At 68.3% G+C, this 56,403-nt stretch carries 58 protein-coding genes and 1 tRNA gene (2 of these 59 running past the window's edge); 28 read left to right on the plus strand and 31 right to left on the minus strand.

The features are described from left to right. Nucleotides 1-1,030: the 5' portion of a resuscitation-promoting factor gene (locus OG947_RS04600; protein ID WP_222629006.1), read on the minus strand. It extends 98 nt beyond the left edge of the window; the window shows 1,030 of its 1,128 coding nt (coding positions 1-1,030); the start codon lies at nt 1,028-1,030; the stop codon falls past the left edge of the window. Nucleotides 1,031-1,409: 379 nt separating this feature from the next. Between OG947_RS04600 and OG947_RS04605 the strand changes: the two genes are divergently transcribed. The 4 genes from OG947_RS04605 to OG947_RS04620 all read left to right on the plus strand — a co-directional run bounded on the left by OG947_RS04605 (nt 1,410) and on the right by OG947_RS04620 (nt 4,627). Beyond that, complete coding sequence (locus OG947_RS04605) at nt 1,410-2,798, plus strand: amino acid ABC transporter substrate-binding protein/permease (protein WP_373425295.1); 1,389 nt, start codon at nt 1,410-1,412, stop codon at nt 2,796-2,798. Continuing rightward, nucleotides 2,795-3,562: an amino acid ABC transporter ATP-binding protein gene (locus OG947_RS04610; RefSeq protein ID WP_082544604.1), complete on the plus strand. Its 768-nt coding sequence runs from the start codon at nt 2,795-2,797 to the stop codon at nt 3,560-3,562. The genes OG947_RS04605 and OG947_RS04610 overlap by 4 nt, the downstream gene beginning before the upstream one ends. 49 nt (nt 3,563-3,611) lie before the next feature. Beyond that, nucleotides 3,612-3,872 (plus strand): hypothetical protein, encoded by a 261-nt coding sequence (locus OG947_RS04615; RefSeq protein ID WP_027504090.1) that lies wholly within the window; start codon nt 3,612-3,614, stop codon nt 3,870-3,872. A 113-nt stretch (nt 3,873-3,985) separates the two neighbouring features. Further along, complete coding sequence (locus OG947_RS04620; protein ID WP_328813222.1) at nt 3,986-4,627, plus strand: LppP/LprE family lipoprotein; 642 nt, start codon at nt 3,986-3,988, stop codon at nt 4,625-4,627. Here OG947_RS04620 and OG947_RS04625 read toward each other — a convergent pair. Continuing rightward, nucleotides 4,624-5,451: a TatD family hydrolase gene (locus tag OG947_RS04625; RefSeq protein ID WP_328813223.1), complete on the minus strand. Its 828-nt coding sequence runs from the start codon at nt 5,449-5,451 to the stop codon at nt 4,624-4,626. The two genes, OG947_RS04620 and OG947_RS04625, sit on opposite strands and share 4 nt — an antisense overlap. Before the next feature lie 21 nt (nt 5,452-5,472). On the opposite strand from OG947_RS04625, the gene metG reads away from it, so the two are divergent. Further along, nucleotides 5,473-7,026, plus strand: a complete 1,554-nt coding sequence (gene metG / locus OG947_RS04630) for a methionine--tRNA ligase (RefSeq protein WP_328810193.1) — start codon at nt 5,473-5,475, stop codon at nt 7,024-7,026. On the opposite strand, the gene OG947_RS04635 is transcribed toward metG, so the two are convergent. Continuing rightward, nucleotides 6,986-8,173 carry a low temperature requirement protein A gene (locus OG947_RS04635; protein WP_328813224.1) on the minus strand — a complete coding sequence of 396 codons (1,188 nt, stop codon included), beginning with the start codon at nt 8,171-8,173 and terminating at the stop codon, nt 6,986-6,988. The two genes, metG and OG947_RS04635, sit on opposite strands and share 41 nt — an antisense overlap. Beyond that, nucleotides 8,170-9,561 carry a WS/DGAT/MGAT family O-acyltransferase gene (locus OG947_RS04640; protein WP_056447074.1) on the minus strand — a complete coding sequence of 464 codons (1,392 nt, stop codon included), beginning with the start codon at nt 9,559-9,561 and terminating at the stop codon, nt 8,170-8,172. Before OG947_RS04640 ends, OG947_RS04635 begins: the two co-directional genes overlap by 4 nt. Nucleotides 9,562-9,897: 336 nt before the next feature. On the opposite strand from OG947_RS04640, the gene OG947_RS04645 reads away from it, so the two are divergent. Continuing rightward, the gene (locus OG947_RS04645; RefSeq protein ID WP_155956926.1) at nt 9,898-10,893 is read left to right on the plus strand and encodes an alpha/beta hydrolase; all 996 of its coding nucleotides are present in this window, start codon (nt 9,898-9,900) and stop codon (nt 10,891-10,893) included. Between the two features lie 56 nt (nt 10,894-10,949). After that, on the plus strand, nt 10,950-11,378 hold the full coding sequence (locus tag OG947_RS04650; RefSeq protein WP_027504095.1) for an SRPBCC family protein: 429 nt from the start codon (nt 10,950-10,952) through the stop codon (nt 11,376-11,378). 16 nt (nt 11,379-11,394) lie between these two features. Here the strand turns inward: OG947_RS04650 and rsmI are convergent, their stop codons facing one another. Then, complete coding sequence (gene rsmI, locus OG947_RS04655) at nt 11,395-12,222, minus strand: 16S rRNA (cytidine(1402)-2'-O)-methyltransferase (protein ID WP_027504096.1); 828 nt, start codon at nt 12,220-12,222, stop codon at nt 11,395-11,397. A 176-nt stretch (nt 12,223-12,398) separates the two neighbouring features. Here rsmI and OG947_RS04660 point away from each other — a divergent pair, with 176 nt between their 5' ends. Further along, the gene (locus OG947_RS04660; protein ID WP_222629038.1) at nt 12,399-13,865 is read left to right on the plus strand and encodes a dolichyl-phosphate-mannose--protein mannosyltransferase; all 1,467 of its coding nucleotides are present in this window, start codon (nt 12,399-12,401) and stop codon (nt 13,863-13,865) included. Between the two features lie 4 nt (nt 13,866-13,869). Here the strand turns inward: OG947_RS04660 and OG947_RS04665 are convergent, their stop codons facing one another. The 3 genes from OG947_RS04665 to OG947_RS04675 form a co-directional block, all read right to left on the minus strand. After that, nucleotides 13,870-15,558: a BCCT family transporter gene (locus tag OG947_RS04665; protein WP_442973088.1), complete on the minus strand. Its 1,689-nt coding sequence runs from the start codon at nt 15,556-15,558 to the stop codon at nt 13,870-13,872. A 59-nt stretch (nt 15,559-15,617) separates the two neighbouring features. Then, nucleotides 15,618-16,052, minus strand: coding sequence for a DoxX family protein (locus OG947_RS04670; RefSeq protein WP_027504098.1), 435 nt, complete (start codon nt 16,050-16,052; stop codon nt 15,618-15,620). 77 nt (nt 16,053-16,129) lie between these two features. After that, complete coding sequence (locus OG947_RS04675) at nt 16,130-16,489, minus strand: GntR family transcriptional regulator (RefSeq protein ID WP_222627638.1); 360 nt, start codon at nt 16,487-16,489, stop codon at nt 16,130-16,132. Between the two features lie 27 nt (nt 16,490-16,516). Here OG947_RS04675 and arsC point away from each other — a divergent pair, with 27 nt between their 5' ends. Continuing rightward, nucleotides 16,517-16,858, plus strand: coding sequence for an arsenate reductase (glutaredoxin) (arsC, locus tag OG947_RS04680; protein ID WP_027504100.1), 342 nt, complete (start codon nt 16,517-16,519; stop codon nt 16,856-16,858). Nucleotides 16,859-16,918: 60 nt separating this feature from the next. Here the strand turns inward: arsC and arcA are convergent, their stop codons facing one another. Next, nucleotides 16,919-18,133: an arginine deiminase gene (arcA, locus tag OG947_RS04685; protein ID WP_027504489.1), complete on the minus strand. Its 1,215-nt coding sequence runs from the start codon at nt 18,131-18,133 to the stop codon at nt 16,919-16,921. A 62-nt stretch (nt 18,134-18,195) separates the two neighbouring features. Further along, complete coding sequence (locus OG947_RS04690) at nt 18,196-19,074, minus strand: SDR family oxidoreductase (RefSeq protein WP_328813225.1); 879 nt, start codon at nt 19,072-19,074, stop codon at nt 18,196-18,198. A gap of 108 nt (nt 19,075-19,182) precedes the next feature. On the opposite strand from OG947_RS04690, the gene OG947_RS04695 reads away from it, so the two are divergent. Together OG947_RS04695 and OG947_RS04700 are read left to right on the plus strand one after the other, a co-directional pair. Next, a complete protein-coding gene (locus OG947_RS04695; RefSeq protein ID WP_056447072.1) occupies nt 19,183-19,782 on the plus strand; it encodes a sulfite oxidase-like oxidoreductase in 600 nt (199 codons plus the stop codon). 1 nt (nt 19,783) lies between these two features. Then, nucleotides 19,784-20,554, plus strand: a complete 771-nt coding sequence (locus OG947_RS04700; protein ID WP_056447069.1) for a ferredoxin reductase — start codon at nt 19,784-19,786, stop codon at nt 20,552-20,554. A 23-nt stretch (nt 20,555-20,577) separates the two neighbouring features. Here OG947_RS04700 and OG947_RS04705 read toward each other — a convergent pair whose 3' ends face one another. From OG947_RS04705 to OG947_RS04725, 5 genes are all read right to left on the minus strand, one after another. Then, entirely contained in the window at nt 20,578-20,760 is a 183-nt protein-coding gene (locus tag OG947_RS04705; RefSeq protein WP_056447066.1) for a hypothetical protein, read from the minus strand. Nucleotides 20,761-20,844: 84 nt separating this feature from the next. Beyond that, on the minus strand, nt 20,845-21,540 hold the full coding sequence (locus OG947_RS04710; RefSeq protein WP_051612955.1) for a TetR/AcrR family transcriptional regulator: 696 nt from the start codon (nt 21,538-21,540) through the stop codon (nt 20,845-20,847). Nucleotides 21,541-21,807: 267 nt separating this feature from the next. Next, complete coding sequence (locus tag OG947_RS04715; protein ID WP_027504103.1) at nt 21,808-22,245, minus strand: effector binding domain-containing protein; 438 nt, start codon at nt 22,243-22,245, stop codon at nt 21,808-21,810. After that, entirely contained in the window at nt 22,242-22,709 is a 468-nt protein-coding gene (locus OG947_RS04720) for an effector binding domain-containing protein (protein ID WP_027504104.1), read from the minus strand. The genes OG947_RS04715 and OG947_RS04720 overlap by 4 nt, the downstream gene beginning before the upstream one ends. A 135-nt stretch (nt 22,710-22,844) precedes the next feature. Further along, nucleotides 22,845-23,867, minus strand: coding sequence for an EamA family transporter (locus OG947_RS04725; protein ID WP_081821042.1), 1,023 nt, complete (start codon nt 23,865-23,867; stop codon nt 22,845-22,847). 59 nt (nt 23,868-23,926) lie between these two features. Here OG947_RS04725 and OG947_RS04730 point away from each other — a divergent pair, with 59 nt between their 5' ends. From OG947_RS04730 to OG947_RS04750, 5 genes are all read left to right on the plus strand, one after another. Then, nucleotides 23,927-24,469 (plus strand): CGNR zinc finger domain-containing protein, encoded by a 543-nt coding sequence (locus OG947_RS04730; RefSeq protein WP_328813226.1) that lies wholly within the window; start codon nt 23,927-23,929, stop codon nt 24,467-24,469. Between the two features lie 247 nt (nt 24,470-24,716). Beyond that, the gene (locus OG947_RS04735; RefSeq protein ID WP_328813227.1) at nt 24,717-25,961 is read left to right on the plus strand and encodes an aspartate aminotransferase family protein; all 1,245 of its coding nucleotides are present in this window, start codon (nt 24,717-24,719) and stop codon (nt 25,959-25,961) included. After that, nucleotides 25,958-26,992, plus strand: a complete 1,035-nt coding sequence (locus OG947_RS04740; RefSeq protein WP_328813228.1) for an SDR family oxidoreductase — start codon at nt 25,958-25,960, stop codon at nt 26,990-26,992. Before OG947_RS04735 ends, OG947_RS04740 begins: the two co-directional genes overlap by 4 nt. Nucleotides 26,993-27,018: 26 nt before the next feature. Next, nucleotides 27,019-27,513, plus strand: a complete 495-nt coding sequence (locus OG947_RS04745) for an SRPBCC family protein (RefSeq protein ID WP_328813229.1) — start codon at nt 27,019-27,021, stop codon at nt 27,511-27,513. Nucleotides 27,514-27,541: 28 nt separating this feature from the next. Further along, nucleotides 27,542-28,516 carry a TAXI family TRAP transporter solute-binding subunit gene (locus tag OG947_RS04750; protein WP_328813230.1) on the plus strand — a complete coding sequence of 325 codons (975 nt, stop codon included), beginning with the start codon at nt 27,542-27,544 and terminating at the stop codon, nt 28,514-28,516. Here the strand turns inward: OG947_RS04750 and OG947_RS04755 are convergent. From OG947_RS04755 to OG947_RS04765, 3 genes are read right to left on the minus strand one after another with little or no spacing between them, the layout of a single operon-like run. Beyond that, nucleotides 28,443-29,828, minus strand: coding sequence for a sensor histidine kinase (locus OG947_RS04755; protein ID WP_328813231.1), 1,386 nt, complete (start codon nt 29,826-29,828; stop codon nt 28,443-28,445). The genes OG947_RS04750 and OG947_RS04755 overlap by 74 nt on opposite strands. Beyond that, nucleotides 29,825-30,499, minus strand: a complete 675-nt coding sequence (locus OG947_RS04760; RefSeq protein WP_222638306.1) for a response regulator transcription factor — start codon at nt 30,497-30,499, stop codon at nt 29,825-29,827. The genes OG947_RS04755 and OG947_RS04760 overlap by 4 nt, the downstream gene beginning before the upstream one ends. Before the next feature lie 44 nt (nt 30,500-30,543). After that, entirely contained in the window at nt 30,544-31,875 is a 1,332-nt protein-coding gene (locus OG947_RS04765) for an MFS transporter (protein WP_027504109.1), read from the minus strand. 149 nt (nt 31,876-32,024) lie between these two features. Between OG947_RS04765 and OG947_RS04770 the strand changes: the two genes are divergently transcribed. Beyond that, nucleotides 32,025-32,774: an 8-oxoguanine DNA glycosylase OGG fold protein gene (locus OG947_RS04770; protein ID WP_328813232.1), complete on the plus strand. Its 750-nt coding sequence runs from the start codon at nt 32,025-32,027 to the stop codon at nt 32,772-32,774. A gap of 13 nt (nt 32,775-32,787) precedes the next feature. Here the strand turns inward: OG947_RS04770 and OG947_RS04775 are convergent. From OG947_RS04775 to OG947_RS04795, 5 genes are all read right to left on the minus strand, one after another. Beyond that, nucleotides 32,788-32,863, minus strand: a tRNA-Ala gene (locus OG947_RS04775). A gap of 62 nt (nt 32,864-32,925) precedes the next feature. Further along, on the minus strand, nt 32,926-33,690 hold the full coding sequence (gene sepX / locus OG947_RS04780) for a divisome protein SepX/GlpR (protein ID WP_204866441.1): 765 nt from the start codon (nt 33,688-33,690) through the stop codon (nt 32,926-32,928). Between the two features lie 207 nt (nt 33,691-33,897). Further along, a complete protein-coding gene (locus OG947_RS04785) occupies nt 33,898-34,548 on the minus strand; it encodes a GNAT family N-acetyltransferase (RefSeq protein WP_027504111.1) in 651 nt (216 codons plus the stop codon). A 31-nt stretch (nt 34,549-34,579) separates the two neighbouring features. Beyond that, nucleotides 34,580-35,836 (minus strand): molybdotransferase-like divisome protein Glp, encoded by a 1,257-nt coding sequence (gene glp / locus OG947_RS04790; RefSeq protein ID WP_056447044.1) that lies wholly within the window; start codon nt 35,834-35,836, stop codon nt 34,580-34,582. A gap of 32 nt (nt 35,837-35,868) precedes the next feature. After that, nucleotides 35,869-36,825 (minus strand): UTP--glucose-1-phosphate uridylyltransferase, encoded by a 957-nt coding sequence (locus OG947_RS04795; protein ID WP_051612960.1) that lies wholly within the window; start codon nt 36,823-36,825, stop codon nt 35,869-35,871. Nucleotides 36,826-36,888: 63 nt separating this feature from the next. Here OG947_RS04795 and OG947_RS04800 point away from each other — a divergent pair, with 63 nt between their 5' ends. From OG947_RS04800 to mscL, 4 genes are all read left to right on the plus strand, one after another. Beyond that, complete coding sequence (locus OG947_RS04800) at nt 36,889-37,488, plus strand: 5-formyltetrahydrofolate cyclo-ligase (protein WP_442973117.1); 600 nt, start codon at nt 36,889-36,891, stop codon at nt 37,486-37,488. A 93-nt stretch (nt 37,489-37,581) separates the two neighbouring features. Next, on the plus strand, nt 37,582-37,917 hold the full coding sequence (locus OG947_RS04805; protein ID WP_081821044.1) for an FmdB family zinc ribbon protein: 336 nt from the start codon (nt 37,582-37,584) through the stop codon (nt 37,915-37,917). An 89-nt stretch (nt 37,918-38,006) separates the two neighbouring features. Next, nucleotides 38,007-38,663: an SAF domain-containing protein gene (locus OG947_RS04810; RefSeq protein WP_328813234.1), complete on the plus strand. Its 657-nt coding sequence runs from the start codon at nt 38,007-38,009 to the stop codon at nt 38,661-38,663. 100 nt (nt 38,664-38,763) lie between these two features. After that, the gene (gene mscL, locus OG947_RS04815) at nt 38,764-39,210 is read left to right on the plus strand and encodes a large-conductance mechanosensitive channel protein MscL (protein WP_328813235.1); all 447 of its coding nucleotides are present in this window, start codon (nt 38,764-38,766) and stop codon (nt 39,208-39,210) included. An 80-nt stretch (nt 39,211-39,290) separates the two neighbouring features. Here the strand turns inward: mscL and OG947_RS04820 are convergent, their stop codons facing one another. The 7 genes from OG947_RS04820 to OG947_RS04855 form a co-directional block, all read right to left on the minus strand. After that, nucleotides 39,291-39,713 (minus strand): hypothetical protein, encoded by a 423-nt coding sequence (locus OG947_RS04820; protein ID WP_056447534.1) that lies wholly within the window; start codon nt 39,711-39,713, stop codon nt 39,291-39,293. 247 nt (nt 39,714-39,960) lie between these two features. After that, nucleotides 39,961-40,635: an MspA family porin gene (locus OG947_RS04825; protein ID WP_328813236.1), complete on the minus strand. Its 675-nt coding sequence runs from the start codon at nt 40,633-40,635 to the stop codon at nt 39,961-39,963. An 848-nt stretch (nt 40,636-41,483) separates the two neighbouring features. Beyond that, nucleotides 41,484-41,978, minus strand: a complete 495-nt coding sequence (locus OG947_RS04835; protein WP_197027709.1) for a MogA/MoaB family molybdenum cofactor biosynthesis protein — start codon at nt 41,976-41,978, stop codon at nt 41,484-41,486. Between the two features lie 95 nt (nt 41,979-42,073). Beyond that, entirely contained in the window at nt 42,074-43,459 is a 1,386-nt protein-coding gene (locus OG947_RS04840; RefSeq protein WP_307109163.1) for a S1C family serine protease, read from the minus strand. A gap of 41 nt (nt 43,460-43,500) precedes the next feature. Then, entirely contained in the window at nt 43,501-44,973 is a 1,473-nt protein-coding gene (locus tag OG947_RS04845; RefSeq protein WP_442973118.1) for a HAMP domain-containing sensor histidine kinase, read from the minus strand. 71 nt (nt 44,974-45,044) lie between these two features. Further along, nucleotides 45,045-45,731, minus strand: coding sequence for a response regulator transcription factor (locus OG947_RS04850; protein ID WP_027504120.1), 687 nt, complete (start codon nt 45,729-45,731; stop codon nt 45,045-45,047). A gap of 59 nt (nt 45,732-45,790) precedes the next feature. Further along, nucleotides 45,791-46,936, minus strand: a complete 1,146-nt coding sequence (locus OG947_RS04855) for a lipase family protein (RefSeq protein WP_442973089.1) — start codon at nt 46,934-46,936, stop codon at nt 45,791-45,793. A 73-nt stretch (nt 46,937-47,009) separates the two neighbouring features. Between OG947_RS04855 and OG947_RS04860 the strand changes: the two genes are divergently transcribed. Next, entirely contained in the window at nt 47,010-47,249 is a 240-nt protein-coding gene (locus OG947_RS04860) for a hypothetical protein (protein ID WP_027504121.1), read from the plus strand. A gap of 407 nt (nt 47,250-47,656) precedes the next feature. After that, a complete protein-coding gene (locus OG947_RS04865) occupies nt 47,657-49,207 on the plus strand; it encodes an HNH endonuclease signature motif containing protein (protein ID WP_328813238.1) in 1,551 nt (516 codons plus the stop codon). Between the two features lie 62 nt (nt 49,208-49,269). Here OG947_RS04865 and OG947_RS04870 read toward each other — a convergent pair whose 3' ends face one another. Continuing rightward, complete coding sequence (locus OG947_RS04870) at nt 49,270-50,337, minus strand: cellulase family glycosylhydrolase (protein WP_328813239.1); 1,068 nt, start codon at nt 50,335-50,337, stop codon at nt 49,270-49,272. A 202-nt stretch (nt 50,338-50,539) separates the two neighbouring features. Between OG947_RS04870 and OG947_RS04875 the strand changes: the two genes are divergently transcribed. The 5 genes from OG947_RS04875 to OG947_RS04895 all read left to right on the plus strand — a co-directional run. Beyond that, nucleotides 50,540-51,259, plus strand: a complete 720-nt coding sequence (locus tag OG947_RS04875; protein ID WP_027504123.1) for a GAF domain-containing protein — start codon at nt 50,540-50,542, stop codon at nt 51,257-51,259. Between the two features lie 271 nt (nt 51,260-51,530). After that, nucleotides 51,531-52,901, plus strand: a complete 1,371-nt coding sequence (locus tag OG947_RS04880) for a sugar transferase (protein ID WP_081821047.1) — start codon at nt 51,531-51,533, stop codon at nt 52,899-52,901. Nucleotides 52,902-52,920: 19 nt separating this feature from the next. Beyond that, nucleotides 52,921-54,294, plus strand: coding sequence for an O-antigen ligase family protein (locus tag OG947_RS04885; RefSeq protein ID WP_222650130.1), 1,374 nt, complete (start codon nt 52,921-52,923; stop codon nt 54,292-54,294). Next, nucleotides 54,204-55,256 carry a glycosyltransferase family 4 protein gene (locus tag OG947_RS04890; protein WP_056447022.1) on the plus strand — a complete coding sequence of 351 codons (1,053 nt, stop codon included), beginning with the start codon at nt 54,204-54,206 and terminating at the stop codon, nt 55,254-55,256. The genes OG947_RS04885 and OG947_RS04890 overlap by 91 nt, the downstream gene beginning before the upstream one ends. Next, nucleotides 55,256-56,403: the 5' portion of a flippase gene (locus OG947_RS04895; RefSeq protein WP_328813240.1), read on the plus strand. The gene runs 388 nt beyond the window's last position; the window shows 1,148 of its 1,536 coding nt (coding positions 1-1,148); the start codon lies at nt 55,256-55,258; the stop codon falls past the right edge of the window. Before OG947_RS04890 ends, OG947_RS04895 begins: the two co-directional genes overlap by 1 nt.

The following is a 56,403-nucleotide window of genomic DNA, read 5'->3' on the forward strand; positions in this document are numbered from 1 at the left end:
CCAGGTCGGCGCGCGCCGCGTACTTGAGCCCGCCCTGCCGCTCCCAGGTGTTCTGGTCGAACTGCACGCCGCCGAAGAAGCCGTTGCCCGTGTTGATGGCCCAGTTCCCGGTGGCCTCGCACTGCGCGAGGGCGTCCCAGACGGCACCGTTCTCGACCGGCGGCACCTCGGTGCCGGGCTTGGCACCGACGCGCACGGTCTTGGCGACCGGCGGTGTCGTGACGTCGGCCTTCACGAGCGTGCGGGAGACCTCGACACCGTTGACCTTGTTCACCGAGTAGGTCGCGTTCTGCTCGCCCGGAGCACCGGCGGACTCCTCGATCGTCTTGCTCATGTTCATCGTCGGGTCCTCGATGCGCTGATCCGGCGCGACGACGGGTTCGGTGACGCTGACGGTCTCCGTCCGATCGCGGGTCACCGTGACCACGGCGCCCTCGACGAGCGGCTCGTCCGCCGCGGGGGCGACCGTGTCGTTCTGTTCGAGAGGCGCACCGGCCGCGGCGAGGAACTCGCCGACGGTGGGTGCGGCGAGCCGCATCGGTGCGGGCGACGCGGCCCCGTCGGCGAGGGTCACGGACTTCGGCAGCACGACGTTGACGGAGGCACCGTCGAGCGGCAGCGGGTCGGACTCCGACTCGTCGATGTGGACGTCGGGAGCGATGCCCAACTGATCCTTGGCCTCGGCGACGGTGGAGGCGGTGGTCCACACCGTCGTCGGCGCACCGTCCACGGTGAGAGTCACCTCGCGGGCCCGCTTGAGCGTGACGGTCTCTCCGTCGGCGAGGGTCGCGTCCGCGGCGGGCGCGACCTCGTCCCGCTCGGTGGGCTGATATCCGGCGGCCTCGAGGGCGCTGCGGACGTCGGTGGTCATCGTGGAGAGCTGGACCTGCTGCCCGTCGACGTCGATCGTGACGGTCTTGTGGCGGGCCACGGCGACGCTCGCTCCCACGACGAGTGTGGCGAGAAGCGCGGCCACCACGACGTACAGCAGGCGGGACCGGGCGGAGTTGAGTCTGGCGACGTGCGACATCGTCACCGCGCTCCCGCCCCGGTGGACACGACTGGTCGAACGGACATCACGGACGAATAACGCAACTTCGATTTCCTTGCCGGGTCGAGACGATCACGAGGCCGAGAGGCTCGCATCGGGGTCATACGATCACGATACGGTAACGAGCGGGCACAGGTTCGGCAACTTCGCGGCCTCGAGCAGCCCGTCGACCGTTCCTACCTTCCGGTAAGGGTCGTCGCGAGCCCCCCGGCCGATAGGGTCCGAGCCGACTGTTCACCTGCACCAGAACGGAAGGCTCTTCGTGAATCCGACCTCCCCACCGCGATCCGAACGCGGACGGTGGCACCGACTGCGCCACCTCCCGGCGATCACCGCCGTCGTGGCACTCGTCGCGTTGGTGCTCGCACCCGCAGCGCAGGCCCAGCCGGCGCCCCCGAGCCCGGTGGAGGGTCGCACATTCGCCATCGCCACCGACGTGACCTTCGCACCGTTCGAGTTCCAGAACTCCGACGGCCAGTTCGTCGGCATCGACATGGACCTGATCCGAGCGATCGCGGAGGACCAGGGTTTCCAGGTCGACATCCGGCCCCTCGGGTTCGACGCGGCGTTGCAGGCAGTGCAGGCGAACCAGGCCGACGGCGTCATCGCCGGCATGACGATCACGCCGGCACGCGAGGCCGTGTTCGACTTCTCCGAGCCCTACTTCGAGTCCGGCGTGCAGATGGCCGTGCTCGAGAACTCGTCGATCACCTCGTACGACGATCTCTCCGGGCAGCAGGTCGCGGTCAAGAACGGCACCGAGGGCGCCGACTTCGCGGAGAGCATCAAGGCGCAGTACGGCTTCACGACGCGGTACTTCGCCGACTCCGCGAGCATGTACGACGAGGTGCGCACCGGGAACTCGGTCGCCGTGTTCGACGACTACCCGGTGCTGCAGTACGGCATCACCCAGGGGAACGGTCTGAAGACGGTCACGGAGAAGGAGTCGCCGAGCAACTACGGCTTCGCCGTGAACAAGGGCGCGAACCCCGAGCTGCTCGCCGCATTCGACACCGGACTGGCCAACCTGCGGTCGTCCGGCCAGTACGACGAGATCCTCGGCACCTACATCGGCGCCGCGGCGGACGAGACGGACAACTCGATCCCCGGACTGATCAAGAGCGAGTACAAGGAACTGCTGAAGGGCCTCTGGCTCACCATCGTCCTGACAGTCATCTCCATCGTGCTGGCCCTGATCCTCGGCGCCGTCTTCGGACTCTTCCGGGTGTCGACGAAGGCGTGGCTGCGCGGGATCGGCGCCACCTACGTGGCCATCTTCCGCGGCACGCCACTGCTGGTGCAGGCCTTCTTCATCTACTTCGGCATTCCCGCCGCGCTCAGCTTCCAGATGTCGGCGTTCACCGCCGGCATCATCACGCTGTCGCTCAACGCCGGTGCGTACATGGCGGAGATCGTCCGCGGCGGCATCCTGTCGGTGGACAAGGGCCAGATGGAGGCCTCGCGCAGTCTCGGTATCAGCTACCTGACGTCCATGCGCAAGGTCGTGATGCCACAGGCGATCCGGACGATGATCCCGTCGTACATCAATCAGTTCGTCATCACGCTGAAGGACACCTCGATCCTGTCGGTGATCGGCCTCGCCGAACTCACCCAGTCGGGGCGGATCATCATCGCCCGCAACTTCCAGTCGTTCAACATGTGGCTGATCATCGGCGTCATGTACTTCGTCATCATCATGGCGTTGACGATGCTGTCGAACCGTCTCGAGAAGAGGATCAACAAGTGAGCACCGAGACCACCGCGCCCGACGCCGCTGCGGCCGAGGTCAAGATCCGCGCCATCGGACTGAAGAAGTCGTTCGGCGATCTCGAGGTGCTCAAGGGCCTCGACGTCGACGTCCACTCGGGCGAGGTGGTGTGTGTCATCGGCCCGTCCGGTTCCGGCAAGAGCACCTTCCTCCGGTGCCTCAACAAGCTCGAGGACATCACGGGCGGCACGGTCGTGGTCGACGGTTTCGACCTGACCGATCCGAAGGTGGACCTCGACTCCGTGCGCCAGCACATCGGCATGGTGTTCCAGCACTTCAACCTCTTCCCCCACATGAGCGTCATCGAGAACGTGATGCTCGCGCCCGTGGAGACGAAGAAGTCGGACAAGTCGAAGGCGCGCGAGAACGCCGTTCGTCTGCTGGCCCAGGTGGGCCTCGCCGACAAGGAGAACGCGAAGCCGGCGCAGTTGTCCGGTGGGCAGAAGCAGCGCGTCGCCATCGCACGTGCACTGGCGATGGACCCGGACATCATGCTGTTCGACGAGGCCACGAGTGCGCTGGACCCCGAGATGGTCGGCGAGGTCCTGCAGGTCCTCCGCGATCTGGCGAAGGGCGGCATGACGATGGTCGTCGTCACGCACGAGATGGGCTTCGCCCGCGAGGTGTCCGACCGTGTGATCTTCATGGCGGAGGGGTACATCGTCGAGGAGGGTTCGCCGGACGACCTGTTCGGCAACCCGCAGCACGAGCGAACGAAGGACTTCCTCGACAAGGTCCTGTGAGACGCGGGCCCCGCACCGAGAAGCCGCTACACCGACGAGAGGCACGACAGTGAGCGACGACCAAGAGATCATGCAGAAGATCACGGCGAAGATCGACGCTCGGTTGGGTGCGCAGACGAACGGTCTGCAGAACGAGGTGCCGCCCGGAGCGAGCACGCAGGACGACGACGAGGACGGTGAGCGCGGTCCCCTGGGCCGCGACTACCACCTCGCGGGCAAGTACGCGCAGGCTCTGGCCATCAACGAGCCCAGCGTGATCGACCGTGCCGAGTTCGATCGACTGGTGGAGACGTACGGAGACGACGACTGATCCGTCGCCGCGACCCGATCGTGACCTGAGCATCGGTAACGATCGGGTGGTGGTCGCCGACACACCCTTCGACCGCCGAGCATAACGCTCGGTACGGACACCCTGGAGGCTCGGTGACCACTCTCCCGCGTTCGATGGCCGTTCTCGCCGTGGCGGTCTGCGCCGCCGCCGCCGCCGTGTCGTGCGGTTCCGCCGGTACGACCGGTACTGCGCTCCCCGCCGACGACCCGGCACCCTCGTCGTCCGCTCCGGCGCCCGCACCGGCACCCGCGCCGGAGACGAGGGTGGAGACGCAGACCGAGACGGTCACCGTGCCCGCACCCGCACCGGCGCAGCCGACGCAGGTGGTGCCGTGCGTCGACCCGAGTTCGCTGAACGTGCGCACCGCCGTGGCGAACCTGGGCACCGACTCGCAGGGCGGGGCCTTCGTGATCGACGATCACACGCCCGGCACCAGCGCGGAGGGGTGTCCGACGCTCGAATGGGCGCGGGCGACGGGGACCGGCATCCGGAACGGCACCGTGCAGTCGCACGTCCTGTTCTTCACCAACTCGGGTGACTACCTCGGGACCGCGACGTCGGACGCGTACAGCTACACCTCGGTGGTCGGTGCGACCGACAGCACGGTCACGGTGCGCTACCGGTGGCTGAACCCCGACGACGCGTTCTGCTGCCCGTCGAACACCTCGTACGTCGACTTCAAGCTGGACGGCGGGACCATCGTCCCGAACGGGCAGTTCCCGCCCCCGAACTAGAGGCGGTAGACCCGCTCGGCCGTCGCGGTCGCCGACGCCGCGACGTCCTCGGCGGTGCGGCCGGTCGCGTCCGCCAGAGCGCGCGCCGTGTAGGGAAGGCAGTAGGGCTCGTTCGGAGCACCGCGGAACGGGTGCGGTGTCAGGAACGGCGCATCGGTCTCGAGCAGGTACTGCCCGTCCGGCACCACCTGGGCCGCTTCCCGCAACTCGTGGGAATTCTTGAAGCTCACCGTCCCGGAGAAGCTGAGCACGTAGCCGGCGTCGACGCACACCTGCGCCATCTCGGGACCGGACGAGAAGCAGTGGAAGATCACCGTCTCCGGCGCGCCCTCGTCGAGGAGCACCGCGAGAACGTCGTGGTCCGCGTCGCGGTTGTGGATCATCAACGGCTTCCCGACGCGCTTGGCCAGGTCGATGTGCCACCGGAACCCGTCGACCTGCTCCTCGACCGAGGCGCAGCCGTCGAGCTTCCCCGGCCAGTAGTAGTCGAGCCCCGTCTCCCCCACGGCGACGGTGCGGGGATCTCGCGCGAGGCGTTCGATCTCCGCGCGGACCTCGTCGGTGAGCACGTTCGCGCGCGTCGGATGGATCGCGGTGGCGGCGTACACGCGGGAATCCCAGTGCGCGGCGGCGACGGCGAAGCGAGCAGCGTCCAGGTCGTCCGCGACGGTGACGACGCGTCCGACACCCACCGACTCGGAACGATCGAGGATCGCCGCGACCGACGCTGCATCGGTGGCCCCGCACGCGTCGAGGTGCGTGTGCGCGTCCACGAGCGGTGCGAGCGGAGTGGGCAAGTCGGGGGCGGGACGGTCTCTCGGCACGAAAGATAGAGTAGGCGCACCATGACTGAGACCGGTTCGACCAAGCCTGCGTTCTACATCACGACCGCTATCGCCTACCCGAACGGTGATCCCCACATCGGCCACGCGTACGAGTACATCTCCACCGATGTCCTCGCTCGGTTCAAGCGGCTCGACGGGTTCGACGTGCGGTTCCTGACGGGAACGGACGAGCATGGTCTGAAGATGGCGCAGACGGCGTCGAAGGAGGGCATCTCCACCGCGGATCTCGCGCGTCGGAACTCGGACGCGTTCCAGGCCATGCAGGAGTCGCTGAAGATCACGTTCGACCGGTTCATCCGCACCACGGACGCCGACCACCTCGAGGCCAGCCGCGACCTGTGGCAGAAGATGACCGACAACGGCGACATCTACCTCGACTCGTACAGCGGCTGGTACTCGGTGCGGGACGAGGCGTACTACGCCGAGGGCGAGACCACGCTGCAGGACGACGGTTCCCGCATCGCGACCGAGTCGGGCACCCCGGTGGAGTGGACGGAGGAGTCGACGTACTTCTTCCGGCTGTCCGCGTACCAGGACAAGCTGCTCGCGCTGTACGAGGAGCGACCCGAGTTCATTCTCCCGGCGGGTCGCCGCAACGAGGTGGCGAGCTTCGTGAAGTCCGGTCTCAAGGACCTGTCGATCTCACGGTCCACCTTCGACTGGGGTGTCCAGGTTCCCGGCGATCCCGACCACGTCATGTACGTGTGGGTCGACGCGTTGACGAACTACCTCACCGGCGTCGGCTACCCCGACACCGACAGCGAGTCGTTCCGGAAGTTCTGGCCGGCCGACGTCCACATGATCGGCAAGGACATCGTGCGATTCCACGCCGTGTTCTGGCCGGCGTTCCTGATGTCGGCAGGTGTCGAATTGCCGAAACGCGTTTTCGCGCACGGCTTCCTGACCAACAAGGGCGAGAAGATGTCCAAGTCGGTGGGCAACGTCGTCAGCCCGGCGGCCTTGATCGAGGAGTACGGCCTGGACTCGTTGCGCTTCTTCCTCCTGCGCGAGGTGTCGTTCGGACAGGACGGCAGCTACAGCCACGAGGCGATCGTCACCAGGATCAACGCCGACCTGGCCAACGAACTGGGGAACCTGGCTCAGCGGTCCCTGTCCATGGTGGCCAAGAACTGCGATGCGCAGGTGCCGACACCCGGCGAGTTCACCGCCGACGACGAGGCGATGCTCGCTCGCGTCGATGCCCTTCACGCCGTGGTGCGCGGCCACATGGACGCCGTCGAGATGCACCTGGCGCTCGACGCGATCTGGTCGGTACTCGCGGAGACCAACCGCTACTTCTCGTCGCAGGAACCGTGGGTTCTGCGCAAGACGGATCCGGCCCGCATGGCGACGGTGCTGTACGTGACCCTCGAGGTGCTCCGCGTGACCGTCCTGCTGACCCAGCCGTTCATGCCCGACAGCACAGCGAAGCTGCTCGATCTGCTCGGGGTGACGGAACGCGAGTTCGACTCGCTGACAACGCGTCTCACGCCCGGCATCGCGCTGCCCAAGCCTACCGGCGTCTTCCCCCGCTACGTCGAACCGGAGGAGTGAGCGGACGATCGGCGACCGTCGTACCGACCACGGCGAGCAGGATCACGGCCGTCACGGCCGCACTGACGACGGCCGATCCGGGTACGGCCGTGGCCGCGAGCACAGCGACACCGCCGACCGGCGTCACGATGTTCACCAGCCGTGACGACCGGCGGCGCATCGCCACCATCCAGAACCCCAGGACGAAGACCGCCACCGGAATCGTGATCGCGGCGGAGGACTGACGGTCCGACAGCACTCCGTCACCCTCGATGTGCGCGACGGCCACCTCGATGCCCGCCGACACCGCGCCCGCCGCCGCGAACACGAAGTAGTGCGTGTAGCCGAAACTCAAGGAGCGGCCGAGTCTCGCCCCGACCGAATCCTCCTGCGACACCGAGAAGTACAGCCACCACATGCCGGCGACGACGACGAGCGTGGCCATCGCGAGGCCGACGAGCTCGACCGTGTGATCGTGTTCGTCGATGCCGCCGACAATGGCCGTCGCCGAGGCCAGCAACGACTCACCGAGCAGGATGAGGGTGAAGAGACCGTAGCGCTCTGCGATGTGCTCGCCGTGCAGCGGCGTCCGTCCCGCGCGCTCCGCCAGCACCGGGACGGCGAGCTCCGCGGCCACCAGCGCGACGAACCCGAGCACGGCGACGCTGTCGGGAAGCGCGAGTCGGGCGACCCACAACACCTGCACGACGGTGATGCCCACCGCGTATCGCATCGCAGTACCGCGGAACTCGCTGTTGCGCAGCCCCGCCCGTATCCACTGACTCACCATCGCCAGTCGCATCACGACATAGCCGATGGTCACCAGCGTGAAGTCGTAGTCGATCATCGCGTCGGAGACACCGCTGGCCAGGATCAGTACGCCGGCCATCTGCACGATGGTGGTGACGCGGTACAGCCAGTCGTCGGTGTCGAACGACGTGGCGAACCATGTGAAGTTCATCCACGCCCACCAGATGGCGAAGAACACCATCGCGTAGGCACCGATGCCCGACGCGATGTGGTCCTCCTCCAGCAGATGGGCGAGTTCCACGGAGGCGAACGACACCGCGACGACGAAGACCAGGTCGAAGAACAGTTCCAGCGAACTCGCCGCTCGATGTTCCTCGTTCGGGTCCCGCGGAACCATCGGCCGCAGCGCGAGACTCACCCGTCGGCCAGCTTCTCGAGCTCCTCGAGCGCGGTGTCGAGATGCGTGAGCATGCGCTGCAGCGACGGCACGCTACGCCGATCTCCGACGAGTCCGAAGTTGACGTTGTCGGCGTTGGTCGCGAGCGTGATGTTGAGCGCCTGCCCGTCCAGCACGATCGACGCCGGGTAGACACCGTCGAGTTTCGCACCGTTCCAGTACATCTCGGTCTTCGGACCGGGCACGTTCGAGATGATCACGTTGAACGGAGGCGGCGTGTTGCGCACGAAGCCCGGCACCGGTGTGAGCAGCAGCGGGGCCATCACGGCCGCGCCGTAGCTGAGCGCCTGCAGTGGAGACAGGGTGCGCATCATCGCCTTCGACTCGTTCATCGACGAGACGACGGCGGCGAGTCGGCGTTCCGGATCGGGTTGGTCGGTACCGAGGTTGCAGAGCACCGTGGTGACGGCGTTACCGCCGTCCGCGTCCGCGCCGGCCTCCCGCATGGACACCGGCACCATCGCGATCAGCGGCTGGTCGGGCAGTGCGTTGCGGTCGATGAGATAGGACCGCAGCGCCCCGGAGCACATCGTCAGCACCACGTCGTTCAACGTGACCCCCAGCGCTGCCGCGATGTCCTTCATCCGCGACTTGGACCACTGCTGCGAGGCGAAGCGGCGTGCCCCGCCGATCGGCACGTTGAGCATCGTCCGCGGCGCGGTCAGAGGCAGCACCATCTCGTTGCCGCGCAGCTTGTTCAGACCGATCCGGGCCGCGGCGGGTCCGACCCCGGCGAGCTCACCGGCCGCCTTGACGCCTGTGGACAGCAGCGACAGGACGCCACCGTCGTCGACCTTCGCGACCTCGGTGCTCTTCTTCTTCGGCCGCTCGAACAGCGCCGGGTCCCAGATCGGGCCGCAGTCACGGGCCTCGGGATCGGTGGTCAGGGTGCGCTCGAACAACTTGAGCGCCGAGACACCGTCGACCAGCGAGTGGTGGATCTTGCTGTAGAGCGCGACGCGGCCGTCGGCCAGGCCCTCGATGATGTGCAGCTCCCACATCGGGCGATGCCGATCGAGCGGCGCACTGTGCTCGGCGGAGATGTAGCGCAGCAGCTCGCGGATGCGGCCCGGCCGCGGCAGCATGATGCGCCGGACGTGATGCTCGAAGTCGAGCTCCTCGTCGTAGATCCAGCGCACGGTGCCCATGAAGTTCACCGGCGGCGCCGGCCGCTTGCGGAACAGTTTGTAGACGTCGGTGGCGGCCTGGAACGTCTCGTAGAGCTGCATCCCGAAGTCGTCGCCGGCGTCCTCCGGGGGCACGAACAGCTGCAGTCCCCCGACGTGCATGGGGTGCTCGCGCGTCTCGGCCAGTAGGAACATCGACTCTGTGACCGGCATGAAGGGCATGGGGGCGGACCTCTCTCGAACTGCGGAACCGCGTGGTCACGGTGCGGCTCACCTGCAGGTTCACTGTGCTACCCGGAAGTAACGAACCCACAACTATTGCGACAACGTGGGGTCACGGTGTGACCCCGGCAACAACTATTCCTCGAGAAGTGTTTCGTTTCGGCCCTATCGTGCGATTCCCAGTACGAGCAAGGAAGTGGAGGGCCACCCATGAGCATCGCCTCGGCCGAGATGACCGCACCGTCGTCGCTGACACGCACGTCCGCCAGTCGCCGGGTGCGACGCGCCCTCGGCGTCGGCACCGCCGTGGACCGCCAGGAGTTCGAGGGCGGCAGCATGCAGTCCAAGCTTCTCGCCGCGTACCTGCGCCGCACGGTCCGTCCCTTCCTGGGCGTGTGGGCCCGGACCCACAGCCTGCCGTGGCCCATGTCGATGGTCGACCAGGCCGGCCGACTCCTCCCACCCGTGGGTGACACCACCGTCGCGCCCGTGCGGCTCGACGAGTGCCGGGCCGAGTGGGTCCGCACGGACAGCCCGCGTCGTGTCGGTGCCGACGGCAGGTCCGAGCGACCGACCCGCCGCGCGGACCGCGATCGCGTGATCCTGTATCTCCACGGCGGCGCGTTCGTGGTGTGCGGCCTCAACAGCCACCGCCGGCTCGTCTCGCGCATCGCCCAGTCCACCGGTGCCGACGTGCTGTCGGTCGACTACCGGATGATGCCGCGCAACCCCATCTCGCACGCGGTGGAGGACGGGGTCGACGGCTTCCGCTACCTGCTCGACGCGGGGTACCTGCCCGAACAGATCTTCATCGCCGGTGACTCCGCCGGCGGTTACCTGGCCTTCATGGTGGCGCTCGCCCTGCAGAGCCAGGGTCTGCCGCCCGCGGGCGGCATCATCGCCCTGTCTCCGCTCACCGATCTCGATCCGACGCGGAAGATGTTGCATCCCAACGCGTCCCTGTGCTCGGTCTTCCCCAAGGGCGCCGTGCCGGCGCTCACCGAGCTGGCGGACGAGGTCGAGGCCCGCATCGTCGTGGACGGCAAGCGTGGTCCCCGCGTCTGTCCCGTCGACGCGGACCTGTCCGCCCTCCCGCCGGTCCTGATCCAGGTCGGATCCACCGAGATGGTCTACGCCGACTCGGAACTGATGGCGGAGCGCCTGGCTGACGCCGGAATCGAGTGCCGTCTCCAGGTGTGGCAGGACCAGGTGCACGTGTTCCACGCCGCGGACTTCGTTCCCGAGTCGGCGCGGGCGATCTCGGAGATCGCCGTCTTCGTCGACGAGCAGGTCCGCCGCGGCACAGTTCCCCTGGCCGGCACCGGGACATGATCACGACACCGACCCAAACCGCCCTGTAGGTGTGGACGGTCGGTTACATTCACGCCATGGCTGTCAGCGGAAACAGAGAAGTCGAGATCGAGGCACCACCGGCCGACGTGCTCGCGGTCATCGCGGACCTCGAGGGTCTGCCGGCATGGTCGTCGATCCACAAGAAGGTCTCGGTGCGCGAGCGTGACGATCAGGGTCGTCCCGTCCTCGCCGAGATGACCGTCGCCGTCATGGGATTCACCGACGAGCAGGTGCTGCGCTTCACGTGGTCCGACATGTCGGTGGCGTGGGACGTCGTCGAGAGCACCCAGCAGAAGTCGCAGCACGCAGAGTACCGCCTCAGCGAGACCGACAAGGGCACCCACCTCGAGTTCGAGATCACGCTCGACCCGAAGATCCCCGTGCCGGGATTCATCGTCAAGCGCGGGACCAAGTCCGTCCTCGAGACGGCGACCGACGGACTGCGCCAGCAGGTCGTCGGCTGACGTCGCGGCGTCGGCGTCAGCCGCGCGCGGCCAGCACCGCTTCGTAGAGCGCACGCTTGGACACGTCCGCCGCCGTCGTGGTGGCCACCCGTGCGCACGCGTCCTTGAGGCCGAGTCCGGCGGACACGAGATCCTCCACCTCCGCGACGAGGTCGGCGGGATCCGCACTGACGGGCTCGGCTCCGGCCAGGACCACCGTGATCTCGCCGCGCACGCCGTCGGCGGCCCACGCGGCCAACTCCCCCAGCGTCCCTCGCTTCACTTCCTCGTAGGTCTTGGTCAATTCCCGGCACACCGCGGCGCGCCGATCGGGGCCGAGTACCTCGGACGCGTCGGCGAGGCAGTCCGCGATGCGGTGCGGGGCCTCGAAGAACACGACGGCGCGGCTCTCCGTCGTCAGCGTGCGCATCCACGCCTGCCGGGGACCACGCTTGCGAGGGGCGAATCCGTCGAAGCAGAAGCGCTCCACCGGCAACCCCGACAGGGCCAGTGCGGTGGTCACGGCGGACGGCCCGGGCAGGCAGGTCACGCCGATCCCCGCCTCTGCGCACGCGGCCACCAGTCGGTAACCCGGGTCGCTCACGGAGGGCATACCGGCGTCGGTGACCAGCAGGACCCGCCGCCCCTCGCGCATCTCGGCGAGCAGCAGGGGAACCCGATCGACCTCGACCTGGTCGTAGAAACTGACGACGCGACCGGTGATCTGCACCCCGAGTGCCGTGGCCAAGGACTTCGTGCGACGCGTGTCCTCCGCCGCGACGACATCGGCCGTGGCCAGTGCGTCGCGCAGTCGGGGCGACGCGTCTGCGGGGTCCCCCATCGGTGTCGCACCGAGTACCAGCACGCGTCGTCCTCATCTCGCTCGTCGGTCACGACCGCGGTCGCCGTCGGCATCTAGCCTACGATCGAATCGTGACCCTCGTGACCGCGCGTATCCCCACCGGTCGCGACGGTTCCGACGAGTACCTCACCGCGCCGCGCCCCGCTCTCCCGCCCGCAGTATTCGGGCCCACCGACCGCATGCGCGGATGGATCGTCACCGCGGTCCTCACGGTCCTCGCGGCCGTCACCCGCTTCACGATGCTCGGCTATCCGACCGACGCCGGCACCCCGGTGTTCGACGAGAAGCACTACGCCCCGCAGGGCTACCAGGTGCTCACCGGCGGCGGCGTCGAGGACAACCCGGCCTACGGCCTCGTCGTCCACCCGCCCGTCGGCAAGCAGCTGATCGCCGTCGGCGAGGCACTGTTCGGCTACACCGGATGGGGTTGGCGGCTGTCGTCGGCCGTCTTCGGTGTGATCCTCGTTCTCCTCGTCGTCCGCATCGTGCGCCGCATGACGCGCTCGACGCTGCTGGGCGCGATCGCCGGGATCCTCATGATCGTGGACGGCGTCACGTTCGTGACGTCCCGAGTCGGCATGCTCGACATCTTCATGGTGGTGTTCGTCGTCGCCGCGTTCGGCGCTCTGGTCCGCGACCGGGACGACGTCCGGGAGCGGTTGCACCGGGTCGCCGTCGAGGGCCGCATGGAGATGACCACGTGGGGCCCGCGTCTCGGCGTCCGCTGGTGGCGGTTCGGCGGCGGACTCCTGCTCGGTCTGGCGTGCGGAACGAAGTGGTCGGGTATCTACTTCGTCGCGTTCTTCGGACTGCTCAGCGTCGCCTTCGACGTCGCGGCGCGTCGCCAGTACGGGGTCACCCGGCCGTGGGTCGGCACCGCCGTGCGCGACGTCGGACCCGCGCTGTACGCGCTGGTGGCGATTCCGCTCGTCGTCTATCTGGCCACCTACGCCGGCTGGTTCGCGAGTGAGACCGGCGTCGACCGGAACGCCGTGGGCACCGACATCGGGACGGGCGGACCGTTCTCGTTCGTGCCCGCCGCTCTGCGCTCGCTCTGGTACTACAGCGGCAACGTCCTCGACTTCCACGCCGGACTGACCAACTCGGCCGGTAACCGCCACCCGTGGGAGTCCAAGCCGTGGACGTGGCCGATGGGTCTGCGGCCGATGCTCTACTACTTCGCCGACGGGCAGCAGATCACCGGTTGTTCGACGGGCGGCAACTGCGTCAAGGCCGTCATGCTCATCGGCACGCCTGCTCTGTGGTGGGTCGCGTTCCCGATGCTCGGCTGGGCGCTGTGGAGCACCGTGGCCCGCCGCGACTGGCGCTACGCCGCCGTGCTCGTCGGCTACGGCGCCGGCATCCTGCCGTGGTTCCTGACCCTCGACCGTCAGATGTACTTCTTCTACGCCGCGGCGCTCGCGCCCTTCCTCGTCATGGGCGTCACCCTGGTCCTCGGCGACATCCTCGGGCGAGGACTCCGCGGTGGGCAGGGTCGCGAGCGCCGCACGCTCGGTCTGCTGCTGGTCTCGCTGTACGTCGCCGTGGTGATCGCCAACTTCGTGTGGCTCTGGCCGATCCTCACGGGTCTGCCCATCAGTCAGGAGACGTGGCAGCAGCAGCTCTGGTTGCCGAGCTGGCGCTGACCGCTCAGAGCTCGGTGCGCCCGGCCTTCGTCAGCCGGAGACGTCGACGACGTTGCGTGAGCACCAGTGGATCGTGCGACAGGTCGCGGTAGAGCGACACCGACAGCCCGATCATGACCAGCACGAACGGCGCCGCGGCGATGATTGTCATGGTCTGCAAGCCGTTGAGCGCGTCCGCGCCGCCCGTCCACAGGATGATCGCGGCGGTGCCACCGGTGATGGCTCCCCAGAACACGACGACCCAGCGGCTGGGCTCGAGGGTTCCGCGCTGACTGAGGGTGCCCATGACCATGGACGCCGCGTCGGCACCGGAGACGAAGAAGACGGCCACGAGAATCATCACGACGACCGTCGACAGCCCGAAGAGCGGCAGGTTCTCGAGCATGCCGAACAGCTGAGACTCGCTGCTGGCGCGCGCGGCCAGGTCGATGCCGTCGCGCTGTTCGCCGATACCGGCTCCGCCGAAGATCGAGAACCACACCAGGCTCACGGCACTCGGGATCACGATGACACCGATGATGAACTCACGAACGGTGCGGCCACGGCTGATGCGGGCGAGGAACATGCCGACGAAGGGGGTCCAGGAGACCCACCAGGCCCAGTAGAAGATCGTCCACGACGACAGCCACGACGCGGTCTCCGGATCGGACGACGCCGCCGAGCGAGCCGACATGTGGAACAGCTGGCTCGCGTAGTCGCCGATGGTGGTGGGAATCAGGTTGAGGATCAACACCGTCGGGCCCAGCACGAACACGAAGAGTGCGAGGACGAGTGCCAGCACCATGTTGATGTTGGACAGCCACTGGATGCCCTTGGCGACGCCGGAGACCGCGGACGCGACGAAGGCGAGGGTCAACAGCGCGACGATGGCGACGAGCAGGAGCGTGCCGGCCTCACCGAGCCAGCCGATGACCTCGACACCCGAACCGATCTGCAGCGCACCGAGTCCGAGGGAGGCGGCGGTACCGAACAGCGTCGCGAAGATGGCGAGGATGTCGATGACCTTGCCGATCGGGCCCTCGGCGCGGCGACCGAGGAGCGGGAGGAAGGCGGAGCTGATGAGCTGACGACGGCCGCGGCGGTAGGTGCTGTACGCGACGGCGAGACCCATGACGGCGTAGATGGACCACGGATGCAGGCTCCAGTGGAACATCGTGGTGGCCATGGCCGTTCCGACACTGCTGTCGGTGCCGGGCGGCGGCGTGACGAAGTGCGTCAGCGGCTCGGAGACGCCGTAGAACATCAACCCGATGCCCATGCCGGCGCTGAACATCATGGCGATCCAGCTGACGGTCTTGAACTCCGGCTTCTCCCCGTCCTTGCCGAGCGGGATACGTCCGTACTTCGACATCGCCAGGTAGATGCAGAAGAGCACGAAACCGGTGGCGGAGATGATGAACAGCCAGCCCATGTTGGTGACGAGCCAGTCCAGCATCGAGGACGTCACGTTCTCGAGGCTCGTCGGTCCGGCCAGTCCCCAGACGATGATGCCCGTGACGACGGCTGCCGCGACGCCGAACACCACGGGGTCGAGGGTGGCGCGCCGCGGCGCCGGTTCCTGCGACCCGGGGTCCTGCGCATCGGGGTGCGCGGAGGCGGGCAGCACGGCAGATGCCGCGGACGACGGAACGTCCGCGGCATCATCGCGTGGGGTGTCAGCCGGTCCTGTGTCCGTGTCCATACGCGATGTCATGAGACGTCACGTTGCTCGCCTCGACGCCCCGGTGCAAGTTCACAGACTGTTTTCGCAGGTCAGGACGATACGCGTGCACGTGACTTCGGACGGCGGAATGCGCGGTCGACACTGTACGTGCCCGAGCCGACTGCCGCGAGGAGAAGCGCTCCGGCGCCGAGTGCGACGACCAGTTCCCAGCCGCCCTCGCCGACGAACACGCCCTTGTCGAGGTGCACGAAGACGAGCGCGCCGACCATGTCGACGACCAGCAGCAGAGCCGCGACGGACGTCAGCACGCCCAGGATCAGAGCGGCTCCACCGATGAGCTCGACGAAGGTGGCGAAGTACGCCGACACCTGCGGGGCCGGAATGCCCATGCCCTCGAAGCCGGCGGTGGTGGCATCGAGCCCGTTGGTACGCAGTTTCTGCCACCCGTGGGCGACGAACACGACGCCCAGGGCGATGCGCGCGACGAGTGCGGCGATGTCTCGAACGACGACAGGTGTCTTCACAGTGATCCTCTGATGGGTCGGGGTGGATTCGGGATCACCATGACACACTTTAAGTTGAAGCGTCAACGTAAGTGGTGTCAGGAGTCCGCGAGCGCCGTCCGCACGTAGCGCAGAGCCACCTCGTCGTCGATGCCGGCGCGACGCGCCGCGCGGACGTACTCCGTGGCCGCGAGTTGCACTGCCCCGGCCGAAGGATCGCCGCCGGCCGCCACGAAGGTGCCCGACCGCCCCCGGGTCTCGATCACGCCGTCCTTCTCGAGTTCGCGGTACGCCTTCGCCACCGTGTTGGGAGCGAGGTCGAGCGTCGCCGCGAGAGCTCGCACCGTCGGCAGTTTCGATCCCGCGATGAGCTGCCCCGACCGCACCGCGGCCACGATCTGCGACCGCACCTGGTCGAACGGCGCCGTCCCCGACGCACCGTCGATCGTGAACCTCATCGGTCCCACTCCCGCCATACTTGCTCCATGTCCGTCACGATCTATCACAACCCCCGGTGCTCGACGTCCCGCAACGTACTCGCGGCCATCCGCGACGCGGGGGTGGAGCCGACCATCGTGCCCTACCTGACCACCCCGCCGGACGAGGCGACGTTGCGAGCCCTCATCTCCGATGCCGGCCTCACCCCGCGCACCGCTGTGCGCAAGCGCGAGACACTGTACAAGGAACTCGATCTCGCGAATGCCGACGACGAGACGGTCCTGCGCGCCATGCTGACGCATCCGGTACTCATCGAGCGGCCCTTCGTGGTCGGCGAGAAGGGCACCGTCCTGGCGCGCCCGGCGGCCACGGTGAGCACGGTCCTCTAGCCGGCCGGACATCAGCGGGAAGGCCGGAGGCCGGCCGGAGGTCTGCGGGAAGGCCAGAGGTCAGACGGGATCGCGGGCGACGGGGCAGGACATGCAGCGGGGTCCGCCGCGGCCCGATCCCAGTTCCGATCCCGAGATGCGCAGCACCTCGATGCCCGACGCTTCGAGGCGCGCGTTGGTCTCGACGTTGCGTTCGTACGCGACGACGACGCCGGGAGCCAGTGCGAGCGTGTTGTTCCCGTCGTCCCACTGCTCACGTTCGGCGGTGACGTTGTCGAGTCCGGTGTCGATGACCCGCAGTTTGCCGATACCCATGGCGTCGGCCGCGGCGTCGAGGAACGGGCCCGCGCCGGTGATGGTCACACCGGTGTCCTCGCGGCGAATCGTGAACGCGGACAGCGTGTCCTGGATGATCGGGTACATCACCACCGCGTCGGTGTCGACCATCGTGCACACGGTGTCCAGGTGCATCGACGCCCGTTCCTGCGCGATGGGCACCACGAGCACGGTGTGCGCGAGGTCGTCGTCGAAGAGGCTGCGCGCGAGCGCTTCGGCACCGGCGGGCGTGGTGCGTTCACCGACTCCCACGGCGACGACGCCGGGCGCCATCAGCAGTACGTCGCCGCCCTCCACCGGCGCGGTGTGCGACTCGTAGGCCCGGCGCACACCGAGGAATCGTGGATGGAAGGCGTAGATCAGATCCGTCAGCGACGTCTCCCGAGCGCGGGCCCGCAGCGCCAGTGACGTGATCGCGACGCGTTGCTGGATCCAGAACGACGAGTCGCGGGTGAACAGCAGGTTCGGGAGCGGCTCGATGACGAAGTCGCCGCCGTGGTGCATGCGCCGGACCAGCGAGACACCCGAGTCGTCCGCGACCGGCAGTTCGTCGAAGGTCATGCCCGCCATCAGCACGGTCGCCAGTTCGGGTGCGGGCAGGCCGCGGAGGTAGGTCGCCAGGTCCCGGGCGAGCACGTGTCCGAGCCGCCGGGGTTCCACCGCGGCGGCGACACCCTGCACGCGTGCGGCACCGCTGAGGGCCAGGGTCTCGGTCAGCAGATCACCGAGCAGGAGGACCTCGACACCGCGTCCTCGCAGCAGGTCGGCGAACGCGTCGTGCTCGTCGCGAGCGCGGTCCACCCACGGCAGTCCATCGAACAGCAGCTGATCGTTGTTGCGGGGGGTGAGTCGGCGCAGCTCGTCGCCCGGACGGTGCAGCATGACCGTCCGGAGCGTTCCCACCTCGGAATCCGCTCCCAGCGGAGCCGTCGCGTCCATGCCAGAACGGTAGTGCGTGAGCGCCGACTCGGCACGCGCTCCCGCCGGACACGCGCGTGAGGTCAGCGCAGCAGTCGGGAGAAGTAGTCGTTGGCCGCCTGCATGGTCATCTCGTAGGGGCGCGCGAACTTGCGCGACACCCAGTACCCCACCCGGATGTCGTTGCTCGAGTAGACGAGGAAGTGCCGCTTCTCCATCCCGGTCAGGATCTTCTCCGCGACCACCTCGGGCGACACGGCGTGGGCCTCGAAGCGTGCGGTCAGCTTCGTCACGCGTGGGTCGTCGCGATCCACGCCGGCGATGTCCACCGTCTCGACGAGCGGTGTCCGCACCGCCCCGGGGACCACGAGCGAGACGTCGATGCCGTGCCGGGCGAGGTCGTAGCGCAACACCTCGGACATGCCGCGCACGCCGAACTTGCTGGCGCTGTACGCCGCGTGCCACGGATACGCGAGCAGGCCGGCCGACGACGACACGTTGACCAGGTACCCACCGCGACCCGCCGCGATCATCGGGGGAACGAAGCACTGGGTGACGTGGATCGGGCCCATCAGGTTGATATCGATCAGCGCCTTCCACGTCTCGTGGGCCATGTTCTCGACGGTGCCCCACGCGGAGATCCCGGCCACGTTCATGACGACGTCGACGCTCCCCACCTCGGCGTGCACGGCGTCCGCGAACGAGGCGACGGCGTCGTGGTCGGAGACGTCGAGCGCACGCGAGGCGACGACGCTGCCGCCGTTCTCGGCGATGGTGGCGGCCGTGGCCGCCAGTCCCGCCTCCGCGATGTCCGTGACGACCAGCCGCGCCCCACGCCGCGCGGCCTCGATCGCCGTGGCGCGACCGATGCCGCTGGCGGCGCCGGTGACCAGCACGATCGCCCCGCGCAGGTCGGTCCACGACCGTCGCGGACGTCTCCCTCTCAGCCTGCTCTGCACCATCGCGTCGCACTCCCCCCTCGCCGGCCTGCTGTGGTGCCCGACACTACCGGTCGAGTGTGCGCGCTCCGACTTGTCAGAGGCCCGACGACCGGCGCAGAATCTGCCACCATGGCGTTGATCTCGAAGGGCTTCGTGGGCCGCCGGCGCGGCGACGACGGTCGGACTCCCCCCGGCCAGTACCTGACCAACGATTTCCCGGTTCTCGCCATCGGGCCCGCGCCCGTGGTCGCGACCGACACGTGGTCGTTCTCCATCACGTCCGAGACCGGTGAGACCCGGACCTGGACGTGGGACGAGGTGGCCGCGCTGCCGCACGAGACCCCGACGGTCGACATCCACTGCGTCACCAAGTGGTCGAAGCTCGACACCAACTGGAACGGCGTGAGTCTCGACGTGCTGCTGGACGGTCTCGACACCGAGGCGGGGTACGTCGTCGTACACGGCTTCGACGGATACACCACCAATCTGCCCCTCGAGGACCTGCGAGACGGGAAGGCCTGGCTGGTCACCGAGTTCGACGGAGAGCCGCTCGCACGCGAACACGGCGGTCCCGCACGGCTTCTCGTGCCGCACCTGTACTTCTGGAAGTCGGCGAAGTGGGTCTCGCGCATCGAACTCACCGAGGAGAACGAACAGGGATTCTGGGAGCGCGGCGGCTATCACGACTACGGCGACCCGTGGCGCGAGCAGCGATACCAAGGCGACTGACGTGACCACCGGAGCCACCGCCGGGGTCGGGGCCCGGCCCTGGCTCGTCGCGAGGGTGCTCGAGGTGCGGCGCGAGACACCGACCGCCTCGACGCTGGTGCTCGACGTCGACGGCTGGCCGGGACATCTCGCCGGACAGCACGTGGACGTGAAGCTGACCGCCGAGGACGGGTACAGCGCGCAGCGCAGCTACTCCCTCGCCTCCGCACCGGACGGCACGTCGCGCATCGAGATCGCCGTGCAGAACGTCTCCGACGGCGAGGTGTCCCCCTACCTCGTCGGCGCCGTCGAGGTGGGCGACCGGTTCGAGATCCGCGGACCCGTCGGCCGGTGGTTCGTCTGGCGGCCGTCGGCACCCACCGAGACCCCGTCACCGCCTGTCCTGCTGGTGGGCGGCGGCTCGGGCATCGTTCCGCTCCGCGCGATGGTCCGCGCGCAGGCCGCGGCGGGATCGAGCGGCGGCCGTGTGCCGTTCCGCGTGCTCTACTCGGTCCGTGAACCGGCGGAGGTGTACTTCGCCGACGAGTGGGCGCATCCGCCCGCGGGAGTCGACGTCACCACGCTCTACACGCGGCGCGCTCCCACCGGCTCCCGCAGGCCGCTCGGCCGCATCACGATCGAGGATCTCGACGCGCACGGGTGGCCCGCCGAGTTCGAGCCGCGGTGCTACATCTGCGGGCCCACGAGCTTCGTCGACACGGTCGCGGACATGCTGGTCGAGCGAGGACATGCACCGGCGAACATCCGCACGGAGCGCTTCGGACCCAGCTGACAACCGTCCCCGCCCGGCCGAGTTCAGAGGCGGGTGGTCATCTCGTCCTGGTAGTCGCGGACAGTGCGTTCGATGCGTGCGGCATCGTCGGCGTCACCGCGTTTCCGAGCGTCGTCCGCGCGTGACTGCAGCACGCGGATGGCCTTGCGCAGCTCGTTGTCGGACATGCGGCGGTCGGTGCGTTCGCGCGTGGCGATGTCTTCCATGGGTCTCTCCCGACGTCACTCGTGCGGTCGACACACGATGCCGTGTGTCTCACGTCACAGTGTGCGCCGGGAGAGCGCCGAACGCTAGTGGTTGCTGGAGACGCCGGTGTCGCTGGTGGCGTCGGCACCCGAGCGATCGCGTACGAAGCTGGAGAGGCTTCGCGAGGCGAACTCGCGGAAGTACGGGAGCTTCGCCGGCGGCACGAGCGAGGGCAGGATGGTGTGCCAGACCTGCTCCATGCGCACGGCGGCACCGTCGAGGCGCGCAGTGCCCTCGGCGACCATCAGCACGCCACTGAGCATCTCCGAGACCAGGCAGGACGCGGTCTCGGCGTCCAGCGAGTCGATGACGTCACCGTGCTCGATGGCACGCTCGAAGAGGTGCGAGAAGATGTTCTGCCACGTACCGAAGACGCTCCCCCGCGTGGGGTCCGGTGCGTCCACCTCGAGCTGCAGGCGGTACATGATGCGCACCAGGTTGTCGGTATTGGCAAGGTCGAGAACGGAATACGTGATCCCGATGACGGATTCCAGTGCAGGAGAACGGCTGTCGACCATTCCGGTGCAGGCGGCCGCGACACGCTCACGACCCTCGTCGACGAGCGCGCGCGCCAGCTCTTCCTTGGACGCGAAGTGGAAGTACAGCGCGCCCTTGGTCACACCCGACTCCGCCGAGACCTGGCTCAGGGTCGCCGTGGCGTGGCCGACCCGCAGGAACAGATCGGCGGCAGCCCGCAGGGCCGCGGACCGCGTTGCCTCTGCACGTAATTGCCTGACCATTGTTACTCCCCACTAGTCACGCGCGTTCGGACCGGTGCTCCGAACCGCCGGTGTGAATCCCGTGTCACACCCTTCTACTGCGCGTGATCATGATAGGCACAGGTTGGACTCGAACACCGCCACAGAAATGCACTCGAGACAAAATCACAATGACGACCAGCGCTCGAGCGAGTCCAGGCACCGCTCCGACTGCTTCTACTCGTCGGTAGGTTCTTTATCTCGACGAGAGCCGACTTCTCGTCCGCCGGCACCGGACGTCGGCGCACGTCATTGCAGCGAGACGGCGACGAAGATCTCGACGTTCCCGTCGGCTGAGAGGCACTCGAACTCCACCCCGCCGGCGCGCACGATCGAGCCGTCGGCGATGGCCTCCTCGGCCTGCGCCCACGCGTCCTCCGCCCGGTCGGGCAGCGTCATCGACGGCGTGAAGACCGCGAACGCTCCCGACGGAACCGTGACGAAGACGTCGCCGATCGGCACGTCGTCGACGTTCCCACGAGGTACGCCGACGACGACGTTGCAGACACCACGCTGATCCGGGACGTAGACGGTGTAGACGTCGGCGTCCTCCGGTTCACGTTCGCGGATACGTTCACGCAGGAACACGACGAGATCGCTGGCGCTGCCCTCGGGTCCGGGATCGACACCGGGCACGACCAGTCCGCCGAACACCATGCTCGGACGTGCCACGAGACGGAACGTCATCCCGCACCGCCGACGCCCCGCGAGCCGGGCGTCGCGACCGGAACGTACATCTCGATCTTGTACGCGTGGGGATACACCTCGAACTCACCGGTGAAGGCGCGAGTGAAGGACCCCATCTCCTCCGCGTGGGTGATCTCGTTCCACAGCGTCGTCAGGACCTGCGGAAAATTGCCGACTGCTGAGAATTTCGCATAGCGACCCGCCGGCACACGCGCCACGATGTGCCCGCGGCGCACGTCACCGTCCGCGACGCGGTACCCGACGATCTGCGTGCTGTAGGACCCGATCGCGGGAACGAAGTCGGTGTAGATCGACCCGAGCGGTTCACCGATGTCCTGGTTCAGGATTCCGGACCACGCACGTTCGAGATTGGTGTCATAGAGAGAGCCCAACGCCCGTTTCGGGCTTCGCACAGGGAGACCCGCAACCCACGTTTCCGCGAGGTCGACGAATTCGATGGTCATGACGGGCTCCCGTGCAACGGCTTCGATGTCCGCGTGGTGGTCACTGACACTCCGGCGGACCGGCACTCGCGACCCCGCCCGGAGAAGTGCCCACCCGCCGAATACCACGACGCGCCCTCACCATACAGTGCCGCGTCAGGGGAGAACGGATACCCCGTGAGATCCGTCCATTCCTGCCGAGGCCGGCAGCGCCTCCACGGGCGGCGGTGCATCGGATCGCCACTGCACCACGGCGGCTCCCGTCAGAATTGCTGCACCACCTGCGATTTGAGTGAGAGACACCGTCTCGCCGAGCAGGAGCCACGCCGCAACCACCGCGCACAGCACCTCGACCAGCGCGATCACCGATGCGGTCGATGCCCCGAGGGCGCGGGACGCCATGATCCCGAAAACGTACGCGACGGCTGCGGAGACCAGGGCGAGCACTGCGACGGCAGTCCACCACGGCCACGCCCGGCCGTCGAGAGCGACGTCGTTCGTCGACACCTGCAACGGAACCATTCCCAGCATTCCGGCGACGCCGACCACAATGGCGCCCACCGCCAGTCCGGCGGCCGAGAGAACCAACGGATCGACGGCGTCGCCCTGTTTCGCGGACACCACGAAGTAGAACGCGAGACACACGGCGGCGGACAGTCCCCAGAGCACGCCGACAGGATCGAACACGGCGCCGTCGAACACGTCGAGCACGACCAGCGCACCGCCGAGCGCGAGTGCGACACCCGCCATCGTCGTCGGGCGGGGGCGCCGCCGGGTGGTGATCCAGATCCAGCCGATCACCAGGACCGGCCCGAGGTACTCGAGCATGAGTGCGACACCCACCGAGAGGTGTTGGATCGCATTGAAGAAGCAGACCTGGGCTCCTGCCACCGCGACGACGCCGTACGCGACGACGGTGACGGGAGCCGAGAGCACCCCGCGGAGTGCGCCGCGGCGCAGCAGGACGACGACGGGCAGGAGGATCACCGCACCGCCCACGATGCGAGCGAGCACCGCAGACTCGGGCGACCACCCGGTGTCGGTGAGCGCCTTCGCGAACGGGCCCGACATTCCGAACGCGATCGCGGAGGTCACGGCGAACGCGACACCGGAACGGGAGGACACCATGAGCGGCCCTTTCGAGGATCCGGCCACACCGCCGGGTACGTCGCCCGTCATGTCATGACCGTAACTGTAGATTGGTCATGACACTAGAGACCCGGAAGGTCAGGAGTCAAATGCTTTTTGCTCATGACACACGCACCGCCCTCGTCTGGGCGGCGGCGCTGATCAACACCGCCGCGAACGGCGAGGACCACCTCCCTGACGTGAGCACCCTGTCGTCGATGCTCGACGAGCACGAGTGGACGGGGCGCCGCGAGGGCACACAGGAGGAACTCGACGCCGTGCGGGCCCTGCGCCCGGCCTGGCGGGCGCTGTGGGAGACGGGCGAACCCGACGCCGTCGTACCCGTCGTCAACGCGATGCTGGCCGCATCCGACGCCCGGCCGTACCTCACCCGCCACGGCGACTGGGGCTGGCACATGCACGTCAGCGACGACGACGCGCCCCTCGCCGATCGCATGACGGCCGAGACCGCCGTCGCCCTCGCCGACATGGTGCGGTCGGACGAGCTCGAGCGGCTCCGCCTGTGCGACGCACCGGACTGCGACGCGGTGCTCGTCGACCTCTCCCGCAACCGATCGAGGCGGTACTGCGACACCGGAAACTGCGGCAACCGCGCCAACGTCGCCGCGTACCGGGCCCGCAAGAAGATCTGACGACGGCCGGTCCTGGTGAACCGATATTCGCACAATTCCTGATCAGCTGAAGGTATTCCGTGGTCACCGGACCAGCCACTGGTAGCTACCCGCTTAAAAACGGTGGTTCGCTCCATCTGTTGTCGCGCAACGTCATACGACTCATCGGTGGCTTTGACGCCACCTGCAGCCGGGGTTACCGTCGGTGATCGCGGCGGCCCGCCGGGCCGCACGCCTCATCGCTTCTCCTCGTCTCGGGAGCCACACCATGTCGATCTCGACGTCCCTCGACGGGCGGGTGCAGAGCCACACCCGCGCGCATCTGTCCGAGTCTCGTGCACGCGTGGCCTCCATGCTGGGCGACATCGTCGAGGACCGCTCGCTCGGAGCCAGACTGTGGTCGACCGACGACGTCGAGTACCTCAACTGCGGCGGGTACGGGACCCTCCTGCTCGGCTCCCGGCATCCCCGCGTCGTCGACGCGGTGATCGCCCAGCTCGGACGCCATCCCGTCTCCACCCGCACCCTGCTCGAACCTCGGGTGGCCGAGGCCGCGGCGGCACTGGCGGCCCGCCTGCCGGACCCGCTGTCGAAGGTCTACTTCGGTGCCTCCGGAACCGAGGCCACCGAAGCCGCCGTCAAGATGGCCTGCAGCGCCGGCCACCATCGCCTGATCGGGGCGAGCCGCGGCTACCACGGCAAGACCCTCGGCGCGCTCGCCCTCACGGCGAATCCGTCGTATCAGAACCCGTTCCGTCGACTGTTCACCGCGGCGACCACAGTTCCGTACGGCGACGTCCAGGCACTGTCGGACGCACTCGGCGACGACGCCTCCGACGCCTGCGTGGTCCTCGAACCCGTGCAGGGCGAGGGCGGGGTCGTGCTGCCGCCCCGCAACTACCTCGCGGTCGCCTCGGCACTGTGCCGTGAACGCGGAGCCCTCCTCGTGATCGACGAGATCATGACCGGCCTCGGACGCACCGGCCTGATGTGGGAGAGCGAGCGGGACGCCGTCGACGCCGACATCGTCCTCGTGGGAAAGAGTCTGGGCGGCGGCGTGATTCCCGTGTCGGCCGCCGTCGCGACACCGCGCGCCTTCCGTGCCTTCGACATCGACTTCGGCATCCACACGTCGACCTTCTCCGGTGCGCCGCTGGGGATGGCGGCCGCGTGCGCCGCGCTCGAGGTCATCGACGACGAGAAGCTGGTGGCGCGATCCGCACGGACGGGCGGACGACTGCTCGACGAGTTGCGCATACTCACAGCGGATCTCGGGACCGTGGAGGTCCGCGGTCGAGGGTTGCTCATCGGGCTGGACTTCGGCGACGCCGGCACCGCCGGCCGCTTCCTGCTCGCGCTGCTCGACCGGCGCGTCGTGGCCAACCACTCCCTGAACGCCAGTCCAGTCGTGCGTTTCACTCCCCCGGCCACGATGACCGAGGCTGATGTCGACTGGATGCTCACCGCCGTCGGCGACGCACTGCGCGAGACGTTCTCGAAAGGACACCGATGACGATTCTGCTGACCGGAGCCTCCGGCGTCGTCGGACTGCCGACGCTCCGCGCCCTCACCGAGGACCACGACGTCGTCGTGGTGGAAGGTCGACGGGCCGTGCAGCACTCGGGGATCACTGTCCGCGGCGACCTCCGCGCGCCACACCTCGGACTCGACGACCGGACGTGGTCCGCCCTCACCCGCGACGTGGACACCGTCGTGCACTGCGCCGGCGTCGTGGACTTCGGGATCGACGACGCGTCCACCCGGGCCGTCAACGTCGACGGAGTCCGCCACATCGTGGAGCTCTCCCGGGACGCGTCGGCACGCCTGGTGCACGTCAGCACCGCCTTCGTCGGCCAACCCGTGATCCCGGACGTCACCGGCGGACTCGCCACCATGCACCCCGGTGCGTACATCGCCAGCAAGAGGGACGGCGAGGATCTCGTGCGGAGCAGCGGCCTCGACTGGACCATCGTCCGCCCGTCCATCGTGTGCGGCGATTCCGAGACCGGTGAGATCTCCGAGTTGCAGGGGCTGCACACCCTCGTGCGCGCCTTCCTGCGCGGGACGTTGCCGGTCGTCCTGTGCGAGGACGCGCTGCAGTACGACTTCGTGCCGTGCGACGTCGTCGCACGGTCGATCGCGACGGTGGTGAACCACCCGCGGCAGTACGACCGCGAGCACGTGTGGGTCACCAGCGGGGCCGCGGCACTGGACATCGACTCGCTCGTCGCCGTGCTGGTCGACGAGGCCACCCGCCTCGGGATCGCGGTGGACGCGCCTCGCCGGCTGCACCCGGACGTGTTCCAGCGCCTGTGGAAGCCGGCCTTCTTCGACCTGCTCGACCCCGCGTCGCAGACGAAGTTCGCCAATCTCCTCGCCTCCGTCGCGAACCTGTTCAACACCAGCCCGTTTCCCACGTCGCTCGGGTCCGGACCCCTCCCTCCCGCGCAGACGGCGGGCACCATCGAACGCTCCGCCCGCCTCACCGCCCGACATCTGGTGGAGCGCTCCCCCGGCGCCTATCCCGTCCTGCAGTCCGCCTGACCGTCGATTCCATTCGAGGAGTTCTCATGTCCCCCAGCATCATCAGTGTGATCGCCACCCTCACCGGCGTCACTCCGGACGACGTGTTCGATCGGGTCAGCGACTTCGCCTCCTTCGGCGATCACGTACCCATGGTCGACCGCATCACCGTGACGGATCCCGAGTCGCGGGACGCGGCCGGGTACGTTCGATCGTCGTCGTGGTCGACCCACTTCCGCGGCGGTCTGCTGCAGTGGGTCGAGACGGACACCGTCGACGTGCCCGGCCGCACCGTCACCTTCGAGCAGTCGAGCGGCGACCTGGGATCGTTCGACGGCCGGTGGGCGGTGCGGGAGACCGGCGACGGCGCCATCGAGATGGCCTTCGACGCCGCCGTCGACATCGGCATCCCGTCGATGGCCGACATGCTCAATCCGGTCGCCGCACAGGAACTGGCCACCGGCGTGCACCAGATCGTCGACGGGCTCTTCGGCTCGGGCGTCGTCTCCGTCGAGACCGGGTCGCGGCTCACTCAGCGCTGACTGACCGGCCCCGGCCTATGCTGAACGCGTGCTCGGCCGACGGCAGTTCCTCCGCGGGGCCGGCGCGGCTGCGGCCGCCGCCGCCCTGGCGGGGTGTTCCCGAGATACGTGGTGGCAGGACGCTTCCGGCCGACTGCGCATCGCCACCGGCAACGTGGGTGCGGTGTTCGACGAGTACGGCGCGGCTCTGCGCACAGAGGCCACGCAGGTGCTGCCGGGTGTGCGCTCGGAGGTCGTCGTGACCGGCGGCTCCGTGGGAAACGTGCTCGACCTCTCGTCGGGCACCGCGGACGTCGCGTTCTGTCTCGGCGACACGGCGCTCGACGCGGTGCGCGGCGAGGGAGCCTTCGACTCCCCGGTCCCCCTGACCGCGCTGGCCCGGCTCTACGACAGCTTCCTGCAGATCCTCGTCCCGGTGGATTCCCCGGTCACGGGCATCCAGGATCTGACGGGCGTGCGCCTGAGCGCGGGCCAGACCGACTCGGGTACCCGGTCGGTGACCGAGAGGTGCCTGGCCGCAGCAGGAGTGGACACGGCGAACGTCTACTTCGTCGCGCAACCGCTCGGCGAGGCGACGGCGGCGCTGAGCACCGGACGCGTCGACGCGCTGGCCTTCGTCAGCGGGTTCCCGGTGCGGGCACTGGTCGAGCTGGGCGCGCGCACACCGGTCCGCGCGCTGGATCTCGGTGGACTGGTCGAGGGACTCGTGTCGACCTGGGGTCCGCAGTACGTCACCGGTCCGCTGCCGGCCGGGCCGTACCGTCTGCCCGCCGCCGTCCAGACTGTCAGCGTGAAGACGTACCTCATCGCGACGCCGACGCTCCGCGAGGACACGGCCTACGGGTTCACGTCCGTCGTCTTCGACCGTCAGGACGCGATCGCACGAACCGTGCCCGACGTCCGGCAGCCGACCGTCGCCGCCGGGATGTTCACCCAGCCGGTCCCGCTGCATCCGGGGGCGCTGCGGTGGTTCCGCGATCGAGACGCGCGGGAAGTGAGATGACCGTCCGCAGGCCGGGATCGGCGGGTTCGAAGACCACGTTCCCGTCGGCGTCGCGGACGCGGAGGACGACGATCGCGAGACCCAGTCCGGTGCCCTCGACGCCGGCGTGTCGTTCGAGTCGGTGGAAGCGCCGCCCCAGCTCGGCGGCTTCGGCGGCACTGACGCCGTCACCGTGATCGCGCACCGTCACTCGCCACGCGTCGCCGGCCTGCTCCAGCGCGACGTCGACGGACCGACCCTCCGCGTACTTCAGCGCGTTGTCCAGAAGGACGTCGAGGACCGTGGGGACGAGGTCCTCCTCCAGGAACGCCAGGGCGGTGTCGACGTCGACCCGGACGGTCAGCAGATCCCCGAACAACGGCGCCCACAGCGCGACCCGCTCGCGAAGCTGCCGGGCGACGTCCACCTCGGAGGAGCGTCGGTCGAAGCCTCCCGCGCGGCTGATCTCGATCACCGCGTCGAGTGAGCGCGCCATGCGTTCGGTCTCGGCGAGCACCGGTTCGACGGCCGGATCGTCCACGGCCAGGTTCTCGAGCCGGAGCCGCAGTGCCGTCAGCGGATTGGCCAACTGATGCGACACGTCCGCGACCAGTTCGCGCTGCTGCTGCCGGGAGTGCTCCACGTTCGCCGCCATGTCGTCGAACGACTCCGCGAGCCGCCGGAGTTCGGGAGGCCCGACGTGGCGTCCCTCGGTCGGAGTGCGGCCGCGGGACAGCTGCTCGACGCGGGTGGTCAGATCGTCGACCGGCCGCACCACCCAGCCGACGAGTGGCACTCCCACGAGCCAGGCGACGAGCGCGAGGACGACGGCGCCGCCCGCCGCGGCGAGCACCATCGCTCGCTGCACGTTGTCCCGCGCGGCCGATGTGTTCTCCAGCATGACGACGGCACCGAGGATCTGCGCGTCCCGGCCGATGGGCGTCGCGACGATCAACGGCTCGGTCTGCCACGGCCACAGCGCAGTCGGAGCGGAGGTCGGTGTTCCCGCGAGCGCGTCGCGTACCGCGCCCGCCAGACCCGGCACGTCGGCCGGCAGATCCGAGCCGGCAGGTGCGAGCACCGATCCGTCGATGTCGACGATCCACGTGCGGGTGCTCTCCGTGACCTCGCCGTACCGCATCAGATCGGGTCCCAGTGAGCTCGCGTCACCGACGCTGTCGGCCAGGGTGGCGAACCGGGTCGCGGCGGCCAGACGCCGTTCGTGGATGGTGATCGCCCGTTCCTCCGCGTGGGCGGCCACGAGCGGCGCGACGAGAGCCGCCAGCACGGCGGCCGTCAACGTGATCGCCAGTGCGAGCAGCCGTCTCCTCACGCGTCGGGCTCGGCGGGAGCGACCAGTCGATAGCCGACACCGCGCACCGACTCGATCCGGGCGACGTCCTTCAGCTTGTTCCGCAGTGACGCGACGTGGACGTCGAGTGTGCGCGAGGCACCCACCCACGTCGTGTCCCACACCTCCTCCATGAGCGCGGCGCGGCTCACGGGGCGGTCCGGTGTGCGGGAGAGTGCCACGAGCAGTTCGCATTCCTTCGCGGTGAGCGTGCGCACGGTGCCGTCGGGTGCGGTGACCTCGCGGGTGTCCCGAGCGAGGTCGAAGCCGAGATCGACGGCCGGCTCGGTGGCGACGCGTCCGACACTGCGCCGCACGACCGCGTCCAGCCGTGCGAGCAGCACCGCGAAGCTGTACGGCTTGGTGACGTAGTCGTCGACACCCGCACGCAGAGCGCCGATCACGGAATCCTCGGTGCGCCGCGCCGTGAGCGCCACGATGGGAACGGACGAGTGCTCCCGGATCCGGCGGCAGACCCACAGGCCGTCGTGATCCGGGAGCCCCATGTCGAGCAGGACGAGATCGGCGTCGTCCACCATGTCGAGCGCCGCGGTCCCGGTCGCGGCGTGCCGCACCGCCCAGCCCTGCCGACGCAGCGACTGTGTGAGTGCGTCGGCGACTCCGAGGTCGTCCTCGACGACGAGAATCTGCATCGTCAGGCCCTCCCGTCCGGCGCGGAAAGCCTAACGCACGGACCTCAGGACACGGCCGCCTCGTTCCTGTCCGCTCGGCGTGCCTGCTCGGCGTCCAGGAAGGTCGGTGCGCGGTTCTTCAGGACGAAGACGTACACGACGAGCGAGACAGCGATGGCGATGGTGACGTAGATGCCGAAGGCGTCGAGCGCATCGTTCTCCTTGGCGGCCTCGTAGATCACCGGAGCCGTGCCGCCGAACATCGAATTGGCCAGTGCGTAGCCGAGTCCCAGTCCCAGAGCGCGCACGTGCGCCGGGAACAGTTCCGCCTTCACGATCGCGTTGATCGAGGTGTAGCCGGTGAGGATGACGTAGGTGCCGGCGAGCAGCAGGAAGGACACCATCGGCGTCTCGACGCGCGGCAGCAGGTTCAGGAAGGTCCACGACCACAGCACACCCGCGATGCCGAACCCGACGAGCAGCGGCTTGCGCCCGATCTTGTCGCTCAGCAGTCCGCCGAGTGGCTGGATCACCATGAGCAGCACCAGCGCCGCGAGGTTGATCCACGTCGCCGTCATGCCCTGATCGGCGTAGGTGCTCTTGACGATGAGCGGTCCGTTGACGCTGTAGGTGTAGAACGCGACGGTCCCGCCGAGGGTGACGAGGAAGCAGATGAGCAGCTGCTTCGGATACGCGGTGAACAGTTCGGTCATCGAGCCGCTGCGCTTGCCGTCGACCTCGGTCTGCAGGGATTCGTCCATGCTCCGACGCAGGAACAGCACGACCACGGCGCCGAGGGCGCCGATACCGAACGCGATGCGCCATCCGAAGGAGGCGATCTGTTCGTCGGTCAGGACGCTCTGCTGGATCAGCAGTGTGACCTGGGCGAGGACGTGACCGCCCACCAGGGTGACGTACTGGAACGAGGAGAAGAATCCGCGCAGCCCCGGCGTCGCCGCCTCGGACATGTACGTCGCCGACGTGCCGTACTCGCCACCCGTCGCGAAGCCCTGCAGCAGGCGGCAGAGGACGAGCATGACCACGGCGGCCGACCCGATGGACGCGGCCGTCGGGGTCAGCGCGATGAGCAGGGACGAGCCCGCCATGAGCGAGATGCTGAACACCAGCGCGGGACGACGCCCGTGCCGGTCCGCGTACCGACCGAAGAACCACGACCCGATCGGGCGCATCACGAAGGTGATCGCGAAGATGCCCATCGTGTATATGCCCGCGTTGGGCTCACCGTCGGCGAAGAAGCTCGACTGCAGGTACGACGCGAAGACCGTGTAGACGTACACGTCGTACCACTCGACGAGGTTGCCGAGTGATCCGCGAATGGTGTTGAACACCGCCCGCTTCGTCGAGGGAGGCCCCGCGGGGATGGCTGTCGTGGCCATGGATGGTCACCTTTCGGTCCGGTGCAGGGGATGCACCGAACGAACACTAGGTGTGACCGGCGCCATATGAGGCACGGCTGCGGGCAGTCTTTACAGACACTTTGCAAACCCGACCGAGGCTGTCGGTGGGACCTGCCACCATCGCCGACATGACGACGACGCCGGCGCTACCCGAAGCGTGCCTCGCGTGGTGCAGCACCCGTTCGTACGAGTACGACGTGCTGGGTGATCTCGCGGAGATCGACCTCGACTGGTGGAACAGTCGTCTCACGAGCGCGCGCATCCCGGTGCGGGTCCGCGCCCGAGGTCAGGACGGAGACGTCGTCGAGACCGGCACCGGGTTCCTGCGGCGCGGCGATCTGCAGACCATCGGGAGCGGGTGCGATCTGACCACCGTCTACCACTGCGCCGCATGGCTCGTCGGTCATCGAGACCGAGACCGCGCTCGCCGCTTCCCCGATGCGCGGGACCTCGAGGAGCCGGCCGGCGACCGTCGGCTGCACGGTGTTCGGCAGGCACTGGACGAGTGCCGCCGCGCGCCGGCGCTCATCGACGTCGGTCCGCACCGGGACTGGTCGGGCTGGCCGAGGGCCACGGGATTCGGGCGCGTTCCGATGTCCCTGTACGTGTGGGCGATCGGGTCGGAGAACATGCTGCACCGCCCGCAACTCCTCGACCAGCAGGCGCTGTCGGAACTCGTGCACCTGGGGTGGGTGGACAATCCCTCGGTGTCGGCCATGACCGTGCGGCGCTACCTCGACTACTGCGAGGTGCTCGACGAGTGGGCGAGACTGGGCCGCGTACGGCCCGAGCTCGTCGAGATGTGGCTGGTGCGGTCGTGGCGGATCCGACGGGAGACGCCGTCGCCGTTCCTGGACGAGTTCCGCGATGCGCTGTGACGAGAGTCGAACGTGGTGGAGCTGAGGGGAATCGAACCCCTGACCTTCTCGATGCGAACGAGACGCGCTACCAACTGCGCCACAGCCCCTGACCCGGCGAACCAGGATCGTCTCGAACTCTAGCAGCCCCGCGGGACTGCCAGAAATCCGGTCACTCCCCCGCTGCGCGGCGCATGCGGACGTCGAGGTGGGAGTCGCCGACGTGCTCGTCGTAGTGCTCGAGATGGTCGAACGCCGGGTCCTCGTCGTCCACCTCGAGCACCACGGCGCCAGGACGACGCAGGCGCTCGGGAGTGAGCTTGAGCTCCGGGTCGGTGCTGGACTCGACACCGAGGCGCGAGCGCTGCAGACGCTGCATACGACGACGACGGATGTCCTCCTCGATGCGCACCTGGCGGCGGAGGTAGAACAGGTAGGACGACAGCCCGACGATGGTGACGGCGAAGACCCACCAGAAGATCGGGCTCGCAAGGAATCCCAGCGCTGCAGACATCGCGATGACGAACACGGAGCCGAGCACCGTGCGCTGACGGAACGCGTAGCGGGCGGCGCGGGCGATGGCGTCGGCCTCGGGATCGAAGCCGCCGCGGCCGCGTCGCTGCGGCACGAAGTCCTCCGAGAAGTACTCGTCGACGTGCTCGTCGCTCTCGTGGCCGTGCTGGGTCTCCATCGGATCCTCCGAAAGCGAGTCGGTCGAGTGCAGGTCGTCGTCGGACGGGCGCCAGTCGGGGTCGCTGCGATGCCCTGCCGCGGGGCCGGGATCGACGCGGAGCCGTGCTCCACCCCGGTGCAGGACCCGTGTCGCGAGCGCGACGTCGGTGGTGCGGCGGATGCGCGGGCGCGATTTCACCACCATCGGCACGAGCACGAACAGCCAGATGGCGACGAGGCCGATCCAGATCACCGAATTGGGCACACCCACCACCTCCTGACGTGAATCACATTCATGTGAGCTTGCACGTCAGCGTAGTGGGGCGCGGTGAACCGCCGACGACGACGCGCCGAACACGAGTGCACTCATGTCACTCCAGTCACAGGCCGAACTTCCCGTAGTGCTTGCGTGTTGCCGCGGGCACTACAGCACGTGCGTGAACACGGAACCCCTACGGGAACCTCGAGGCGACTACCGAGCCCACGCCGCCCGACCACTGCGCACCAGCACGTCCGCCACCGTCCCGGGCGTCTCCCCCACCGTCATGGCGACGAGGATGTGGTCGCGCCACGCACCGTCCACGTCGAGGTACCTCTGCAGCAGGCCCTCCTGGCGGAACCCGACGTTGCGCAGAACCGCTTGACTGGCAGCGTTTTCCGGCCGCACGGTGGCTTCGAGCCTGTGCAGCCCGGCCGACGAGAAGCAGTGGTCGACGCCGAGTGCGAGTGCTGCCGTGGCGACCCCCTGCCCGCCGACGTCCTTGGCCACCCAGTAGCCGATCCACGCCGATCGAAGGGCTCCGCGGACGATGTTGCCGACAGTCAGCTGCCCGACGAAGGTGCCGTTCAGTTCGATGGCGAAGGGCAGCATCATCCCGCGCCGGGCCTCGGCCTTGAGGCTCGAGAACAGGGGCGGCCACGACGACATCGCGTGCCGCATGTCCCACGGCGCCTCACCGGTGGGCTCCCACGGTTCGAGGTGCGCGCGGTTGTCGATGCGGGTCCGCGACCACACCGCGGCGTCGCGCAGACGCACCGGTCGGACCGTCACCTCGCCCGCGGGAACCACGAGAGGTCCCAGCTTCGCCGGCCATCCGGGATGGCTCGACCACGATCGCGGCATACTTCGAAACCTTAGCGAAGAGGACGGAGCGTCAGCCGCGCTGCGCGAGGAATGCGACGTCGACCTCTTCGCCGGTCCGCACCTCGGTCACCTCGGGGTCGACCATGACCAGGCAGTTGGCCTCCGCCAGCGTCGCCAGCAGGTGCGACGAGCTGCCGGGAGCACCGCCGAGTGCCTGCACGAGGTACTCTCCCGTGCCCTCGTCCCGCATGAGCTGGCCACGCAGGTAGGCGCGGCGCCCGGCGATGGACGTGATGGGTCCGACGGTGCGGGCCGTGACGATGCGGCGCATGGGCTGGCGTCGACCGAGCGCGATGCGCACGAGCGGCCGCACCATCACCTCGAAGACGACGAGCGCACTCACCGGGTTGGACGGCAACAGGAAGGTGGGTACCTCGTCGCGACCGAGCTGGCCGAAGCCCTGCACCGATCCGGGGTGCATGGCCACGCGGCCGACCTCGATGTCGCCGAAGTCCTCGAGCGCCTCGCGGATCTCCTCGGACGCGCTGCCGCCGACGGCTCCGGCGATGACGACGATCTCGGAGCGGATGAGCTGCCCTTCCACCACCTCGCGCAGCCGCTTCGCGTCACCGCTGACGATGCCGATGCGGTTGACGTCCGCGCCCGCGTCCCGCGCCGCGGCAGCGAGGGCGTAGCTGTTCACGTCGTACACCTGGCCCTGGCCCGGTGTGCGTTCGATGTCGACGAGTTCGCCGCCGATCGAGATGACCGAGAGGCGGGGACGGGGATGCACCAGGACCTTGTCGCGGCCCACAGCTGCGAGGAGCCCTACCTGCGCTGCGCCGATGATGGTCCCGGACCGCACGGCGACGTCGCCGGGCTGCACGTCGTCGCCGATGCGGCGCACGTACTCTCCGGAACGCACGGGTGCGAGCACCTCGATGCGGCCGCGCGCGAACTTCGCTCGCTCCACTGGGAGAACGGCGTCCGCGAGGGTGGGCAGCGGTGCACCCGTGTCGACGCGCACCGCCTGCCGCGGCTGCAGACGGATGGGCTGACGCGACCCCGCCGCGACCTCGCCCACCACGGGCAGCGAGATGTCCACGGGTGCGCCGTCGTCGTCGGTGGCCGACCCCGCTGCAGCGATGTCCACACTGCGGACCGCGTAACCGTCGATGGCCGCCTGATCGAACCCGGGCAGCGGGCGCTCGGTCACCACTTCCTCCGCGCAGAGCAGACCCTGCGCCTCGGAGATGGCGACTCGCACCGGCCGGGGGGCAACCGCTGCAGCCGTCACTCTCGACTGCTGCTCCTCAACCGAGCGCATCCGCACCTTCCGTCATCCGTGTCGACCGGGCGTCACTCGTAGGTCGTGAGCTCCGGTGCCCAGCTGTCGCTCAAGCGCTCCTGGAGCCACTCGCGCAATGCCGGACCGTAATCTTCGCGTTCCAGTGCGAAGTCAACCGCAGCGCGGAGGTAACCCCCGGGATTTCCGAGGTCGTGTCTCACTCCGCGGTGCACCACCACATGTACCGGATGCCCCTCCTCGATGAGGAGAGCGATGGCGTCGGTGAGTTGCAACTCGCCGCCGGCGCCGGGCTGAATGCGTCGCAACGCATCGAAGATGGCCCGATCCAGAAGGTATCGGCCGGCCGCCGCGTAGTTCGACGGCGCGTCCTCCTTCTTGGGCTTCTCCACCATGCCGTTGACCTTGAGCACGTTGGGGTTCACTGCGTCGGGCACGATCTCGGTGTCGAACACTCCGTACGCGGACACCGCGTCCTCGGGAACCTCGATGGCGCACAACACGGTTCCGCCGCGCTTGGCACGCACCCGCGACATCACGTCGAGCACACCCCGCGGCATCACCAGGTCGTCCGGGAGCAGCACTGCGATCGCGTCCTCGTCGTCGTCGAGCACCTCCTCGGCGCACGCGACGGCATGTCCGAGACCCAATGGCTCCGCCTGGATCACCGACTGGACGTCGAGAAGACCGGGCGCGACACGGACCTTCTCGAGCATCTCGAGCTTGCCGCTCGCCTCGAGCTTGTTCTCCAGCACCAGATCCTCGACGAAGTGGGCGACCACACCGTCCTTGCCGGGCGAGGTGACGATGACGAGACGCTGCGCGCCGGAGTCGGCAGCTTCTCCGGCGACGAGCTCGATTCCGGGCGTATCGACCACCGGCAGTAGCTCTTTCGGTACCGTTTTCGTGGCGGGGAGGAAACGTGTTCCCATGCCTGCAGCGGGTACGACGGCCGTACGGAACGACGGCTTCTTGCCACCGGCCACGGACTCACTGTTTGCTGAGCTCATGCGCACACCCTATCCATGTAGACCGCGAATCGTCCTTCGCGAGACACTGGGGTTTCCCCCGTGATCAGTGACGACAAACTCGAGTGGAGGACACGCATACTCACTGCCCGCAAGCAGCGAGACGTCCACGCACGAGAGCGGGCATCAGAGGCACTCTCTCACGCCGTGTCGGTTTTGGCCTCCGATGCGCGGGAGCGCGGCGGCGACACTCTCGCCGCCTACGTACCGGTGGGTAGCGAGCCCGGTGATGCGAGCATGCTCGACTCCGCACTGGCCGCCGGACTGCGAGTGCTGCTGCCCGTCGCGCGTGAACCGGGGCCGCTGTCCTGGGCCGAGTACCGCGGACCCGACTCGCTCGTCGCGGCCGCGTACGGCTTGCGCGAACCGTCCGGCCCGACGCTTCCTCCCGAGACCGTCGCGGACGCATCGATCGTGTTGGTACCCGCACTCGCCGTCGATAGCAGCGGCGGTCGCCTCGGCCGAGGCGCCGGCTTCTACGACCGCACACTCGATGCCGTCCGGCCCGACGCGTGGCTGGTGGGCGTGGTGTACGACGACGACCTGGTCGACGCGCTGCCCACCGAGACGCACGACGTGCGGATGACCCACGTGTTGACGCCGCTGTCGGGGCTGCAGCGACTCGGCCACGACAGCCACGGCTGAGGAATAGCGCCACCTGCACGGACGTTGCCTCGATTGCCGACGCTGGCACTGTCGACTGTAGAGTGCCAGTCAGGGACCGACAGCGGAGGAAACGTGCCTACCTACTCTTATGCGTGCACCGAGTGTGACAACCGGTTCGACATCGTCCAGAAGTTCACGGACGACTCGTTGACGGTCTGCCCCGCGTGCTCCGGCAAGCTTCGCAAGCTGTTCAACACCGTGGGCATCGTCTTCAAGGGCAGCGGCTTCTACCGCAACGACAGCCGCGGCAGTTCGAGTAGCAGCGAGTCGGGCTCGTCCGACTCCGGCAGCTCCTCGGACAGCAAGAGCTCGAGCGAGAAGAAGAGCGACACGAAGTCCGACTCGACCTCGACCACCTCGAGTGAGAAGAAGTCGACCAGCACCTCCACCCCCGCCGCCGCAAGCTGATCGTCCGACCCGGGGAGCGTCGAACCGCTGTCCCCGGGCACCGTGAAACCTGGCGGCGCCCTGCGTCGCCCGCGTTCTACGGTCGCGTCATGTCTCCCACGGTCGATCACCCGCTGAGCGCGCGCCTGTTCGACCGCATCCCGCCTCTCCCGCCGCGTCTGCGGTCACCTGCCGCTCGACGCATCCTCGCCGCTGCTCTCGTGGGGCTCGCTGTCGTCTCGGCCTATCGAACCGATCCGTCGCGGACCGAGGTCCCGGTCGTCGTGACCGCCACCGACGTCGCTCCCGGCACCTCACTCACGGCCGCCGACGTCACGGTGACCCGCGTCGACTCGTCCCTGCTCGCGGACGGAACGCTGCGGTCGGTGGACGACGCGGTGGGACGGACTGTCGCCGGACCCGTCCGATCCGGCGAGGCGCTCACCGATGTCCGACTGCTGGGGCCTCGGCTGGCGTCCGCCACCCTGCCGTCCGGTGATGCCCGCATCGTGCCGATCCGCCTCGCCGATCCCGAGCTGGCGCAACTGCTTCGAGCCGGCGACGTTGTCGACGTGGTGCGGTCGGCGCCGAACGACACGTCCCCGTCCGGGGTGATCGCCGAGAGCGCCACCGTGGTGATGGTCTCCGCCCCGAGCTCGGGCGTGTCTCGACGCGACCAGCTCGTTCTGGTCGCCCTGCGCGCGGACGACGCGTCGGCCGTCGCCGCTGCGTCGCTCTCCGATGCACTCACGGTCCTGCTGCGGTGACCGTCCCGGGTCCCGGGCTTCGCCGCGCCCATCGAGACGCGCTGGTCGGTTACTCTCGTCGTGGCTCAATCCATGATCGACGAGAGAAGGGGCGGATCGCATGTTGAAGGGCTTCAAGGACTTCCTGCTGCGCGGGAACGTGGTCGACCTCGCGGTCGCAGTGGTCATCGGTGCGGCCTTCACGGCCATCGTCACCGCATTCACCACCAACATCGTGAACCCGTTGATCTCGTCCATCGGGGCAAGCAACGAGCTGGGCTGGGGCTTCCTGATCCGCTCCGGCAACGACGCGACATTCGTGAACATCGGGGCCGTCATCACCGCGGTGATCAACTTCGTCATCATCGCGGCGGTCGTCTACTTCGTGCTCATCCTCCCGGTGAACACCGCGAAGAACCGCTTCGCGACGAAGAAGGAGAAGGCTCTGAGCGATCAGGACATCCTGATCCAGATCCGGGACCTCTTGGCGGAGGGCAGTTCCGACGGCGTCAAGACCACCTCGGACGGCATCACCGGCAACACGACGCCGGGCACCACCGCCACGTAGTCACCCACAGACACGACGAACGGCTCGTCCTCACCGCACGGTGAGGACGAGCCCTTCGTCGTCTGTTCGAACGAGCGGGATCAGTTGAACTTGACCAGCGGGAACTCGTCGAGGGTGATCGCGGTGCCGGCCGCGGAGCAGGCGTCGACCACCGCCGTCGAATTGTCGACGAACGCCTGACCGGACGAGCTGTCCGGCTCGGTGAGTTCGAGGGAATCGGCGGGCAGCGCGCCGATGAGGGTGCTGAGCGAGGACTCGACATCACCGGTGGCGGTGTCCGCGAGCGGCTGGAACTTCTGCATCTCGGCGGTCTTCGCGTCGGTCCAGGTCTGGACGTCCGTATCGGCCGGGCCGGCCTTGACGAGGGCGGTGAACTGGTCGTACGTGGTCTCGAAATCGGTGCAGGCGGTGGCGTTCTCGGACGAGTCGTCGGACGTCCCGGAATCCCCGCTGCTGCAGGCGGACAGGCCCACCAGGGCCGTGAGGGCGAAAGCTGCAGTCATCACACGAGTCGCGGTACCGGAGTTCATGCCGACCATTCAACAGGATGCGTGGACGTCGGAACGCAGTGGGGCGGTGCACCTTCGGATGCTCGTGACATGCCACCGACCGTTGTCGCACGCCATTGTCACGCCTCACGAACACGACGAAGCCCCACCCGGATGACCCGGATGGGGCTTCGTCTGTGTTCAGATCTGCTGTGGCAGCGGACTACCGATCAGCAGGCAACTGATACTGGCTGGGCCAGGATCAGTTGAAGGTCCACACGGGGCCGTAGGCGACGGCCGTGTCGCCGGTGGCGGACACGATCGAGGCGTACGGACGGACGCGGACGTTGCCCAGGATGCCGGTGGCGGTTCCGTGGACGTTGGCCAGCTGGATGGAGCCGTCGGTACCGGCTGCGTCCTGCTCGCCGCCGGTGATGTCGGCCTCTTCGTTCAGCGTGGCGATCGCGCTCTCGGACTGCGTGATGCCGGGTCCGGGCTCGATGGTCACGTTCGCCGTTGCGACGGGGAGGAGCTGGATGTCGGCGGTGACGGGCACATCGCCCAGGTCACCGGGCTCGCCGCCCAAGGTGCCTGCGAGATCGATGCCGACGTCGGGGGTGGACCAGTCGATGGAGAGCGAGCCACCGATGCTGCCCGGGTAGCCGACCTGGTAGCCGACCTTGACCGTGCCTTCGAAGTCGTCTGCAGACGGTCCTGCGACCGACCAGGTGACGCGGCCGTTGCCGAACCACTCGCGGGTCAGCGGGTTCGCGTCCAGCGGGAACACGCTGTTCACGAAGGTGTCCTCGAGGTTGATCGTGATGGCGTTGCCATCAGCGTCAACAACGGTGTTGCTTGCGTCGACGCCCGCGTTTGCAGTGCCGGTTCCGAGAACCAGGCCGACGACCGAGGCGCCTGCCACAGCTGCAACACTCATGGACTTGAGCCCCCGGCTGCGCCGCGGCTTACGAATTACGGTCATGTACTTCCTCATCATGTTCGTCCCGCGGCGTGTTCGCCTCGGGTGCGCTGTCGGGCTCTGACGTCCTCCCGAGCGGTTCGCTTGCGAGCGAACCGTATCAGGCGGCGACTGCAAGCTCATGGCTTACGCGTCGGGCAGTGCAGGAACACAAGTTGGACGCGTCCTCGTATCGATTCAGCATCCACCGTTGAACCTGAGCGAAACCTTAGAGGGTGATTCGGACCGTGACAATCCCTACGTTCGCGGCGTTGCGTCCGAAAACCGCCGTCCACGTTTCGTGCGTGTGAACGTGCGTCACAAGCGTTTTGGCCGCACGACGCGCCGCAGCTCCAATGGCACGAAACGTCGTCGGACTGTGCTAATCGGGTACCCGGGTGCCCGTGACGTGGGCGTTATTCAACTCGACCCCGAGCGGAACCACTGCTCGACGGGGGTTGCCAGTCACACCAGTCACATCTACCCTGCGGTAACTCGCATGGAGGTCGTCCGGATTCAGGCGAATTCGCGGTTAACAGACAGGCAACACCGGGTTCGCACTGTGGTAACTCCCAGTGATGTGGATCACACAAAACTAGTCGTAATGCGGAGGCCTCTGGCTCCTCAACCACTCCTCCGAGCCCGTGGACGAATCACCTCGATGTGGTTCGCCCGACGTTCCGTCGTCTCGAGTCGACTCGGGAAGAACATCGCCGAACACACGAGCGAGCCGGGCCCGTCGTGCACGGGCCCGGCTCGCAGTGTCCTCGGAGTCCGGATCGACGGGTGATGCGTCGCCGGCTCGAGGGTCGTTCTTCTGGGGGTCGTCAGCCGTCAAGGCTGGACAACTCACCGATGACATGGGCGGCGAGGGGCGTCAGCGTCGCCATTCCGTCGCGGACGGCTGCGCGGCTCCCGGCCAGGTTGACCACCAGCGTGCTGCCGGACACTCCGGCGAGCCCGCGGGACAGGCCTGCGTCGAGCGACCCCGCCGCCAGTCCGGAGGAGCGGAGCGCCTCACTGATGCCGAGGAGTTCACGGTCGAGCACCTCGGCCGTCGCGTCCGGGGTGACGTCGCGAGGCGACGTGCCGGTGCCGCCGACGGAGACCACCAGGTCGACGCCGCCGATGACCGCGGTGTTCAGTGCGTTGCGCACGTCCACCTCGTCGTTGCTGACCACGACGACACCGTCGACGAGGAAGCCCGCCTCGGTCAGCAGTTCGTTGACCAGAGGTCCGGTCGAGTCGGCATCTCCGTGAGCCGTGCGGTCGTCGACGATCACGACGAGCGCACGTCCGGCCACGGCTGCATCCATAGTCATGTCGCTCACCGTAATGCCCGGGCCCGACGGAGACTCGATGTGCCCGACGATGGGCGTGAGGTGTCCACGGTCACGGACGATCCGGGGTCGCTTCATCAGTTGCCTCCGCTCGGGGCCGTCCCGAGCGTGACCTGCACGGTCTGCTCGTTGCCACCCTGTGTGTAGGTCACCGAGACCTGGTCGCCCGGGGCGTGGGAGCGGACCGCCGCGATGAGTGCGTCGCCGCTGGCGATGACGCGGTCGTCGACCTTGGTGACCACTGCACCGGTCGGAATGCCCGCCTGCGCGGCCGGCCCGCCGTCGGTGACGGCCATGACCGTGGCTCCGTTGGCGTCGTCGCGGCTCGGGACGCTGATGCCGATGATCGCCTGCGTCGCCTTGCCGGTCTGCACCAGCTCGTCGGCGATGCGGCGGGCCTGGTCGACGGGGATGGCGAAGCCGAGGCCGATGGACCCGCTCTGCGACTCGGACGAGCTGGCGCCCGCTCCCAACGTCGCGATGGCGCTGTTGACGCCGACCAGCTTGCCGTTCATGTCCACGAGCGCGCCGCCCGAGTTACCCGGGTTAATGGCCGCGTCGGTCTGGATCGCGTCGATCACCGTGGTCTGGTCCGTCGACTCGCCACTGGTCGCGACCGGGCGGTTGAGCGACGAGATGATGCCGGAGGTCACCGTGCCGGCGAGGCCGAGCGGCGATCCGACGGCCACGACACCCTGACCCACCTGCAGACCGTCCGAGGTGCCGAGCTCGATGGGCGTCAGGTTGCTGCGACCCTGCGCCTTGATCACCGCGATGTCCGAGGACGCGTCCGCACCGACCACCGTCGCCGACGACGTGGATCCGTCGTTGAAGGAGACGGTCAGCTGGGCGTTCGCACCCGCGCCGGACACGACGTGGTTGTTCGTCAGGATGAGGCCGTCGGAGGAGAGGATCACGCCGGACCCCTCGCCCTCGGCGGTGCGGCCCGCCACCTGGATCTGGACAACGCTGGGGAGCACCTTGCCGGCCACGGCCTGCACCGAACCGTCGGGGGCGTTGGCGGCCGGGTTCGCCTGCGTGACGGGCTGATTGAGGGCGTTGGTCACGCCACCGTTGCCGCCGTCCGCGGCGATGGCGCCGACCGCGCCGCCGACTCCACCGCTCACCAGGGCCAGGGCGATGGCGCCTGCGACGAGGGCTGCACGCCCCGGCTTCCGCGACGTGGTCGCCGGCGCCGTCCCGCCGTAGTACTGCGGCTGCTGGTACGGGTTCTGCTGGTAGGGGTTCTGTCCCTGCTGATGAGGCTGCTGATACGGGTTGTGGGGCTGCTGGTGCTGACCGGCCTGGTGTTGACCGGCCTGGTGTTGACCCGACTGTCGACCGTCCCACCCGGTGTACTGGGGCTGTGTCTGTCCCCCGTACGCGGGCTGCTGCGCGGTGGGCTCCGATGCGCCGTCCCGGCCGTCGCGGCCGGTGTCACCAGTGGTGCGGTCCTCGTTCATGCGTTTCGCTCCATCTCCATGACCGGCTCGCACCGGTCACCTCACGTCGTCCTGATCGACGATGCTCCGCCGGACTGAGAGGGCGCTGAGATCATCGTGTCAGTGGCCTGTGGGTCCTGCGATCCTGTTCCCAGCAGATCCTGCGGACCGGCGGATTCCCCCGGGAGAACGATTCGAATCAGGGTGCCGCCGGTGACCGAGTCCTCGACCGCGATGGTTCCGCCGTGCTTGAGCACCACCTGGCGCACGATCGCCAGACCCAGTCCCGATCCGGGCATCGACCGCGACGCGGTGGACCGGTAGAAGCGTTCGAACACCAGCTCTCGTTCCTCGGGCGCAATACCCGGACCCGCGTCGGACACGGTGAGTTCGAGCAGGCCGTCGGGCCGGGCGATCATCGCCACGTGCACGGTGGCGCCCGACGGACTCCACTTGGCCGCGTTGTCGAGCACGTTGAGGACGGCGCGGGACAGACCTGCCTGGTCGCCGTACAGGATCCACGGTGTGGTCATCGAGTCGAAGTCGATCTCGTTGCGACGCCTGCGAACTCGCTCCAGGCTGCGTTCGACGACATCCGCCATGTCGACACGTTCGAAGACGTTCTCCGGGGCGTCCTCACGTGCCAGGTCGACCAGATCGCCGACGAGCGTGGACAGTTCCTCGATCTGCGCCACCACGTCGAGACGCAGCTCCGCCATGTCCTGCTCCGGGATGCGCGGCGCACCCGGCCGACTCGACGCGATCAGCAGTTCCATGTTGGTGCGCAACGACGTCAGCGGGGTCCGCAGTTCGTGACCCGCGTCCGCCACGAGTCGACTCTGCCGCGCCCGCGACTCGGCGAGCGCCCGCAGCATCGTGTTGAAACTGTCGGTGAGGCGGGCGAGTTCGTCGTTACCCGTCACCGGAATGGGCCTCAGGTCGTCGGTTCGGGCGACACGCTCGGCCGCCGCCGTCAGCCGTCCGATGGGTCGCAGACCGGTGCGTCCCACCGCCGTGCCGGCCACCGCCGCGAGGACGACGCCACAGCCGCCCACGACGAACAGCACCCAGGCCAGTCGATCCAGGACCTGGCCGGTGGGCGCGAGCCGCTGTGCGATCACCAGCGTGCTTCCGGTCTGCGTGCGCTCCGCGAGAACGCGAGCTCCCGAGGTGGTGCGCAGCGACGAGGTCGACTGTCCCAGCGCGACGTCCATCTCGGGGTCACCGATGGGCACGATCGAACCCGGCGGGATGTACTTCGTCAGGTCCGGAAAGATCAGCGCGACACTGACATCGGTGCTGTAGAGCGTGGCGCCCGCGACGTACCGGGGATCGAAGGCGACGAGGTTGGTCTCGATCAGCGCACTCGCCCGGGTACGCAGCTGATTGTCGACGTCGCCGTACAGCGCGCGGGACACCACCGCGTACGCGGCGATCGCCATGACGGCGACCGCGATGGCCACCACGGACGCCGCGAGCAGCGTGACACGCCACCGCAGGGACACCGAGCGGGTGAGGGGCATCGGAGGACGCATGAGTCCGTCCTGTGCCGCGCGCCCCTTGTCGGTCCCGGCCTCGCCCCGCCGGCGGCCGAAGGGAGCAACCATCACGGAGGCGTTTCCCGCAGCACGTAACCCACACCGCGGACGGTGTGGATGAGACGAGTCTCGCCGTCGGCCTCGGTCTTGCGCCGCAGATACCCGACGTACACCTCGAGGGCGTTGCCCGACGTCGGGAAGTCGTAGCCCCACACCTCCTCGAGGATGCGGCTCCGGCTGAGCACCCGTCGGGGGTTGGCGAGCAGCATCTCGAGCAACGAGAACTCGGTGCGGGTCAGGCTGATGGGCCGTTCGCCCCGTCGCACCTCGCGCGTGACGGGGTCGAGTGACAGATCGGCGAACGTCATGGCCTCGCTGTCCGGACCCAGTTCCCCACCGGTGCGTCGCAACAGTGCGCGCAGCCGTGCCAGCAGCTCCTCGAGCGCGAACGGTTTCGGCAGGTAGTCGTCCGCCCCGGCATCGAGACCCGCCACCCGCTCGGACACGGAGTCACGAGCCGTCAGGACCAGGATCGGCAGGTCGTCTCCGGTGCTGCGCAGGCGACGGCACACCTCGAGCCCGTCGAGCCGGGGCATCATGACGTCGAGGACCAGCGCGTCCGGTCGCTCGGCCGCGACCTTCTCGAGGGCGTCGAGACCGTCGGTGGCCAGGTCCACGGTGTACCCGTTGAACGTCAGCGACCGTCGCAGCGATTCTCGGACGGCACGATCGTCGTCGGTCACCAGTACACGCATGGGAACAGTGTCGCCCCGACGACTGAGACGCTGCTGAGAGGACACAGGGGCGGCCGGTGTCAGCGCCCGAACAGCCGGTCGACGAACGCGATCGCATCGGGCTGCGAGTCACGGAACGTCTGACTGTGGTCGCCCGGGTAGGTCCGGAAGGTCAGCGGTTCGCCGTTGGCCGTCATGGCCGCCGCGAGCGACAGGGCGGACGGTGCCGGCACATCGACGTCCCGCAGACCCTGGCCGATGAAGACGGGACGGTCGTACCCGGAGGTGGGCACACCCATGTAGTCGTTCAGCAGTCCGTACACGTTCGGGATCTGCGCCAATGGCCGCGAGAACATGTCGCCCAGTCGCAACCCGGACACCGCATCGTGGAACGGGTTCGCGCACTGCGTCTCGGCGGTGTCCACCCACTGCCGGCCGAGCGGAGTCAGGTAGGAGTTCAGATCGATCTCCGGATGGGCGGCACGCAACCCCGCCAGGATGTAGAAGACGTACGACGTCAGACCGTCCGGAATCGCGACGGGCGGGACTCCGGGCCCGAGCGGAAGCAGAACAAGTTCGATGTTGGCGGGCACGCCGGTCCCGACGGCGCCGAGGTAGTCCAGGCCGTCGCCGCCGTACTCGGTGGCGTACCGCGCGGTCGTCACCGCGGCGCCGCCGCCCTGGGACTGGCCGATCGCGACCCATCGATTCGACAGCGTCGGCTCCAGTTCCCTTGCAGCAGCGACACTGTCGACGACGCTGTGCGCCTGCACCTTGCCGTCCAGGTACGGCATCACTCCGGGGGTACCGAGACCCACGTAGTCCGTGGCGACGATCGCGTAGCCGCGGTTCAGCCACGTCTGGAGGTACGGGAAGTCGCGGTCCGGCAACGTGGGGCCGACGACCGACGGAGCGCAGTCGTCGCCGAGCCCGGACGTGCCGTGGGCCCACGCGATGACAGGCCAGCCACCTTGGGGCGCCTCGCCGGGCGGCAGATAGACGCCACCGGTACTCAGGGCCGGCTCGTTCTGCGAGCCCACCGACCAGTAGGTGATGCGCCGGGCGTCGACACTTCCCGGAATCGGGGCCGGTGACGCCGTCGATCCGACGAGAGTGCCCGGATCACGGTCCTGCGCCTGCGCCACACCCGTGAGGGTCAGCGCGACGGACGTCGTGGCGGTCAGGGTCACCAAGGCGCGCAGCAGGCGGCGGGAGCGGTTCGGCACGGCGTCACCGTACCGCTCCGGCACCAAATTCCGGACTAGAACATACGTTCGATCACGGCTACGCTCTCCAGTCATGGACGAGGTGGGTGCGACGCAGAGTTCGGTGAACGACAAGGTGCTCGAGCTGCGCGCGGTCGCGGACGAGCTCCGGGCGCTCGACGACCACCGAGTGGCCCTCGGCGACAAGCTGGTGGACCTCGAACACTGGTTCCGACGGGTGGGGTGCCTGGAGTTGTCCGACCACGCGCTCGACGTCTTCGTCTCCCGCTACGTGGGCCGGGTCTTCGAGCTGGCGGACGGCCTACGCGAGTAGCCGTGACCTCGCGTCACACTCAGATGTGACCGCCGTCGCCCCGATCGGCACCACGTGGGGTGCCCCTCATTCCGGTGGAAACCACCTCGCAGCGGGCAATCATCGAGCACGGCGGGACACGCTCCCGCCGGGGCCGGTCAGGGGAACCGACCTCAGCACGATCGGAGGAAACACATGATGATCACACTGACACTCGTCGGCGCGGCAGCACTCGCGGTCGCACTGTTGTCCGGCGGACGCGACCTGGACTTCCGGGGACGCCAGATGTCGCACAGCTACCGTTCGCGCTGACACCGACGCACATCGACGACTGCCCACCGTCCACCTGTGAACGGTGGGCAGTTCTCTGTCCGTATTCGGTGACATCTACTATCGAACATATGTTCTAATCCATGTAGTCTGAAGTCATGGAATCGGGGGATCCAGGGTCGGCCTGGCAGGTGCAGATGGGCCGACGTGTCGGCGCGCTGCCTGCTGTGGCCGCACCTGTCGACGATCCCCGCGTGTGCGCGCTACTCGCCCAGCTCGGCTCCGCGGTCGAGGGCATCGCCATGCTCGACGCGTCGACGCTCACCAGCGAGGACCGACTGGCGCTGGTATGCGGGGCCGAGAACACCCGGCGCCTGCTCACCGGCGCGTCACACACCTGGCTCAACGGCCTGGTGGCCGGCTCGGGGTTCGACTCGGTGCTCGGTGCGATCGGCGCGAGCGGTGTTCCGCACGCACTGGCGCACATGCTGCGCATCACCACGGCTGCCGCGGCATCCCGCCTTGCCGTGGCACGCGATCTCGGCACCGGAACGACCATGACGGGTGAGACGCTCGATCCGCCGTTGACCCACACGGCCGCGGCAGCGCGGGACGGCGCGCTGGCCGACGCACACGTCTCGATCATCCGCTCGTTCCTGAAGAAGCTCCCTCACGCCGTCGATGCCGAGACGCGCGACGCCGCCGAGCAGACTCTCGCCGACCTTGCGCGCACGGTCGGACCGGAGGAGCTCACGGCCATCGCGACGCGCCTCACCGAATACCTCGATCCCGACGGAGCGGAGCCCGACGATCGCGACCGCGCCAGGAAGCGCTTCTTCGAGATCGACCCCCAGGGTCCCGATTCGATGTCGACCGGCCGCTTCTGCGTCGACCCGGTGCTGCGCGCCCTCCTCGACGCGTTCCTCGCCAAGTTCGCGGCACCCGGAACGAACGCTCCCGACGGTTCAGTCGATCTCGACGCCCCGCCCCCGAACGATGACACGACCCCCACCGACGCTGTCCCGTCCGGCGACGCAGGACAGCCGGCCGCGGCGGAGGAGCCGGGCGACCGAGAGGCCGAGTGGGACCACCGCACCCCCGGCCAGCGCAATCACGATGCACTGACCTACCTCCTGAAGGACGTGCTGGCCTCGGGTCGACAAGGACAGCATCGTGGTCTGCCCCTGTCCGTGGTCGTGTCGGTGTCACTCGACCAGCTCACCGCCGCAGCGGGTCTCGGGCTCACCGCCACCGGATCCACAATGCCCGTGGCGGACGTGGTGCGCATGGCGGCCGAGGCGCTCCACTACCTCCGCGTCTTCGACGGGGCCACCGGCAGCACGCTGCACTTCGCCCGAGCCCGCCGGTGCGCGAGCACCGACCAGCGGCTCGCACTGTTCGCCCGCGACCGCGGCTGCACCGGGCCGGGATGCTCGGCGCCCGCGTCACGGTGCGAGGCCCACCATGTCGACGACTGGGCGGCGGGCGGCCTCACCGACATCGACGATCTCGCGCTGGCGTGCGACGTCCACCATCCGCTCGTCGGCGAACGTGCCGGCCAGTGGGCCACCAGCACCGCTCCCCCGAGTCATCCGTACCCGGGCACAGTGCTGTGGCATCCGCCTGCCGTCATCGACGAGGGTCGGCACGGCATCCCGAACCACCTGAACTTCCCCGAACGGCACCTCGCACCGCCGCCGGACGACTGATCGAATCCGAGACGGTGAGCCGAGGGCGACCTCAGGTTCGACACTGCGCCGGCCTGGCACCGTCAGCCGGAATGTTCCGCCGTGAATTCCGTGATCTCGGCGAGCGCAGGCTTGGGCGAGAAATCGCGGCGCACCATTCCGAAATTCTGCTCCGTGTCGGACTCGTCGCTGCCCGAGTCACGCATGCTGTAGACGTACGCGGGCCCGAGCCAGGAATTGCCGAGAAGGGCATTGAGCATGATGCCGATGGACTCGGCCTGCCCCTCCTCGCTCATGGCATTCGCGTTCGTTCCCGTGGGGGCGCCCATCTCGGTGATCCAGATCTGCTTGTCGCCGTCACCCTCGGCGCTCATGACATCCTGCATCGACCACATCGCCATCGCCGTGTTCCACGGCGCCGTCGACAGATCGTTCGGAAGGAACGGCCACGTGTACGGGTGGACGTTGAAGGCATCGAAATAACGATTCGCTCCGAGGGTGTACAGCGACGAGAGGAAAGCGGTCGGCGAGATGTTGGTGCCGTTGTTCACCGCGGGCGCCATACCGCCGGCGAGCACCAGCGCCTCCGGTTGCGCCTTCTTGATGGCGCGGTACGTCGCGCGCAGCATCAGCGCGTACACCGTCGGGTCGGGCAGCGGCGTGAAGTAGGTGGTGATGTTCGGCTCGTTCCACACCTCCCACAACACGATTCGGTCGCGGTACCGCTCCGCGGCGAGTGCCGCGAAGGCCGCGAACGCGTCCGGACTCGCCGGCCGGGCGTAGGGCTGATCCCGAGCCGTCGCCACACGCGCCCAGGCAGGTGCGTAGGTCACGATGGCGTACGGGCACATACCCCGAGCGACGATGGCGTCGACCACTCTGTCCGTCGACGACCAGTCGCGCCGACCGGGCTGCGGCTCCACCACCGACCAGTCGATGTCGATGCGGACCGAGAACATGCCCGCATTCTTCGCGATGTCGAGTTCGCGTCCGAGGTCCTCGTCCGACAGGAATCCGAAGGAGCCGCCGGGTGATCCGCCCACCCGGACGCCGTCGGACTCCGCGACGCACCGCGGTACCTCGCCCGACGGAGCGCCGGATGCCGGTGCCGGCACACCGACGAGAACGAGAAGGACAGCGGCACCAGACACGCTGCATCGCCGGAGAAACCCGGCACCGGCTCCGCGCCGAGTCGGCCTCGAACGCGAAACAGACCGATCGGTGAGCACCGGCCCAGGCTAACAGCGGCGGCCGCGCGGGGCGTACCAGCGAAAACGGACACCGGCGAGGCTCCGGCTGCGATGATTCTCCACATCGCTCGATCCCGTACAAGCCTGCATTAGTATCGGCGAAATGACGACGGGAAACGACGGCTTCGACGCCCGCCTCAACGAGGTTCTGGAACAGCAGGCCGTGAGGGTGGGCGAGACGGTGCCCGCCTATGTTCGGCGCGCCGTCATGACACGCCTGGTGAAAGAACTTGCCGAGGCGGACGACACCGATCTCGGCCATCTGCTCAAGCGCCTCGAGTCGACGGCGGATCCGGTGCCCGACACGCCCGCGTCCACACCTCCGGCGGCATCCGACATGCCCGCGATCGTCACCGATCCCGATCGCGTGCGCGCCGTCGAGGCCACCGGGCTGCTCGACACCCCGTCCGAACCGGCCTACGACCGCATCGTGGCCATGGCCGCGGACGCGTTGTCCACGCCGGGCGCCTCGATCTCCTTGATCGACAAGGACCGACAGTTCATCAAGAGCGCTGTCGGTTTCGGGCCGGAGGAGGAACGACCTCGGGAGATTCCCCTCGAGGCCGGAATGTGCCGCCACACGGTGGCCCTGGGTGAACCACTGCTGGTGGAGGACGCCCGCCTCGACGAGAAGTTCATGAACCACCCCGGCGTGCTGGACAAGACCTTCATCTCCTACCTCGGCATCCCGTTGGTGGACGACGGCGGTCACGCGGTGGGCACGCTGTGCGTCTGGGACGCCGAGCCACGTCAGTGGACGACGGGGCACGTACAGGTACTGAAGGACATCGCGTGGATGGTTCGCGAGCGAATTTTCGAGTGAGCGAACCATTCCGGGCGTGATCTACATTTTCGCCTCGTTAGTCTGTCCATCGGTCGCTTTTCCGTAATGGCGCCGTGACCATTCTGAGAAGACAACTCCAAAGAATGGTCTAGTGTTGACCTCGGTCGGTCAACCACTAGGTCCGTACGGAGTGAATCCTGTGTCCGAAACACTGGAATCGCGAGATACGTTGCTACGCAACGCCCCTGCCACGAGGGTGTCCAATGAACGTGGAATAGCGGACCGTCTTCGCGTCGATCCCGCACACACGATGGTCACCATCGCGGCAGACGCGACGGCAGCGATCGTGGCTGTTGCCGTGGCGAGGTTCTGGCCGGGAACGGGCGGCATCGACTACGGCTGGGTGCCGTGGTTGTTCGTGCCGCTGGTTCTGCTCATCCTGGCGTCCCGCTCGCTCTACCGACGCGGACTCCGCCGGAACTTCCTCGACGAGATCGGTCCCGTCGAGACGTCCGTCGCGCTCGCCACTCTGCTGGTGCTGACGATCTTGCTGGTCATCGGCACGGAGTACCGGCCCGGCCTCTTCATGGTCCGGGTGTGGATCGCCGCGGCGATCCTGGTGGCGGTGGCGCGATTCCTGCGCACCGCGATCCAGCGGTACCTGCGGGTGAACCACAAGTCGGCGGCTCCGACGCTCATCATCGGCGGCGGTCCGATCGCCCACCAGCTGGCGTCGCGCATGCACCAGTTCCCCGAGTACGGCCTCGACCCCGTGGGCGTGCTCGACAAGGCACCCGCGGTCGATCCGCAGCCCGACACTCCCGAGGCACTGACCGTCCCCTACATGGGCACACCGTCGCAGCTCGCGCAGGCCATCGAGCAGACCGGCGCCGAGGAGCTCGTCATCGGGTTCTCGGACGTTCCGACCGAGAGTCTGGTCAAGGCCATCCGCACCGCCCACTCGAACGGCATGCGAGTGTGGTTGGTACCGCGCTTGTTCGACACCGTCGGCGTGCGGACCCGCGTCGAGCATCTCGGCGGGTTGCCCCTGATGGTGCTGCCGCACACCGACCCCAAGGGCTGGCAGTTCGTCGTCAAGGGCGTCATGGACCGCACCCTGGCCGGACTCGGCGTGCTGGTCCTGTCTCCCGTCTTCCTGGTGCTCGCGCTGCTGGTCAAGACGAGCTCCCCCGGACCCATCTTCTTCTCCCAGGAGCGCATCGGCCGTGACGGAAAACCGTTCGGCTGCCTGAAGTTCCGGTCCATGCGTCCGCCGCGTGCCTCGGACGCCGAGTTCACTCGCGTCGAGGGCGCCGCTCCGGGCGGCGTCGAGGGCGTGGATCGCCGGACCCGTATCGGCAAGATCATGCGCCAGACGTCGCTGGACGAGCTGCCCCAGCTCCTCAACGTCGTTCGCGGCGACATGAGCCTCGTGGGTCCCCGACCGGAGCGCCCCGCGTACGTGGATCTGTTCGAGATGCAGATCCGCCGCTACGGTGAGCGCCACCGGGTGAAGGCCGGTGTCACCGGGTGGGCGCAGGTGCACGGACTGCGCGGACAGACGTCCATCGCCGACCGCGCCGAGTGGGACAACTACTACATCGAGAACTGGTCGCTGTCCCTCGACATCAAGATCCTGTTCCTCACCATCGCCGCGGTCCTGAAGAAGGCGGAAGACTGACCGTGTCGGCGGTCCCGTCATGCTGATCGTCCTCGAGGGTCTCGCCGCGGTCGTCGTGCTGGTCGTCGCGTTCCTGGTGGCACGCGCGGTCTTTCACCGACCGCAGCTCGGGGTGCTGCTGCTGGCCGCGTTCGTCCCGCTGAACGGTCTCCTCGCCATCCTTCCGCTGCCCGGCTTCGTCGCCGGCTGGAAGGAGGGCCTGGTGATCTTCACGCTCGGCAGCGCCTGGATCCGGCGCAGTCGAGCGCTGGGCCCGCGTCGTCCGACGCTGCTGATGCCCTGGTGGCCGGCCGCAGCCCTGTTCGTGGTGTTCGGGACCGCGTCGGCACTGCTGTCGTTCGGGGTCATCGGTTTCGTCGGCATCAAGGTGACGTTCTTCTACCTGCTGCTGGTGGCGATCCTGTGGCTCGCGCCGTTCGACGCCCGCGACCGGGACCACCTCGTCAGCATCCTCATGGGCATGGGCGCGTTCACGTCTCTGGTCGGCATCGCCCAGTTGCTCGCGGGGCCGGCGGCGCTCGTGGCGATCGGGTACGAGTACGGCACCCAGGTCCGGACGTCGGGCGGGCTGCTCCGCACGTTCAGCACGTTCAACCTGCCCTTCCCGTTCGGGCTCTACGTGATGCTGTCGCTGCTCGTCGGCGGAGCCGTGGCGCTCGCGAACCCCATGCGCCGGCGCAACCTTCTGTTCCTGTGCGCGAGCCCGTTCATGGTGGTCGCCATGTCGAGTGCCATCGTGCGAGCGGCGCTGCTCGGACTTGCAGTCGGGCTGATCTACATGACCATCATCCGGTTCCGCGCACTCGGCGGTCTGCTCGTGATCATGGCGGCGCTCGTCGGCGCGATCCTGCCGTTCGTCCCCAAGATCACGTCGGTCTTCTTCTCGTCGAGCAGCCTGAACGAACGTGGCGGTCGATGGAACGAGGTCATCGAGAAGGTGCGCACCCACTGGCTCGGCGAGGGGCTCGGGTCGAGTGGTGCGGCAGCGGACCGGATCTCGTCGGCGCAGGGTGAGAACATCACCGGGTCGCTCGGGCTGTCCACCAACTACCAGCCCGACAACTACTACGTGAAGACGGCTCTCGAACTCGGCCCGATCGGACTGTGGGCCGTCCTCGCGCTCCTGGTGACCGCCCTGATCTGGTGCACGCGACTCTCCCGCACCCTCCCCGGTCAGGACGGCGCGCTGACACTCGGTGTCGGCGCCTCCATCGTCGCGGCGATGTTCGCGTCGCTGGTGGCCACCTATTTCGAGATCTTCCCTATCGACGTCTATTTCTGGCTCTTGTTAGGAGTTGTGGGATGCGCAGCAGCACAACACGAATCGTTTTCGGGGCCCTCGCCCTCCGTCCCGGCGGCAGCGGCGTCCAGACGTACATCCGTGAGCTCCTGAGGGAGCTGCCCGGCCGTCTCCCCGGAACGGACCTCGCCGCCGTCGTCCAGAAGGACGCGATCGGCGAGCTGCCGACGGGCGTCGACGCGCTCCCCCGGCCGGTGTCCGGCGGTGCCGTCCGCGCGGTGCTCGGTGCGCTCCCGGTCGGATCGCACGACGTGGTCCACGGGCTCGACGTCGATCTCCCCCTCGTCGGCCGGGGCGCCACCGTCGCCACGGTGCACGACATCTCGGTCATCGACATGCCGTCCGCGTCGAGTCGCTTCCGCGCCGCCGGCGAACAGCGCCTCGTGCGACGGTCGCTGCGCAAGGCCGACCTGCTCATCGCCGTCTCGCAGTTCACCGCCGACCGCATCAAGGCCGTCAGCGGCCGCGACGCCGCGGTCGTCGAACTCGCCCCGGCAGCCTGGGCCGTGCCCCCGGAGGACGGCGCGGTGGAGACGGTGCGCGCGAAGTACGGTCTACCCGAACGCTTCGTCATGCAGGTGGGCACCGTGGAGCCGCGCAAGAACGTGCAGTTGGTCGCCGACGCCGCCGAGAAGCTGGGCGTGCCCTTCTTCCTGGCGGGCGCGGGGTCCACGGGCCCGGACGCACCCCGCTACGCGAACGGGCTCGGCTACGTCGACGTGGAGGACCTGCCCGCGCTGTACGCGGCGGCGACCGTCACCGCGTACGCGTCGCGTTACGAGGGCTTCGGGCTGCCCCCGGTCGAAGCGATGGCGTGCGGCGGCGCCGTGGTCGCGAGCGCGGTGGGCGCCCTGCCCGAGGTGGTCGGCAAGGGCGCCGTGCTGCTCGACAACGAGCGGGTCGACGACTGGGCGGAGGCACTGAGCCCGTTGATGTTCGACGAGACGGCGCGCGCGGACCTGGTGACCGAGGCCCTGCACGCGATGGCCGACCTGACGTGGGCCCGGACCGCCGAGCGCACCGCGGACGCCTATCGGGACGCAGGCCTGCTCTGATGGACGACGACATCACCGTCGAGGGTGCCGTCACCCCCGAACCTGAAACCACGGCACCTGAGACCACGGCACCCGACTATCGCGCGCTCGCCGCCGATCCGAAGGCGGCGGCGCGGGCGACCGCGGCGGTGCTGATCTCCCGCGTGATCGTGGCGGGACTCGGCTGGGTGGGCAGCGTCATCGTGGCCCGCTCGCTGAGCCCCGAGGGGTGGGGTCAGTTCAGCTTCGTCTTCGCGCTGCTCGGACTCATGTCCGTCGTCACCGACCTCGGCGTCGGCCGCGTCGTCCTGGCCCGACTGATGGACGACGACGCCGAGGAGATCGGCCGCACCGCCTCGTCGTTCCTCGCACTGCGCACCGTGCTCGGACTCGTGGGGTACGTGCTCGCCGTCGGCTACGTCGTGGTGCTGCAGTACCCGGGTGAGGTCATCGCGGCGACCGCTCTGGGCGGCCTCGTCGTGGTGTTCGCGACGCCGTCCCACGCACTCTCCGTGTTGTTCCAGGCTCGCCATCGACTGTTGCTGGTCGCGGTCATCGAGAGCCTGGGCCAGGGCCTGCAGTTGGTGCTCACGATCCTCGCCGCCGTCTTCGCGCCGGTGCTGCTGATCTTCGTGCTGCCGGCCGTGCTCAACGAGGCGTTCCGCGCGGTCGGCAAGGGTCTCGCGGTGCGGCGGCGGTCGGTGGGCTTGCGCCCGTCTCGTCACATCGACGTCCACCGGTGGGGTGCCTACCTCCGCGAGGCGATTCCCCTCGCGATCGGCTTCGCGCTGACCATCGCGATGCTGAAGATCGACGTCCTGATGCTGAGCCTTCTCGACACCTTCGACGCGGTCGGTCTGTACTCCATCGGCTACAAGTTCTCCGACATGATGGACACCATCGCGCTGGCCGCCGTGGCGCCGGTGAGCACCCTCCTCGTGGCGGCCTGGCCGAGCGAGACGGCCACGTTCCGCGCCCGATCCCGTTCCGCGGGACTGTACTTCGCGACCTTCGGCGCCGTCGCCGTCGCCGGCTTCTGGCCCTCTGCCGAGCCGCTCATCCGCCTGCTCTACGGCGAGCGCTTCGCTCCCGGTTCCGACGCGGCACGGCTCCTCGTCCTCGGTGCCGCGATCATGTCGCTCATCCTGCTCGGCATCTTCCTGCTCGC

Source organism: Rhodococcus sp. NBC_00297 (assembly GCF_036173065.1).
GTDB lineage: Bacteria > Actinomycetota > Actinomycetes > Mycobacteriales > Mycobacteriaceae > Rhodococcoides.

Excerpts from the sequence above, each read along its gene's own strand:
- metG (WP_328810193.1), top strand. The coding sequence starts at position 5,473 with ATGACTGAGACCGGTTCGACCAAGCCTGCGTTCTACATCACGACCGCT.
- OG947_RS04640 (WP_056447074.1), bottom strand. The coding sequence starts at position 9,561 with ATGCCCTTCATGCCGGTCACAGAGTCGATGTTCCTACTGGCCGAGACG.
- OG947_RS04645 (WP_155956926.1), top strand. The coding sequence starts at position 9,898 with ATGCAGTCCAAGCTTCTCGCCGCGTACCTGCGCCGCACGGTCCGTCCC.
- OG947_RS04650 (WP_027504095.1), top strand. The coding sequence starts at position 10,950 with ATGGCTGTCAGCGGAAACAGAGAAGTCGAGATCGAGGCACCACCGGCC.
- OG947_RS04660 (WP_222629038.1), top strand. The coding sequence starts at position 12,399 with ATGCGCGGATGGATCGTCACCGCGGTCCTCACGGTCCTCGCGGCCGTC.
- OG947_RS04665 (WP_442973088.1), bottom strand. The coding sequence starts at position 15,558 with ATGACATCGCGTATGGACACGGACACAGGACCGGCTGACACCCCACGC.
- OG947_RS04675 (WP_222627638.1), bottom strand. The coding sequence starts at position 16,489 with ATGAGGTTCACGATCGACGGTGCGTCGGGGACGGCGCCGTTCGACCAG.
- arsC (WP_027504100.1), top strand. The coding sequence starts at position 16,517 with ATGTCCGTCACGATCTATCACAACCCCCGGTGCTCGACGTCCCGCAAC.
- arcA (WP_027504489.1), bottom strand. The coding sequence starts at position 18,133 with ATGGACGCGACGGCTCCGCTGGGAGCGGATTCCGAGGTGGGAACGCTC.
- OG947_RS04690 (WP_328813225.1), bottom strand. The coding sequence starts at position 19,074 with ATGGTGCAGAGCAGGCTGAGAGGGAGACGTCCGCGACGGTCGTGGACC.
- OG947_RS04695 (WP_056447072.1), top strand. The coding sequence starts at position 19,183 with ATGGCGTTGATCTCGAAGGGCTTCGTGGGCCGCCGGCGCGGCGACGAC.
- OG947_RS04705 (WP_056447066.1), bottom strand. The coding sequence starts at position 20,760 with ATGGAAGACATCGCCACGCGCGAACGCACCGACCGCCGCATGTCCGAC.
- OG947_RS04710 (WP_051612955.1), bottom strand. The coding sequence starts at position 21,540 with ATGGTCAGGCAATTACGTGCAGAGGCAACGCGGTCCGCGGCCCTGCGG.
- OG947_RS04715 (WP_027504103.1), bottom strand. The coding sequence starts at position 22,245 with ATGACGTTCCGTCTCGTGGCACGTCCGAGCATGGTGTTCGGCGGACTG.
- OG947_RS04720 (WP_027504104.1), bottom strand. The coding sequence starts at position 22,709 with ATGACCATCGAATTCGTCGACCTCGCGGAAACGTGGGTTGCGGGTCTC.
- OG947_RS04725 (WP_081821042.1), bottom strand. The coding sequence starts at position 23,867 with ATGACGGGCGACGTACCCGGCGGTGTGGCCGGATCCTCGAAAGGGCCG.
- OG947_RS04730 (WP_328813226.1), top strand. The coding sequence starts at position 23,927 with ATGCTTTTTGCTCATGACACACGCACCGCCCTCGTCTGGGCGGCGGCG.
- OG947_RS04735 (WP_328813227.1), top strand. The coding sequence starts at position 24,717 with ATGTCGATCTCGACGTCCCTCGACGGGCGGGTGCAGAGCCACACCCGC.
- OG947_RS04740 (WP_328813228.1), top strand. The coding sequence starts at position 25,958 with ATGACGATTCTGCTGACCGGAGCCTCCGGCGTCGTCGGACTGCCGACG.
- OG947_RS04745 (WP_328813229.1), top strand. The coding sequence starts at position 27,019 with ATGTCCCCCAGCATCATCAGTGTGATCGCCACCCTCACCGGCGTCACT.
- OG947_RS04760 (WP_222638306.1), bottom strand. The coding sequence starts at position 30,499 with ATGCAGATTCTCGTCGTCGAGGACGACCTCGGAGTCGCCGACGCACTC.
- OG947_RS04765 (WP_027504109.1), bottom strand. The coding sequence starts at position 31,875 with ATGGCCACGACAGCCATCCCCGCGGGGCCTCCCTCGACGAAGCGGGCG.
- OG947_RS04770 (WP_328813232.1), top strand. The coding sequence starts at position 32,025 with ATGACGACGACGCCGGCGCTACCCGAAGCGTGCCTCGCGTGGTGCAGC.
- OG947_RS04785 (WP_027504111.1), bottom strand. The coding sequence starts at position 34,548 with ATGCCGCGATCGTGGTCGAGCCATCCCGGATGGCCGGCGAAGCTGGGA.
- glp (WP_056447044.1), bottom strand. The coding sequence starts at position 35,836 with ATGCGCTCGGTTGAGGAGCAGCAGTCGAGAGTGACGGCTGCAGCGGTT.
- OG947_RS04795 (WP_051612960.1), bottom strand. The coding sequence starts at position 36,825 with ATGAGCTCAGCAAACAGTGAGTCCGTGGCCGGTGGCAAGAAGCCGTCG.
- OG947_RS04810 (WP_328813234.1), top strand. The coding sequence starts at position 38,007 with ATGTCTCCCACGGTCGATCACCCGCTGAGCGCGCGCCTGTTCGACCGC.
- mscL (WP_328813235.1), top strand. The coding sequence starts at position 38,764 with ATGTTGAAGGGCTTCAAGGACTTCCTGCTGCGCGGGAACGTGGTCGAC.
- OG947_RS04820 (WP_056447534.1), bottom strand. The coding sequence starts at position 39,713 with ATGACTGCAGCTTTCGCCCTCACGGCCCTGGTGGGCCTGTCCGCCTGC.
- OG947_RS04825 (WP_328813236.1), bottom strand. The coding sequence starts at position 40,635 with ATGAGTGTTGCAGCTGTGGCAGGCGCCTCGGTCGTCGGCCTGGTTCTC.
- OG947_RS04835 (WP_197027709.1), bottom strand. The coding sequence starts at position 41,978 with ATGACTATGGATGCAGCCGTGGCCGGACGTGCGCTCGTCGTGATCGTC.
- OG947_RS04840 (WP_307109163.1), bottom strand. The coding sequence starts at position 43,459 with ATGAACGAGGACCGCACCACTGGTGACACCGGCCGCGACGGCCGGGAC.
- OG947_RS04845 (WP_442973118.1), bottom strand. The coding sequence starts at position 44,973 with ATGCGTCCTCCGATGCCCCTCACCCGCTCGGTGTCCCTGCGGTGGCGT.
- OG947_RS04850 (WP_027504120.1), bottom strand. The coding sequence starts at position 45,731 with ATGCGTGTACTGGTGACCGACGACGATCGTGCCGTCCGAGAATCGCTG.
- OG947_RS04860 (WP_027504121.1), top strand. The coding sequence starts at position 47,010 with ATGGACGAGGTGGGTGCGACGCAGAGTTCGGTGAACGACAAGGTGCTC.
- OG947_RS04865 (WP_328813238.1), top strand. The coding sequence starts at position 47,657 with ATGGAATCGGGGGATCCAGGGTCGGCCTGGCAGGTGCAGATGGGCCGA.
- OG947_RS04875 (WP_027504123.1), top strand. The coding sequence starts at position 50,540 with ATGACGACGGGAAACGACGGCTTCGACGCCCGCCTCAACGAGGTTCTG.
- OG947_RS04880 (WP_081821047.1), top strand. The coding sequence starts at position 51,531 with ATGGTCACCATCGCGGCAGACGCGACGGCAGCGATCGTGGCTGTTGCC.
- OG947_RS04885 (WP_222650130.1), top strand. The coding sequence starts at position 52,921 with ATGCTGATCGTCCTCGAGGGTCTCGCCGCGGTCGTCGTGCTGGTCGTC.
- OG947_RS04890 (WP_056447022.1), top strand. The coding sequence starts at position 54,204 with ATGCGCAGCAGCACAACACGAATCGTTTTCGGGGCCCTCGCCCTCCGT.